This is a genomic window from Glutamicibacter arilaitensis, assembly GCF_044793945.1.
GTDB classification, from domain to species: domain Bacteria; phylum Actinomycetota; class Actinomycetes; order Actinomycetales; family Micrococcaceae; genus Glutamicibacter; species Glutamicibacter arilaitensis_B.
Window position 1 is genome coordinate 228471 of the sequence record NZ_CP084994.1, and the last position, 56621, is coordinate 285091.

A 56621-nucleotide genomic window follows, 5' to 3' on the forward strand; every position below is an offset into this window, starting at 1 on the left:
GGCATCGCTCTGCACCCCATGGGGCAGGCGGACCGCGACAAAGTGCGCCTCACCGCCGGCGTTGCGGACCTCTTGGACCGCTAGTTGCGCAAGCCTGCCGGCCAAGGTGGAATCAATGCCGCCGGAAATTCCCAGCACGAAACCCTTGGCTCCGGTCGCGCCGAGGTAGTCCTTCAGGAACCCCACGCGTCGTTGGATCTCCTGTGCCGGAATGATTTGTGGCTTGACGCCAAGTTCTTCGATGATCTCTGCTTGCAGTTCGCGCATGCATCCAATACTAGGCATGAGAATGGGTGCAGTGGCTAAATACCGGTGTTCGGGGCGGAAAGTTAATCTGTTTTCAACATTCCACCTGGCAAGCTACTCGGTTTCAGCCTCGGCCCAGCCAAAGTTCTTGGCCATCTGTTCCAGGGAACTCACCGTGGTGGAATATGCCTCCGGGGTGAGCCCCTCGCCGCACTGGGCACGGATTCGTTCAACCAGTTCGCTGAGCTTCACCAGGGACGCATGTCCGCGTTCGGTGATCAGGTACTCAGCGCCTTGGCGCGAGATCCACCCGGATTCGACGAGTTCTGCCAGGTGTTCGGTGACGGACTGAGGTTCATCGGGCGAGGCAAAAAATGGTGAGAGGCCCGTGGTGAGCTCGGCTTCCGAGGCAGGATTCTGCTCGAGCAGGTTCAGCACCTGCCATTGCCGGCGCGTAACACCGTGTTCTTCCAAGGTCGCTGCAAACTGCTCGTCGATCAGCGAATCTACCAATTTCAACCAGAAACCCAAGGGGCGAGTCGCATTCATGATCCCACCCTAGCCGGGAGTTACGGCTGGGGCTAGGGGCTATTTTAAACAAGTACGGCCAGCTCAATCGCGGTTCCACCGATCCGATGCCGGGCGGTCGCGCAGCGCCCTTGGCAATCTGGCAGCGCCAGGACGCGTGGCATCATCAGGTAGCGATGCACGGCTGCAAGGGACTGTTCCCGGCGTACCGCGTCTTGGGGCTGGATTGCACCGAGAAATAGCTGTCATACAGGGCATTCCTTGCAACGGCCACTCGGTTGTGGCGACTAGAATTGTGACTATGAGCGAAACCAGCGCCCGTGAGCGGCTTAAAGAACTGATCCAAGAACTTGCCATCGTGCGTGGCAAGGTCACTCTTTCCTCCGGCAAGGAAGCCGATTACTATATCGATCTGCGCCGGGTTTCCTTGCAGCAGGAGGCTTCCGGACTTATCGGTGAGGTAATGCTCGACCTGCTGGACGAGGCAAAGCTTGAATTCACAAATGTTGGCGGTTTGACCATGGGTGCGGACCCAGTGGGCACTGCAATCATGCATACTGCGCGAACCCAGGGCCGTTCCCTTGATGCATTCGTAGTGCGCAAGGCACAGAAGTCCTATGGAATGGGCCGCCAGGTCGAAGGCCCAAGCGTCGAGGGCAGAGACGTAATCGTTCTGGAAGATACCTCAACTACCGGTGGCTCTGCTTTGACCGCGGTCGAGGGTGTGCGCAAAGCTGGCGGCAACGTCATTGCTGTCGCAGTGATTGTTGATCGCGATACCGGGGCGAAAGAACGCATCGAAGCCGAGGCCGGAGTTCCATACCTGTTCGCCTACGGCAAGACCGAGCTGGGACTCTAAGCCTTAGCCGAAGAATTCAATGTTGATGCAGCCATCAACAGCGATTGGCCCTGTTGGGTGGACTTTGCGTCCATCCAGCAGGGCCAATTTCACTTGGGCCGAAAGGCTCAGGCTGCTTAGTAAGTCAGACCGTATCCGAAGGGGTAAAGCTCCCCATCGGTAGTCTCCTCATAACCTGGCAGATCGCTGTACTGCTCTCGGATGGCCTCGGAGGTTCCGGCCAACGCGAACGGCATGCGACCCTGCGGAGCTACCTTTCCTGAAAGCACGTCCATCAGTGCGGTGTCGCTCATGCCGAACCCTGCCACGATGGCGCCCGCATCTCGCATCCCGCTGGCTTCATCCATGACGAATGGCTGGCGGAAGTACACGTGCATGACAACCTTGCTCGGGTCATCGACCTCGCTCATGACCTTTTTAATGGTGTCAAGCGAGGGACTGATTTCCCACGACTCCGATTCGGCCATGCCGCTGAAATCAAGGACACTGGATTCCCATGGCAGCGATCCGCCAAAGCGTAGTCCGTCATCGGTGCACGATGATGCGCCCTGGGTGACACACGCGTCAGCAGCGCCGAACGGGCTCTTGCCGTCCAGCCCGGCCACGCCATCCATGACGATCGGGCTGATGTGTTCCGCGTTCATCCCCAACTCTGGATCGTCTGACTTGTAGGTATCGGTGTTCTTGTTGTTCACGGTCACCGAGATCAGCGCATAGTCGCTATCTTCGGCGCTCGGACGTGCGGCCGGATCTTCGGTGTTGCCGTTGGTGACGTTGTAACCGTAGCTGGCGACTTTTTCCTCGGTGAAGTCACCCAGGATGTAGACATCCGAGCTCGGCTTCAACGGAAGGACTTTGTCTCCGTCTGAGCTTTCCTTGTTCTGCAGCAAGACGGCTGACTTGCGTTGCAAGTCCAGACCCACCTCGCGGTTCGCTTCGCTGCCAACAATCTCGCCGGCGGTTTCAACCTCAACGTACGGGTTCTCGAACAGGCCCATCTGGAACATCGGGGTAGTTAGGCGAGTGGCTGCCAGATCGATGCGTTCTTCGGTGAGCAGTCCCGAGTCGACCAGATCGGTGATGGTCTTGACGTCGTGGAAACCGGAAAGGGTGTCAGTTCCGCCATTGACGGCAGCAGCGACACGCTCCGGGACGCTCTTGTCTTCCAGGCCCCAAGCACGATCGTTGATGATGCCGGTATCCGAGTTGACGTATCCGGCGAAGCCCAACTCGTCGCGCAGCAGGTCGTTGACGATCTGGTTTGAGAAGGCCATGCCGGTGGAATCGTATTCGACTCCGTTGTAGGTGACCTCTACCGGGGCACCGTAGTAGGGCATGATCGAAGAGACGCCCGCATTGATGGCTGCCTCGAACGGCTGAAGGTGGTAGCCGAAGCCGTCACCCGGGTAGACCTGCGTCTTGCCGAAGGAATAGTGCGCATCCAAGCCTAGCTCCTGTGGCCCGCCGCCCGGGAAATGCTTCATGGTCAGCGCTACCGGGCTATCCGGGCTCAATGAGACGTCGTCCTTGTCCAGTGGCCCCTGCAGGCCTTCGACGAGCGAGGTCATGATGTTCGAGTTGAGGTCCGCGTCCTCGGTGAAGGTTTCATGGGCACGGTACCAGCGCGGCTCGGTGGACAGATCGGCCATGTAGCCGTACATCCCGCGTAGTCCGATGGAGGCCCATTCCTCACCCATGACGCCGGTGAAGTCATCGATGATGGACATGTCTCCGGTGGCCGGTGTTTCTCCGGTGCGCACTGCTTGCTCACCCAGTGCGGCGGCCGCAAGGCCTGCCTCCTTGGGGAACGCGGTGAAGGCGCCAGCCGACTCGTTAATGCCTGCACGAGCATTCGGGTCGATGTGGTTGCGCGCATTGGACTTGAAAAGCATCGGGATTCCCAGGCGAGTTCCCTCGCCGAGCTCCTGGACACTGTTCATGTATTTGGCCGCTTCCTGCGGGGTCAGCGAGGTGCTGGCCTGGAAGCCGCCTACGGCGTCGCCGCAGACTGCTTTGTCTTCGCTCGTCACCGTGTTGCGGAAGACAAAGCGGTGCATCATTTGATTGTTCACGTAGTCGGTTGCCTTTGGATCCAGCGTGCCGCGAGTTTGCGTTTCGACATCGCAGGCGGCGTTCAGTGTATCAATCAGCATCAGGCCGGACTTTTCGTCCAAAGTCATTTGCGAGACTAGATCCGCAGCACGTTCCTCGGCTGGCTTGCGCCAGTCTTCATAGGTATCGAGCTTGCCGTTATCGTTCAGGTCCTTGAATATGCGGCCCTTGTGCTTGATGGTGTCCTTCACCCGCGCTTCAAGCGTTGGCGGCTTGCCGTGGTTTCCCTCATTGGAATTCTCCGCCGTCGCACGCTCTGTGGCAGTCGCTTCATTACGGTGGCTTTGTACGGCACCGGCGGCCGGAACAGCCAACGAAAGCGCCAGGGGAATAACTATTGCCGCAGCGACACGACTACGCATCGCGTGCTGTGAATTTTTTCGGGACATCGGTGTCTCCATTGCTGAGTTGCGAATGATGTTTGGATTCCCTGGGCTACGCCGAGGTTCCAAGTTATCTTCCACTGTGACTTGGCGCATAGTGAAGTCCGAAGTGGTTGCCACAAATTGCCCCGTTGCAGGAAAGTGCCTTTAAGTGCACCAGTACCAAAAATCCCCCACAAGCCAAAGGCCTGCGGGGGATTGAGGTAAAGCCAGTGATGCTTACGGCGCGATCAAGTCCAACTGGGTTGGCAGCCAGAGGCTAAGCTCCGGAATGAAAACCACGAGGAAAAGCCCCGCGATAAGTGCGAATAGGAACGGCATCAATTTCTGGATGACCGGTTCAATTCTCAAGCCGGCAACCCGGGCGCCCACGAAGAGCACATTGCCCACCGGAGGGGTGATCGTTCCAACGCAAAGGTTGAAAACGATCATCGTGCCGAAGTGCACCGGGTGGATTCCAAACTCCATGACGATCGGCAGGAAGATCGGAGTGAAGATCAAGATTGCCGGGGTTGGATCCATGAAGGTGCCAACCAAGAGCAGGATTACCATCATCATGATCAGGATCAGCGTCGGGTTCTCGGTCAGGCTCAGTAATCCGTCCGAAATCATATCCGGGATGCGTGCGAAAGACATCAGCCAGGACATTGCCGTGGAAACGCCGACCAACAGCATTACGATTGCGGTGGTCTTGGTGGCGTTAAGCAGAATCTCGGGTAGATCGCGAACCTTGATGGCTCTGTAGACGAATCCCAGGATTAGGCAGTAGACCACGGCGATCGCTGCTGACTCGGTCGGGGTGAAGACGCCGCTGAGGATACCGCCAATGACGATCACGATCATCAGCAGCGAAGGTATGGCCTTGACCAGAGTCTGGATCGCGACGGCGAAGGTGACGCGTTCGGTGGAGCGTGTCTCCTTGTGCTTGCGCGAGTACAGGTAGATCACGAGCATGCACGCGAGGATCCAGACCAGGCCCGGACCGTAGCCTGCCACGAACAAGGCCGCAATCGACGTGCTGCTGACCAGCGAGTAGACGATGAAGGTATTGCTCGGTGGGATCAGCATGCCCGAGGGCGCCGAAGCGATGTTTACCGCGGCGGAGAAGTTGGGGTCATAGCCTTCCTTCTTCTGCCGTGGACCCATGACGGTGCCCACGGCTGCGGCCGAGGCGACGGCCGCTCCGCTGACCGAACCGAACAGCGCATTGGCCACGGTATTGGTCTGCGCCAGGGAGCCGGGCATCCGGCCGACCAGCACCTTGGCGGCGTCGATCAGCCGCCCTGCAATCCCGCCATTGTTCATCAGCACGCCGGCCAGGATGAAGAACGGTATGGCCAGCAGCGTAAATGAATTAATTCCGGCGAAAACCTGCTGCGAGGTGGTCAATACGGCCCGGTCGAAGCCTAGGACCGCGATGATTGCGGCCACCGAGCTGAGTCCGATGGCGACGGCGATGGGCACCGACAGAATAATGAGTACAACGATTCCGACGAGGAGTATGAGCCCCGCGAGTAGTGCAGTTTCCACGGGTCCTCCTAGACGACGTCGGGTTCGGTGTCTGCGATGGGCTCTTCATCGCCGCGGATAACCGCAAGCGAATGGTAGATCGCATAAAAAATGATGATGATGCCGGTGATCGGCATGACCAGATACAGCGGGCCTACCGTGGCGGGCAGGCCGGTCAGGGCCTGCCCCCACGATTTCTCGGCTACGCGGAAACCGCCCCAGACCAGTACCAATGCTGAAAACGCCACAATGGCAAGCTGGACGAAGAGCGCCGTCGCTTTTTCGAGGGTTATGGGCAACTTGCGCACCACGAAGTCCACCGCGATGTGTCCGCGTTCGGCGAAGACCAGCGCCGCGCCGAACAGGCCGAGCCAAACGAACAGGTACTGCGCGAGCTCGGAAGTCCAGGCGCTGGGGCTGTTGAGGACCTGGCGGGCGAAGACCTGCCAGACCACCGTGACCACGAGGACCGCGAACAACACGACGCAGGCCACCGCGAGGATTCTGTCGAAGCTTTTCTTTACTACTTGCATGAGATTACCTGTCCGTTAACCAATGGTGATTACTTGGCCGCGGCGCGTGCAGCGTCGTAGATCTTCTTGGCGGAGTCGGTCTTGACGTACTTCTCGATAAGTGGCTTCAGCGCCGTCTGGAAAGCCTCGGCATCCACGTCGTTGAATTCCACGCCAGCAGCTTCGAGTTCGGTGTGGGCCTTCTCGGTTTCGGTGGTCCACAGCGCGGTGTGCTCGGTGACCGCAGCATCCCACTGTTCGTCGAATGCCGTGCGGTCCTCTTCGGACATTGCCTCATAGGCGTCGGTGTTGATTACCACGTAGTCCAGGCCCACCAAATGGTTGGTGTTGGAGAAGTACTTGGCAACCTCGGAGTGCTTCTGGGTCAGGTAGGAAACCTCGTTGTTCTCGGCCGCATCGATCACACCGGACTGCAACGCGGTGTAGACCTCGCCGAACGCCATCGGAGTTGGAGCGCCCTTCATGGCCTTGATCATGTCCAGCTGCACGTCGGATTCCTGAACGCGAACCTTCATGCCCTGCATATCCTCAGGGGTGTTAATCGGTGCCTTGGCGTTGTAGATGCTGCGGGTGCCCTGGGTGAAGCCACCGAGTACGGTCAGATTCTGCTCCTCCAGCGAGGCGTAGAGCTCGCCAACGATTGCGTCGTCTCCAACCACGCTCATCTGGTGCTCAACATTGTCGAAGACGCCTGGCAGGTTGAAGACCTGGAACTCTGGGTTCAGGTTCTCCAATTGGGTGCCGGACACGACTGCCATATCCACGCTGCCATCGCTGACCAGCTGAATTGCTTCCTGCTGCGCGCCGAGGGTCTCGTTGGCGTAGACATCAACGGAAACACTTCCGCCGGTCGCGTCTTCGAGGTTCTGTCCCATATTGTCCAGTGCAATGTAGGACGGGTGGGTTTCGGTCTGGTTCAGGGCGAGGCGAAGCTCCGTTGAATCGCCACCTCCTGAAGCATCGGTACCACCACAGGCCGCGAGGGTCAGCGTCATTACTGCCGCGGCGCCGGTGAGGCCCAAGAATTTAGTGGAACGCATGTGTTACCTGATTTCCTGCCCGCGAGTGGGCATCTGTAAGGGCTCGGATCCCCGGCCGATTCACTTGCATGGGGACACGCCACCAAGTGCGGCGGGTCCTTGCCATACTCCATAGAGCCAAATCCCGTTGCCACATTGCAACAAGTTGCCACTAGTTGCATGGGTCACGCTTACACTGATCTCTGGAGGTCCAGATGACAGAATTACCAAAACAACCATCGATCTATGACGTGGCCGCGGCGGCCGGGGTTTCCGCGTCCACGGTTTCGCGTGCCTTCGCTAGACCTGGTCGGGTCAGCCACCAAACGGCACAACGCATCTTCGATGCGGCGACGGATATCGGCTATCGCTCGGCCCACATGCCCGGATTTAGTCGAGCCGCGGGGCGGCACACCTCGATGATTGCTGTGGTGATTGCCGATATCAGAAACCCGGTCTACGCGGAGATAGTGCGTGGGGCCGAGGCCGCCGCAACGGAATCTGGCTACATCACCCTACTTGCCCACACTCAGGAATCTGAGGTTCGTGAACGCCAGGCACTGGAACGTGTCCTGCCGATGGTAGACGGCATCGTGCTCTCCAGCTCGCGCATGTCCGACTCCGCGATTCGGATGCTGGCAAAGCAAAAACCTATGGTCGTGATGAATCGTGCGGTCAAGGACGTGGCCAGCGTGGTCACTGACAATGCGCGTGGGATCCGCCGCGCCGCCGAGCACCTGGCCGAACTGGGACACCGCAATATCACCTACTTGGCCGGCCCCGAGGCCTCCTGGGTGGACGGCATGCGCTGGCGTTCGCTGCGCGGAGCGGCGAACGAACTGGGACTATCGGTGCGGCGCACAACCTCGTCAAAACCCACCATTGGCGGGGGCGAGGCGTTGGTGGCCGAATGGCAGCAGCGCCGGACCAGCGCGGTCATTGCCTATAACGATCAGATGGCCATCGGTTTCATGCGCGGGCTGAGGCAGGCTCGTGTGCAAGTTCCCGGCGAGGTGAGTGTCGTGGGGTTTGATAATAGTTATGGTGCAGCTTTGGTCACTCCTGCGTTGACCACGGTGGAAACACCGTTGTACTCGCAGGGTGCCACTGCGGTGAACAATCTTTTGGCCTTCGCGGCGGGAGCTAAATCGCGGTCAAACGAACCGGTGGTGCTGCCCGCCAGGTTAGCTGTACGCAATTCGACGGGACCCGCAGCAACTTAAATAATTGCCGGCGGGCAATCGTTGTTGCCAACAAATGGCAACTTGTTGACGCAGGTCATGCATTTTGGAAACTATGTTGCCATGTCCTCATCGATTGCCGCCGCGCCAGACCGGCTTCTCCCGTCCGATCCAGGAACGCGTGCGATTGCACGGAATCTCCTGGAACTGGTCCAAGACCTGCCTATTATTTCCCCGCACGGGCATGTCGATCCGGCCATGCTGGCCAGCGATACCCCATTCCCGGATCCGGCGTCGCTGTTAGTTACCCCAGATCACTACGTGAAGCGACTAATCCACGCCAGTGGCGTCCCAATGGACCGGCTGGTGCTGGGCACCAGCCCGGACGTTGACGCACGCTCCATCTGGCGCGAATTCTGCAAGGCTTGGCCGTTGTTTGACGGCACCGCGTCGGGCTACTGGCTTCGCTCCGAGTTTGAGCATGTGTTTGAACTGCGTGAAGAAATTTCCGAGGCTACCGCAGACGCTACCTTTGAGTCCCTGCAGCGCCGATTGAACGAGCCGAGCTTCCGCCCGCGTCAGCTTTTCAAGGATTTTAATATCGAGGTGCTGGCCACCACCGATGATCCGATGGACGACCTGAGATTCCACGCGGAAATTGCGGCAGACAAGAGCTTCGAAGGCCGAGTTCTGCCGACCTTCCGCCCCGATGCCTACCTGAATATTGCCCACCCGGACTGGGTGGAAAACGTGGATAAGCTCATCGGTGAAGCCGGTGATGGTGCCTCCGGCTACGCCGGATACCTCGCGGCGCTGGAGAACCGCCGCGACTACTTCATTAAGCACGGTGCGGTTTCCGCAGACCACGGCGTGCTGACCCCGCGGACCCTGAAGCTGGACCGCGCAGAGGCCGAACGACTGTTCGTCAAGGCCCGCTGCGGCGAGGCCTCCGCCGAAGACCGCGACATCTTCGAAGCGCACATGATGTATGAGTCCGCCCGCATGTCAGTCCAGGACGGCCTGGTCATGACCCTGCACCCTGGCTCATTCCGCAACCACCACCTGCCGAGCTTCGAGAAATTCGGCGCCGACACCGGCCATGACATCCCGTTCCCGGTCAGCTACACCGAAGCAGTGCGCCCGGTGCTGCAGGACTTCGGCACCGCACCGGACTTCAACTTCATCCTATTCACCATGGACGAGACAGTTTTCTCCCGCGAGCTGGCACCACTGGCAGGGTTCTACCCCTCGGTGTACATCGGGGCACCTTGGTGGTTCCTCGACGCACCTGACGCGATGCTGCGCTTCCGCTCCGCGGTCACCGAGACCGCGGGATTCTCCCGTTCTTCCGGTTTCATCGATGACACCCGCGCCTTCTGTTCGATTCCGGCTCGCCATGATGCCTCACGGCGCATCGAGGCATCCTTCCTCGCCCGCTTGGTTGCGGAGCACCGCGTAAGCGAGGAACGCGCCGCCGAGTTGATCGTCGACGTAGTGGACGCCGCACCTCGCCGGGCGTTCAAACTGTGAGCGTCGCATTGCAGCGCAGTGCACCGCGCCCCGATGTCCGTATCGTGCATTTAGGGCTAGGTGCCTTTCACCGCGCCCATCAGGCTTGGTACACCGCCCAGGCCGCCGATGGCTGGGGGATCGCCGCCTTCACCGGTCGCTCGGCCGCCGCCGCGCAAACACTCAACGCTCAGGACGGGCTGTTCACCCTGGTCACCCGCGGTCCGGAGGGGGACCGGTTCGAAACAATCGAATCGATCGCAGCCGCCTATGCGGCCTCCGACCTCGAAGCGATGAGAGATTTGCTGGCCCGTGACTCAACAGCAATCGTTACGCTGACCATAACCGAGGCCGGTTACAAGGTCATCACGGTCGCCGGGCAGCCGGCGCTCGATACCCAAGATCCGGATGTCCAATATGACCAAGTGGCGTTGGCTAAGCACTTCGGCACGGGCGAACCGGTTAGCGAATTACGTACCGCACCAGCCCGAATCTTGCTGGGGCTCGCGGCCCGCCAAGCGGCCCACGGTAAAGCGCTGGCGATCGTCTCCTGTGACAATCTGCCTGGCAACGGGGCGGTCACACGTGCCGCTGTGCTCGGCTTCGCCACCGGCCTTGATGCTGCCTTGTCCGACTGGATCACCGCCAATGTGAGCTTCGTGGACACTTCCATTGACCGGATTACCCCACGCACCACCGAGGCAGACCGCGACACGGTGGCCGCAGAAACAGGTTTTCAAGATGCGTCCCCAGTAGTCACCGAACCGTTCACCTCATGGGTGATACAGGGAGAGTTCCCTGCCGGACGCCCCGCCTGGGAAAAAGCTGGCGCCTTATTCGTTGATGATCTCGAACCCTTCGAGCGTCGCAAGCTGTGGTTGCTGAACGGTGCTCACACGCTCATGGCTTACGCGGGACAACTTCGTGGACACGAAACCGTTGCGCAGGCGCTCGCCGACCAGCGGATCAACCAGTGGGTCCAGGAGTTTTGGGATGCTGCGGCGGCGCACCTGAAGGAGCCGGGACTGGATATCCCCGGCTACCGCCGGGCGCTGGCCGCACGTTTTGCGAATCCGCGTATCGCCCACTACCTGGCGCAGATCGGGATCGACGGGTCGCTGAAGCTGGCAGCCCGTGCGATCCCCGTCTACCGGGCAGAACGCGCCGCCGGACGCGCCGGGACCGCAGCCTTGCGTCCCATCGCCGCCTGGTGCGATCAGCTCACCGCCCAGCATGCCGCGGGCGTGGAAGTGTCAGACGCGCAGTCTTCGGCCCTGGAAACGGTCCTCGCTGATACTCCAGAGTCCCGGGAGCAGACCATGGCGTTGCTTAAGGTGCTTGATGCACAGCTCGCCGGTGAAGAGCATGCAGTAGATGGCGTGCACCAACTACGCAACGGTTTTACCAGCTAATTTTCTCCACCTCTCACGTGGGCATCGAAGCCCACGTTTCCCGAAAGGATTGCCATGAAAATCGTCAAGGCAGAAGTATTTGTGACCAGCCCGTCACGCAACTTCGTGACCCTGAAGGTCACCACCGAATCCGGCCTGGTCGGCATCGGTGACGCAACCGTAAACGGCCGTGAGCTAGCCGTCGCGTCCTACCTCAAGGACCACGTCGCGCAGCTGCTCATCGGCAAGGACGCGCACCGCATCGAGGACACCTGGCAGTTCCTCTACCGCTCCTCCTACTGGCGCCGCGGGCCGATCACCATGGCCGCGATTGCCGCCGTGGACATGGCCCTATGGGATATCAAGGGCAAGGCCGCGAACATGCCGGTCTACCAGTTGCTGGGCGGCGCCTCGCGCAACGGCCTGCGCGCCTACGGCCACGCCTCGGGCACCGACACCGAGCAGCTCTTCGACTCGATCCGCGAGCACCTGGAACTGGGCTACAAGTCCATCCGCGTGCAGACCGCGGTGCCGGGCATCAAGGCCGTCTACGGCGTTGCCGCCCAGACCCAGGCCTCAGGCGAACGCTATGACTACGAGCCCGCCGGCCGCGGCGCGTTCCCGCAGGAAGAGGACTGGGACACCCGCGCCTACCTGCGCCACCTGCCGACCGTCTTCGAGGCCGTGCGCAACGAATTCGGCCCCGAGATTCCGCTGCTGCACGACGGCCACCACCGCATGACCCCGATCCAGGCCGCCAAGCTGGGCAAGTCGCTGGAACCCTACGACCTGTTCTGGCTCGAGGATTGCACCCCGGGTGAGAACCAGGAAGCGCTGCGCCTGGTCCGTCAGCACACCACCACCCCGATCGCCATCGGCGAGGTCTTCAACACGATCTACGACTTCCAGTCTTTGATCAAGGAACAGCTCATCGACTACGTGCGCGCCGCCTCCACCCACTTCGGCGGCATCTCGCCGCTGAAGAAGGTCATGGACTACGCCGCCCAGTACCAGGTCAAGTCCGGCTTCCACGGCCCGACCGACATCTCCCCGGTGGGCTTCGCCGCCCAGCTGCACGTGGGCCTGGCGATCCACAACTACGGCATCCAGGAGTACATGCAGCACTCGGACGCCACCAACACGGTGTTCGAGCAGTCCATGACCTTCAAGGACGGCTACCTGCACCCGGGCAACAAGCCGGGCCTGGGCGTCGAATTCAACGAGGAAGCGGCCCTGTCCTACCCGTACCAGCAGGCCTACCTGCCTTACAACCGTCTCATCGACGGCACCGTCCACGACTGGTGAGCCAGAAAATCATGGAGAACGTTGTGCAAACGGAAACGTCCGAAAGTGGGGTCGCATTGAACCGAATCATAGTTATGGGCGTTTCAGGTTGCGGCAAATCCACGGTCGGCGAGTTACTCGGCGCACAGCTGAACGCTGGTTTCCTTGATGGGGATTCACTGCACCCGCAGGCAAATATCGACAAGATGGCTGCCGGGCAGCCTCTAGACGATATGGACCGAGAGCCGTGGCTCCGCGAGGTCGGCAATCGTTTGGGTGCGGTTAGCAACGAATCAATGATCATTGCTTGCTCGGCGCTGAAGCGAAAATACCGTGACCTGATTCGAGCGCAGGCGCCAGGGACCGTGTTTATCCACCTGCACGGCTCTGAGGAGCTGCTGACCGAGCGCATGGGATCGAGGCCTGGTCATTTTATGCCGGTGGGCTTGTTGCAGTCGCAGTTGGCTACGCTCGAACCATTGGAGGCTGACGAATTCGGCCTCGTTTTGGATATCGCGCTGCCACCTGGTGAGTTGGTCCAGGACGCGGTTGCTTGGCTGGAGCTACGAGACTAGAGCACTAATAAGTGGGAGCGGGGTCCGAGAATTTTCTCGGATCCCGCTCCCATTTATGTTCCTTAGGCTAAATCGCCGCCTAGGACTTTGCCGGCTTCGATTCCTTGGCAGTTTCCATGCGGTTCTCGGCCTCCAGCTCGCTGTGCAGGGTCGCCACTGATGGGTACTGCAGATCCGGGCGGAACGGGAAGGTGTCAACATCGCCGGCCGCGGTAATACCGGTGTGAACCAGCGCGGTTAACAGACCGGCTTCCATGCCAGCAATAATGTCGGTGTCCATCCGGTCGCCGATCATGGCGGTGGTTTCCGAATGCGCGTCGATCCGGTTCAGGGCCGAACGGAACATCATCGGATTTGGCTTCCCCACCACGTAGGGCTCGCGGTTGGTTGCCCGCGTGATCAGCGCCGCCACTGCGCCGGTGGCCGGTAGCAGGCCCTCGGCCGACGGCCCGGTGGCATCCGGGTTGGTCGCGATAAACCGTGCCCCGCCCTCGATCAAACGAATGGCCTTGGTGATGGCTTCAAAGGAATAAGTGCGGGTCTCACCGAGTACGACATAATCCGGATTCTGATCGGTCATGATGAACCCGGCATCGTGCAAGGCGGTGGTCAAACCTGCCTCGCCGATAACGAATGCGCGTCCGCCGGGGCGCTGCCGTGCCAGGAACTCGGCCGTGGCCAGGGCGGAGGTCCAGATGTTCTGCTCCGGGACGTCCAAGCCCGAGGCGAGCAGGCGCGCACGCAGGTCGCGTGGGGTGTAGATCGAGTTATTCGTCAACACGAGGAATCGCAAGTCGTTCTCGCGCCAGTACTGAATCAGCTCGGCAGCACCTTTAATAGCCTGATTTTCATGGACAAGCACGCCATCCATGTCGGTCAGCCAGGTTTTGATGTCGTGGATGGTGCGCGAAGCTCGAGTTAATGTCGTCACGAGGTGTTATTCCTCCTTGGGCAGTGATGGTGGGACGTTTCGTCATTGATCAACTTCCCTGATACTAAAAGCCTACACAGCAATTGCCGTGAGCGCCGTGAACGTGGACACCTCGCAGAACAACTACCCTTATAGGGTGAACGAAGAATCGGAAGAACCTACGGCAGATCCAGCAACGCAACACATCATCGGCGTTGGCCCCTGGGAAGGTGAGCTGCCGACCGAAGCGCACTTTGACCCCGAGCTGCTGGCCCAGGGCGACCGGCGCAACGTCGCTGACAAATACCGCTATTGGTTGATGGACGCGATCATTGCCGATCTCGACGAACGCCGCCACGATTTTCATATCGCCATTGAGAACTGGCAACACGATATGAACATCGGAACCGTGGTGCGTTCGGCAAATGCGTTTCTGGCCAAAGAGGTTCATATCATTGGACGCCGGCGCTGGAACCGCCGAGGCGCTATGGTGACCGATCGTTACCAACACGTTCGCCACCATGCCACAGTGGATGAATTCGTGATCTGGGCGGAAGAGGAAGGGCTGACAATCCTGGGGATTGATATTTTCCCTGATTCGGTACCCCTGGAGACATACGAACTTCCACGAAACTGCGTCCTGGTGTTCGGGCAAGAAGGTCCTGGTCTCAGTCCGGAAGTACACGCTGCAGCGAAAGATACTCTTTCAATTGAGCAGTTTGGCTCAACTCGATCGATTAATGCAGCTTCGGCCGCCGGTATAGCGATGCATGCTTGGATCCGCAGGCATGTCTTTGGGCAACGGGTGAGTTAACAAAGGAACAAACATCTGTCTTTTAGACAAAAGTTTATTCGAGCATCTGGATTAGTTGCGGAATACGGCTTAGGCTAAGCCTTGGTTATACATTCGTGATCTGGGAGCGGCAAGTAGTGAAACGGCGACATCAGGTAAACCACGACTTATTACTTATCGGCTTGCCCCGGAAAAGGAAACGTCTACTCGTATGGGCCACCTCTGTGGTGGCCGCCATTGGTCTCACCGGTGCGCTCGCGATTCCTATTGTTGCGCAAACGGCAGATGATCGTCAGGGCAATATGCCTATTGCAATCGATACGCAGGCCGCGCCAGCCAACTTCAGGAACCCGGTCTACGTCAACCAAGACGCTCCCCTGAACGCATTCGGTGGATCGGGACGGACGCTTGCCGTTGATGGCCGGCCACTGGGAATGGTTGAAGGCGCCGCCGAAACTTCCGAGGATTCCGAGTCCGAAAGCGAAACCGCACTTCTCGCAGGTGCAGTAGGAGCCATCGGTCAGCTTCCCGGTGACTTGCAACTGATGCACCCGGTACCTACCCGACGCATCTCCAGCCCGTATGGGTGGCGCAGCAATCCCACCGGTCCAGGAAACCAGATCCACATCGGTCAGGACTACCCAATCTCTTGCGGCTCTCCGGTGTACGCCAGCGAAGCTGGTCGCGTCACCGTCTCGGGATGGCACGGTCACTCGGGAATGCGCGTCACCATTGATCACGGAAGTAACGTACTGACCGGCTATAGCCATAACTCAAAACTCGTTGCCAAGATTGGCCAAGAGGTCAAGCAGGGTGAGCTGATCGCGCTCGCGGGGACCACAGGCAACTCAACGGGTTGCCACGTGCACTTCGAAGTGATCGTCAACGGTCGCTGGCACGATCCACGCAATTACCTGCCGGGAATTCCGGGCCAGCCCGATGCAATGATCGATTCGACCCGACTGACGGTGAACTCGAATAGTGCACCAAAGGGCAACGGTTCCAATGGTCCGCAAACTCAGGGACCTGACCGCAACGAGAGCTCGGATCCTGATGTAGTGGTTCCACGCGACGACACTCCAGTAGTGCCTAAGCCGAAGCCAAAACCAAAGCCAAGCCCGAGCGAAACGAACTCTCCAACGCCTACGGATACGAAATCGCCGGCGCCTACGGACTCGGAATCGCCATCTCCTACGGATTCGAAGTCGCCGTCTCCTACGGATTCTAAATCTCCATCACCAACCGATTCCAAGTCGCCTTCGCCAACCGAAGAGACGACACCGCCGGTAGACAAGGAATCGACGCCGCCACCGGTGGTCAAGGATCCGCCTCCGACATCGCCTAAGGCAACGCCGCCGAAGGCCACCGACTCTTCAACCCCGGATAAGCAGGATTCGACTTCTACGGCCCCGGAGACTGAGAGTTCTTCGGCACCGCCGGCAACAACAAGCACGGTGACTCCGGAAAATACCGCATCGCCAAGTGATCAGCAGACGTCTGGGTCTGCCAGTAAGTAACAGGTCACCGAAAACCGCGAGTGGAGCCAGCCATAAGGCTTGGCTTCACTCGCGGTTTTCTGGTTAAACCCCTTCAACGCGTGTCACGTTCGGAGATCTACGCCACGCCACGCCCCGCTGCCGATAGGATGGACAGAGAAACGCCGTCAAAGGCGACGCGTCCACCCTCGCTAATCACAAGGAGTGAAGCATGCCTATCGCAACCCCCGATAAGTACAATGCAATGATCGATGCCGCCAAGGCTGGCGGGTACGCCTTCCCGGCGGTCAACGTCACCAGCTCGCAGACGCTGAACGCCGCAATCCGCGGCTTTGCCGAAGCAGAATCTGATGGCATCATCCAGGTATCCACCGGTGGCGCAGCCTACTGGTCGGGTGCCTCCATCAAAGACATGGTGACCGGCTCGCTCGGTTTCGCAGCTTTCGCCCGCCAGGTAGCCAAGAGCTACGGCGTGAACATTGCGTTGCACACCGACCACTGCCCGGCCGACAAGCTGGACTCCTTCGTGCTGCCGCTGCTTGCAGCCTCCGAGGCAGAGGTCGCCGCAGGCCGCGACCCATTCTTCAACTCGCACATGTGGGACGGCTCGGCCGAAACCCTCGAAGATAACCTGCGCATCGCAGCCGAGCTGCTTCCACGCACCGCTGCCGCTAAGCAGATCCTCGAAGTTGAAATCGGCACCGTAGGTGGCGAGGAAGACGGCGTGGAGAACGCCATCAACGACAAGTTGTACACCACCGTTGAAGATGCCATGGCTACCATCGAAGCTTTGGGTTCCGGCGAAAAAGGCCGCTACATCACAGCGCTGACTTTCGGCAACGTGCACGGCGTTTACAAGCCAGGCGGCGTGAAGCTGCGTCCGGAGATCCTCAAGGATATCCAGGCTCAGGTCGGAACCAAATTGGGCAAGACCAACCCGTTCGACCTCGTCTTCCACGGTGGCTCGGGCTCGTCCGACCAGGAGATTGCCGACGCTGTCTCCTACGGTGTCATCAAGATGAACATCGACACCGACACCCAGTATGCGTTCACACGCCCGGTGGCTGGCCACATGTTCGCCAACTACGACGGCGTGCTAAAGGTTGACGGCGAAGTTGGCAACAAAAAGACCTATGACCCACGTGTCTGGGGTGCCAAGGCCGAAGAGTCCATGGCAGCGCGCATTGTCGAAGGTGCACGTCAGCTTGGCTCCGCCGGAAAGTCGTTGAAGTAACCGTGGTAGGCGAAAACCTACTGGGGATTCCAGAGACGCTGTTGCCCGAGGAAACCGACGTGCTTGCGCGTTTGGATGCCGGGGATGAGCCATTAGACCTTGCCGCGAAATTCCCTTCATCTTCACTGGTGTGGGGACTTTTGGCCAACGAAGCGCACGCTGAGGGGCGCACCGTGGAATCTTACGCGTTTGCCCGCGTGGGTTACCACCGTGGCTTGGACTCTTTGCGGAAGTCAGGCTGGCGTGGACAGGGACCCGTTCCATGGCGGCATGCACCGAACCGCGGCTTCCTCCGCTCGCTCTACGCGCTGGGCCGTGCGGCCGCAGCGATCGGCGAAGCCGAGGAAGTTGAGCGAATCGAGAAATTCCTCAATGATTCGGATTCCAGCGCCAAGGGCGCCATCGAAGCCGAGTAATAACGTACTAAAAGAACGGACGAAAACCTTTCGGGTTTTCGTCCGTTCTTTTTAATCCAGAACTGCGGGCCTGTATGCGTCTGCTGATTGGAAGCGATGAGAATTGGGCTTGGGTCCCACCCGCAATCCAAGCCTCACTTACTATTCGCAGTAATCTCAAGCAAGTATGGATTGGCGAATCGGACAGAAAATTCTTCGCTTGGCTTGTATGTTCTCGAAATATCGGAGCGGCAGAATCGTCACAGTGTCCAACTAGATGAAAATGAGACCGTTCTCATCTAGTTCTACTTTTAGACTCATTTTGTTAACCTAAAATTCAGTTTAGTGAACAAATCATCACCTCATCGCAGTTAAGGGAATCCACTATGCTGTCTTTCTGGTTGGCGCTTGCTTCGAACATTGTCGGCATCACCGTCCTCGTCTATTTCGTGTATTTCCGCCGTCATTTCCGGCGAGATCTGGTTCTGGCCTACATCGCCTTGAGCATGGGTATTTTCGCCGTGACGATGTTGCTCTCCGGTAGCGGCGCAGGCATGGGGCTGGGCCTTGGCCTCTTCGGTATTCTGTCGATCATTCGACTGCGCTCAGATACATTGACCCAGGAAGAAGTCGCCTACTACTTCATCTCCCTTGCCATCGGCCTGGTTAACGGCCTTCATCCTGATCCCGCCTGGTTAGCTCCGGCAACCACAGGTGCTCTGGTGCTGGTCATGTTCCTCGCAGACCACCCGAGCTTTGCACCACGCACCGACCGCCAGACGGTGACCTTGGAGAAGGCCTACCCGCAGAAGCATGAATTAGTGGCTGCGCTGGAAGAACTACTCAACGCCAAGGTGCTGCGCACCGTCGTGATTGAGCTCGACATGGTTCGCGATCTGACCATCGTAGACGTTCGTTTCCGCACGAACCAGATCAGCAAGCCAAAGGCAGAAACCAAGCCCTTCACAGGAACCTACGAACTGGCCAATACGCTGCCAGCCTCGACGAACACCGCTAAGCAGGAGTCGTGGTCCAAATGACCATGGACGTGAGAACCGCTTCAAGCGCACGTGAAGTGCTTGAAGCGGCGGTCATTGATCGCTCGCCCATCGGCCTGTCGGAAGTCATCTCGGAAGCTGCGCTGCAGACCAGAGTGGACCGCAAGTTTCTGCTCACTCCCGATGAATTTGCCGCTCTCTCGGATCGACTCGGAGAGAAGTTCAAGATCATGGAGATCGACGGACTACGCACCTTCCGCTATGAATCGGTGTACTTCGATACCGAAGACTTTGAACAGTACCGGGCCCACCGTCAGGGCCGCCGCCGACGCTATAAGGTCCGCTCGCGTACGTACGCGGACACTGGGTTATCCATGTTCGAGATCAAAACCAAGGGACTTCGCGGATCCACCGTGAAGCACCGAGTGGAACAGGATCCGCAATTGGCCGGCGAACTGACTGTTGAGAACGCCGAGTTCCTCGAACAGGTGCTGGCTACCGAGTACGGGGAAGAAGCTCCAGACTTGGCACCCGTGCTCGATAGCTCCTATGTCCGCGCGACTTTCGTTAACCCCATCGACGGTGAACGAGTCACCTGTGACGTGGAATTGAGCTACGCCAATGACGAGCAGCAGATCGCCGGACCGGACCTGATCGTCGTGGAAACCAAATCCGCAGACGGGCGTGGAGCCTCCGACCGAGCACTTGCCGAACTGGGCATCCGCGAGGTCAGCATGTCCAAGTACTGCATTGGCATCGCGTTATTGCATCCGGAACTGCCCGCTAACCGCTGGAGCCGCCTATTGGAACAGCGCTTCGGTGCACGGCGTCGCGCGGTGTCTCATCCAGCACGCCGCAGATCGGCGGTACGAAGCTAGAAACCAAATTACGCAGCCCTTGGGATTCTCCTATGCGAGAACCCCAAGGGCTTTGTGCACTAACGCGTTGTGGCCAACCGGTATCCAACTCCGCGCACGGTCTCAAAGCGTTCCCCGCCGAGTTTGTTGCGCAAGTAGCGTACGTAAACATCCACCACGTTCGAGCCCGGATCGAAGTCATAGCCCCAAACACGAGAAAGCAGCTGCTCGCGGCTGAGCACCTGGCCCGGATTGCGCAAGAACGCTTCGGCTAAGGCGAACTCACGGGCGGATAGCTCGATTTCCTTATCCGCTACGGTGACCCGGCGGCGCAAGAGATCCATTTCCATGTCATCGTGGTTCAGCACCGAAGATTCGCTGGCGCTATCTTCGGTGCGCAGTCGTAACCGAACCCGGGCCAGTAGCTCGTCAAAGTGGAAGGGCTTTGCCATGTAGTCATCGGCACCGTTCTGCAAACCGGTGACGGTGTCTTCTACGCTGCCGCGCGCGGTGAGGATGATGACAGGTGTTTCGATCTGCGCTGCACGCATCCGCCGCAGCACCGAGAAGCCATCTTCATCTGGCAATCCGAGATCAAGGATGATCAGCTCATAGTCGCCGTCCAGCGCCAAGTCGAAGCCGTCACGCCCGGTCCCGGCAACGGCTGAGGTCAACCCTGCCGCACGGAGTCCTTTGGAAACGAACGAACTGATGCGAGGTTCGTCTTCAATGATCAGGATGCGACTCATACTTCGGTACCTCGTGTAGTTAGTGGGATATCGATATAGAAGGTGGAGCCCTTATTCGGCTCGGAATCCACCCAGACGCTTCCGCCATGTGCGGTGGCGATTGCCGAGACGATATTGAGGCCCAGCCCCGAACCGTCCGAACGAACCGAATTCTTGCCGCGGCCGAAGCGCTCGAAAATTCGGTCGATATCTTCGGGCTGGATGCCGACACCGGTGTCCGAAACCCACCAGCGCAATAGGGTATCGCCGTGGCCGTCGCGAAGCACTTCATTGCCCAATCCGATTCGGGTTCCCTCCGAGGAGAACTTCACGGCGTTGGCGCAGAGCTGCAGCATGGCTTGGGTAATGCGCGATTGGTCCAGGGCGACGGTGGACTCGGAACGATAGTCGATTCTCCAGTGGCGATCGCCCAGGCCTCGGGCTTTATCCAAGATGTCGTCCAAGAGCGTGCCAACCTCAGTTGGCTGCGGCTGAATGAAGTCTGCTCGATTGGATTTGGCCAGCATGACAAGATCATTGATGAGCAGGCTCATACGCCCCATCTCGTCCAGTGCAATTTCTTTGCTCTGCTGAACATCTTCGGGGTCATGGGTGTCCATGAGCTCCAGGTGTCCGCTGACAATCGTGACGGGGGTGCGCAGCTCGTGCCCGACATCATCGAGCAGCTGCCGCTGCGACTTCAGCGCACCCTCCAAGCGGTCAAGCATTTCATTAATGGTCACCGTCAGCTCGGCGAATTCATCATTGCCGGTGACCTCGATTCGCCGTGAGAGGTCGCTTTCGGAGATCTGATGCGCCGTGGTCTGCAGCCTGCGTATCGGCTCGAGCGTTCGATTCACCACTAGCCAGGAAGCGCCGGCGGCAAGGGCCATCACCAAAACCCCAACGGCGGTGAAGATGGCGAAATTTCGGTCATCGGCGCGTGCTTCTGCCAGGTAGTCGTAGGCGAGCACAAATGCGCTGAAACTTGGATCTTCTGGAAGCTGGACCGGGACGATGACCGCCCGATATGTCGTGATCTCCGTCTCGACGGTCCCCAAATGGATGTGGCTGTCGGTTTTGCTCCGTTCGGCCCAAGCCAGAAATTCTGGGTCGTCCTCCAACCGTAGCTGGACGACATCCGGTGCGGTCCACTGAACCTCACCGCCGGCCAATCCGAGCATTCCCTGATGCCGTGAAGGCAGGGTCCGCTGCATGGCCGTATACAGCAGGTCTTCGGCCTTTTCGAAGTGCTGCAAGGTGCGCGGATCTACGCCGGTCTCGGCAAGTACGCCAAACTCTTGCACGGTACGGGAGAGTGAATCATCGAGTCGTTCGTTGAGCTCGTGACGTTGTACCGCATAACTTGCGGCGCCCGCCACCAGCAACGCCAATCCAACAACCACCAACATGCCGGTAAGCACCCGTGCGCGAATAGACCAAGAGCGTCTAGTCGTCATCGTCGTCTAGCTCGTCATCGTCATCGTCATCATAATCGTCATCATAGTCGTCGTCATTATCGTTGTTGTTCGATGAGGGCGGCAACGGGACCACGGGTTTCTTGGTTGGCTTCGGCTTCACTGTGGGCTGCTTTGTCGGCTTCGCCTTGGGTGTTTCCGGAGCGGTGCTCTTACTTGGCACGGCGCTCTTCGTCGGTTTCTCGCTTTTAGATGGCGAAGGCGAAGATGAAGGAGTCTCCGAGGAGGTAGTTATCGGGGAGTTGGGTACCTCACTGGTGGGCGAAGTGCGATCTTCCTTGATGATGAAGCCATTACCCAAATCTTTGTCCATCGGGTCTGCAATGACTTGCCGAATACCAATAAATCCCAAGAGCACTACAACGATCACGATGATCGAGAGCGCGACGCGACGCAACGTTTCCAATCCCATGTCAACAATTGTGTCTGAGTCAGATTAGACCAAGATGAGAAGTGGCCTGAATCACTAGCGGGAATGCGCTGCCCGGGTGATCCGTTTGCGGCATGGTGTCGAAGCATAATCCGAACAATAGCCTTTACTCCATGTCTGATTGGCGAACCTTGCTGATACCTGGGTCAGCGCAGGTGCTCGAAAATGATGTTTGTTTGCGTGGATGAAAAAGCGTTATTGGATCCCAAATGGCTGGCAACGAAAGTGCGCAACTCGTCGATTGAGCTCGTTGCCACCCGGACCAGCAGATCAGGGGTTCCGCCAAGGACAAAAACGTCACGAACCTGTGGGAGATCGGCTAGCGCCTTTGCTGCGGGGAGCATGCGATCGCGCGCCTGTGCGGCCACGATCACGGAGATCATGGCATGGACCGTGACACCGAGAAGTTTTTCATTGATTATTGCTTCATATCCCTCAATGATGCCGCGGGTCCGCAACGCTTTGACCCGGCCTAAGCAAGTGGAGGGGGCGAGTCTGACTCGTTGAGCCAATACATTGTTGGCTAGACGCGCATCCTTGTGAAGTTCGACGAGAATCGCAAGGTCGGTTTCATCCACCTGAACGGAATTCGACTGAGCAGGCCCAGAGATGGCCCAAGTTGAACCTGGCACGGAACTTTCTCCTAGTTCTTTGCAAAAATTCGAAAGTAAAACAAATCTCCCACTGTTGATTCTACGATGAATACAAAGGCGAGTTCTCAGGGGAAGCGAACAAGGCATGAGCGCAGTGGTCAGTCGTGAAAATTTGGATCTATTGGATCAGCAAGATGCGCTGGCATCATTCAAGGATCGGTTCCTTCTACCTGACGGGGTGCTGTACCTGGACGGGAATTCGCTGGGCCCTTTGCCTGCCGGAGCTGCTGAGCGTGCGGCAGAGGTAGTGAACGTCGAGTGGGGACAGGGACTGATCCGATCGTGGAACAGTGCCGGCTGGTTCGAGATGCCCACTCGGTTGGGTGACAAACTCGGATCCTTGCTTGGCGCCAACCCGGGAGAGACCGTGGTTACCGATACCACCAGCCTGAACCTTTTCAAGGCACTGGCTTCAGCACTGCGCATTCAACAGGTTGATGGTCCAGGCCGCCGTGTAATCATCACTGAACGCGACAATTTCCCCACCGATATCTACATTGCCGAGGGACTAGCCGAGTTGCTGAATTCCGTAGGTGCCGAAACCGGAATTCGCTACGAAGTGAAATTGATCGACAACGAAACTGAGTTGCTTGCAGCACTAGGCGAGGACACCGCGGTCGTTTCTCTCTCGCACGTCAACTACCGCACCGGCTCCATGTGGGACATGGCAGCCATTACCGACGCTGTCCACCAAGCTGGGGGACTGGCAGTATGGGACCTAGCACATGCGGCAGGCGCAGTTCCGGTAGATCTAAACGCCGCCAAGGCGGACTACGCGGTTGGATGTACTTACAAATATCTCAATGGCGGTCCGGGATCTCCCGCATTCATCTGGGTCAATGCGCGTCATCAAGATCGCTTCTGGCAACCGCTCTCAGGCTGGTGGTCTCACAAGGCACCCTTCGAAATGGCCGAGCAGTACACACCTGCAAAAGATGTCCGACGTTTCATGTGCGGCACCCAACCGGTAACGTCCATGGCGATGATCGAGGTGGGCCTGGATATTGCGGTGGAAGCCGAGATGGACTTGGTCCGGGCGAAGTCTTTGGAGCTCACGGACCTATTCATTGAACTGGTCGAGACGCGGTGTGCCGGACACGGGCTCGAGCTGATTACCCCTCGCGAACATGCTCAACGAGGAAGCCACGTGAGTTTCCACCATCCCAACGGCTACGAAATCATTGCAGCTTTGATCGAACGCGGCGTGATTGGTGACTACCGCGAGCCTGCAGTGCTGCGCTTTGGCATCACGCCTTTGTATCTGAGCCGGACAGATATCTGGGATGCAGTGGAGATCTTGCGTGAAATTCTGCACACAGGCCACTGGCAACGCGAAGAGTTTGCAGTACGAAATGCCGTGACATAGCAGGAATGCTAGCCGCTGGCCTCGGCTGACCCCCAAATCCGCTCGGCCTCGGCGATAGTACGCTTGAACGCAGCGAGGCAGTTGGTGCCTCGCTGCGTTTTCTTTGAGGGGTGCTGCGCACCGTGGGAACTGAACCTACGAATAACGTACCGGGTGGTTTGGGCCTGAAAAAGTCGCTTACCACTGCCCAGATGACCATGATCGCCCTAGGCGGGGCGATTGGCACCGGCCTATTCATGGGTAGCAAGCTTGGCATTATGCTCGCTGGGCCTTCGGTGATCATCAGCTACGTTATCGGTGGCAGTATCGCTCTGCTGGTCATGGGTGCACTCTCGGAAATGACAGTGCATCAACCTGTGGCTGGTTCGTTCGGTGTGTACGCCGAAAAATACCTTGGACACTTCGCCGGGTACCTGACCAAATATCTTTATTGGTCCGCGTTGGTCTTCGCGGTGGGAACTGAGGTCAGCGTGGTGGGCGAGTACATGCAGTACTGGTTCCCCGATATCCCCGGACTGTTCTGGGTAATTGTCTTCTCAGCGGCACTTCTCGCAGTGAACATGTCCAGCGTAAAATTCTTTGGAACCACTGAATACTGGTTCTCCGCCATCAAGGTTTTCGCAGTCGTTGCTTTCATTATTGTCGCCGCTTGGTTGGTTTTCCACGACCCAAATGACCAATTTGGTATCGCTAACTACAGTGCCGAGACAGGGTTCTTCGCCAACGGTATCTGGGGAACATGGAACGCGGTGATCGTCGCGATTTTCTCCTATATGGGCATCGAAGCAATCTCGATTGCCGCCGCGGAATCGCGCAATCCTCAGATTGCGGTGCGCAAGGCATTCAAGACAACCTTCCTGCGCCTGCTGCTGTTCTATGTTTTCACTATGGGGCTGATCCTCGCGATCGCACCAACCAGCGAACTGGTCAATGGCGGTTCGCCCTTCGTGACGGTGATGAGTCTGATAGGTGTTCCCTTCGCCGATTCAATACTGAACTTCGTGTTGATCATCGCGGCCCTTTCGGCCATGAACGCGCAGCTGTATGCGGCAACTCGCATGCTCAACTCCTTGGCGGATTCCGGACATGCTCCACTCCTCGCACGAAAGCTCAATGCGAAGGGTTCGCCCATTCACGCGGTTTGGATGTCTGCTGGCGGAATTGCAGTGGCGGCGCTGGTATACGGACTCGTTCCAGGTGGAGGATTGGGCATCATGATCTCGCTAGCGACTTTTGGTGCCATCGCCACCTGGTTCATGATTCTCTTGACTCACGTCGCCTTCCGTCGACATATCGGTAAAGAACAAATCCGCCTGGAATTCAGGCTTCCTGGCTATCCGGCTGCTTCCTTGCTCGGCGCGATACTTCTCGCGGGCTTGCTGGTCACCTCGTATTTCACCGAGCAGTTCACCTACACGCTGATCTTCGGTATTCCTTTCGTGGTCGTGATGTCGCTGCTTTATAAGCTGATTTTCGCCCGTAAACAGGCAAAGATCACTGCCTAACCACGCATACTGAAAACGCGTTGCCGGTCACTTCCCCGGCCACGCCTTGCACCGCATAAACAGCAGACATGTGCGGGCACACTAAGATCGTAAGGGGCCGGTGAAGGCCTGGCATCAACTTCTTGAAGGGGCAAATGTGGCCAAGCTGTATTTTCGATACGGGGCAATGAACTCGGGTAAATCAACGAGCTTATTGCAGGCTGCCTTCAACTATGAGGAACGAGGCCAGCGCATTCTGCTGGCGAAGCCGGGAGTCGACACCAAGGGAGAAGCCTCGATCGTTTCCCGGTTGGGCCTTGAACGTGAGGTCGACTTCGTGATTGGCCCCAAGGGCGATGTGCGTCAGCAGTTCGCCGCGATTGCTTCCGGCGAGGACCCCGAGGCCTTACTCACTCATGTTGATTCGCCTCCGGTTGCTTGCCTGCTTGTGGACGAGGCGCAGTTCCTGACTCGTGAGCAGGTTGATGACCTGTTGCGTATTGCCGTGCTGGACAACGTTCCGGTCCTTGCTTATGGGATCCGCACCGACTTCCGAACCCGGGCATTCCCCGGTTCCGCACGCCTGATGGAGCTGGCGCACTCGTTGGAAGAGCTGAAGACCATCTGCCGTTGCGGACGCAAGGCAATGTTTAACACTCGTAGAGTGGGGGACCAGGTTGTTTTTGACGGCGACCAGGTGGCTATCGACGGGGAAGACGTCTGGTACGAGTCTCTGTGTGCCTCGTGCTACCTAGAGGTTTCCGGCGGGCGACTGAGCTAGGTCCTTCTAGCGGGTTAATCGCGTGAAAAAAGACCAGAAACTGCGCGCTGAAGTCCCCAATCAAAACCGTCACTTTGTGGCGCATCAACGTCCAATTGCACAAGGTTTTGACGGTAGGCCACCGAACCCAAAATGTGGTTGAGCAGTAGCTGCTGACCAAAGCGGGCATCCTCTGTGGACAATCCAGCAGAGTGAAGCAGGTCGCGTAGCTGCAGAACCGGATTGAGCTGCTCAACTTGCAATGCGCTGGCTACTTCGATCACCTCTGGACTGTCCTGGATGGGAAGAAGAGCCAGGTACAACTTGCGGCATAGCTGCAAAACAGCGTCGGCGGGTGTTGCAAAATTTTCTGGGATAACACGTAGCTGCTCGGTGTTCAATAATTTTGCGGCAACGGCAGCTAGTAGCTCTTGTTTGTTCTTCACATGCCAGTACAGCGCGCCAACCTGAACTTCGAGTTCTTTGGCTAAACGCCGCATGGAAAGGTCAGCTAACCCGAACTGTTGCAGGATATCGACCGCGGTATCCACGACGGTCAGCTGAGTTAGTGCCATGCCTTCTAGTCTAGACGTAGTGACGCCGGCTACCCGTGTGCGCTGACCAGGCCGGGTTTTCCTAGGCTGCGACGTTGACTACGCTGGCAACGAAGATGGACAGCACGGTGGTCCAGCCGACGATTGCGACTGCCTGCCAGATGAGGATGCGTGCCTTGTTGATGCCGGCGGCAGCGAGCATGGTGGCGGTGAAGTGGGTTGGCAGCAGCAGTGGGCCGAGCAAGCTCACCCCTGGCACCCCGTAGCGTTCGAATGCGCGCTGGAATTTCATGCGGCGGTTGGCTTTGCGTTCGCTGTCTGCGGCTACCGGCGCAATGCTTTCGTGGAGCTGTGCGCCTTCGGTGCGGTTGGCACCATTTACTGCGACAGGTTCTTTGGCTCGTTTGCGGTTGACCAGTGCGGTGCGGGCACCGGAACCCAGTAGCACTAGCAACGCCACACAGATGAAGTTGCCGATGATGGCGGCGATGGCGGCGGTCACCGGGTTGATTCCGCCAAGAATGCCGATGGTTGACGCCCCTTCGCCTTCGATGAAGGGCACTGCGCCGGCGAGGGCGACGATCAGTGGCTGTGCGATTTCTGGAACTTGGGAGATGAGGTTCTGGAAGGATTCGATGAGGTTCATTATTGTTCCTGTCGTCGGTCACTGGACGTGTGTGTAATACAATTTCATCGCGTTTTCGGTGTCACCGTAAGTGTCTAAATGTCACTTGTGACAGGGAGCTTTGCATGTTTGGGGCATGACAAATGTCATCCCCGTATACTGAAGAAATGAGTGCTCCTTTACCTGCCGATCCGACTGAGAACTTCGGCCCCGGATCGATTGGTTCGCGCAGGCTGAGTACGGGAATCACCGCCACTTGGTGGTACACGGTGGCCGCCTTGTTGATGTTTCAGCTCACGATCCTGCTCTTATGGATCGGCGCGCTGGCCAACTTGGACAAGGGCACTGCTTCCATGGCCATCATGTCGATTGGGGGATTGGTGTGGTGCGCCGCGACAATTCCCTTGCTGATGCAATACCGGCGCCGAGATGAAACTGCCGGAGCCGCAGCGCAATGGCGCAGCATCCTGCTTCCACTACTCATCAGCGCGGTATTTGCGCTGGTGGCGGGTCTGAGCAGCGGGCTTTGGGTGGTGGGCGCGTTGCCCATCGTGCAATCGCTGATGTTGCTCAACTGGCCTCGCGGCGTGCGCATGCGCTTGGTCATCGCCACGCTGGTATTACTTGGCGGTCTGTGGTTTATAGACCTGCCAGCGGTGTCCTCCGCCAAGGGGGACAGCTGGTGGACACTGGGAATCGCGACCATTGTGTTGCCAGCGATGACCGTCAGCTCACTGTGGTGGTGGGATGTGCTTGCCACACTTGACCGCGCCCGGGCGGCGGAATCAAGGTTGGGGGCCACCCAAGAGCGGCTGCGGGTTGCGACCGACGTACATGACCTGCAGGGCCATCACCTGCAGGTGATCGCGTTGCAGCTCGAACTCTCCGAACGGCTGCTGACGCGTGACCCGCAGGCGGCGCTGCAACAGCTGCGGCTGGCCAGGTCAAGCGTCACCGAAGCCCAGCAGGGCACCCGAGATCTGGCCATGCGCTTCCGTGGTGTTCCGCTGCGCGACGAGATCGATAATGCGGTTGACCTGCTCAGGGCTGCCGGAACTTCGGTTCACGCCACGGTGTCTGACAAGGCGAACTCGGCACCCGCTGCCACTCTCGGGCCGATCATTCGTGAAACGACAACCAACGTGCTCCGTCACGGCGGCGGGAAGCGCGCACAGCTGTCGTTGAGGCGCGAGGAAGAGCAATGGCGCTACGAGATCAGTAATGATGTTGCAGCAGCTGCCAAGGATGGTACGGATGGGTCGGGGCTGCAGGGGATCAGCCGCCGTGTGGCTGAGGCTAATGGCTCGGTTCAGGTACACCGTGGAAAACATGAGTTCGCGGTCGTAGTGCTGGTGCCAGCTTTGAACTCTAAGGAAGAGCAGTAATGATCCGAGTTCTAATCGCAGATGACGAAGCAATGATTCGTTCGGCGGTGGCGGCCCTTTTGTCTTTAGAGGACGACATCGAAGTGGTTGCCGAATGCGCCGACGGTGCGCAGGCTGTTGTCATGGCAGAGAAACTAAAGCCAGATATCTGCCTGCTCGATTTGGAAATGCCAGAACTTGACGGCGTCCAGGTGGCCGAACGGCTGAGCGGTACGCTGGCCGCGACCCGCTGTGTTGTGGTGACCAGGCATGCCGGCCCCGGGGTGTTGCGCAGGGCCTTGGCATCCGGCGTCGCCGGATTCCTCCCGAAGTCGCGAAGCGCCAACGAGGTGGCCGAGGTCATCCGCCGCGTCGCGGCAGGCGGACGCTACGTCGACCCCGAAGTTGCTGCCGATGCGCTGAGCGAGGAGCGCAGCCCGTTGACCGAGCGGGAACTGGACGTGTTGCGCGCGGGCCGGCGTGGAGAATCCACGAGCCAGATCGCCAGGGCGCTCAGCCTTGCCCCCGGAACCGTGCGCAATTACATCTCTGCGATTCTGGCCAAGTTGAATGTTGCTACCCGCCAACAAGCGGTGTTGCTGGCCGAAGAACGTGGCTGGATCTGAGACATATACTCGAAGTGACGCTGTTCGCGCTGTCCGGGGCGGTTGCCTTATTTGGACAGTCGCTGTTCGCAGATGTTTCGGCATTGTTCTTGCAGCTAGTTATAACGTTGGCCTATCGGCTGAGCGTGGGTGTCTTTATCCAGACGCAGGCCCGGGACGTGGCGCGAATTTACCGCAGAAATACCATGATTCTTGTGGTTGCCAGCGTGCTGAGCGTTTTTGAACCACTGAAATTTGCGGTGGCTTTGCTTCTGATGCTCGGTGCGCTGTTGATCGCGCAGCGTGCCTGGCGTTACGGCCATCCGGAACTGGAAGATAATGATGTCCCGCGGCCCCTGCAATGGATCTGAGCTAGCAGCAGAAGCCAAGGGCAGAGGCCTCCGGTGAATAATTAGCGGTTCGGATCGGTGACCGGCTGTTGAAGCTCGGTCACCCAATCGGCCTGGTCTTCGGACTCTGCGCGCACATAAAGTTCGCGGCACGGGCCGGCTGGAACGAGCCCACGGGCAAGCACTTCGCCATGCACCGCTTGCCAGCTCTCATGGATTCGATCCATGGGGCCGAGGTGAATCCCGCAAATCGCCTCGGGTACTTCCTCAAGCTCAATAATCTCAAATTCATCGCTTGGCGGGGCATCGCTGAGGTACCCGGCTATCACGTCCACGCCGTTTTCGGTCCCGGTGTAGTGCGCAATCGGGGTGGTCAGCGAAGCCCCTCGAAGTGCGGCAGCGACCTGGTCAAATAACGGGCCGAGGAATCCGGCAATCTCGGGTTGCTCGCTAACGGAAAACCGGCCGGCCGCTAGACGCACCGCAGGCAGGGGTTTGTGGATTATCTCGATATGAGACATGAGTTTCTCCTTGGTGATGAGGTCAAGACGCCGGGCGACATCTCGCAGCCGCGAGGTCGCCAACCGGTGTTCGGCCTCGACTTGAGCGTGACGCACGCGCAGCAGCTCAGCGATATGTGCTGCATCCATTCCCTGAGCTAAGATCAGCGAGATGTCTTCGAGGCCAAAACCGAGCTGCCGCAAGGCAACGATCCGATGCAGCCGTTCAAGCTGTGCCGGATCATAGGAACGATAGCCACTGAACGTGTCCACGTGGGCAGGAACGAGTAACCCGGCAGTATCCCAGTGCCGCAGCATGCGGTGCGATACCTGCCCGATCTGCGCAAACGTTCCAATAGTTAACATGTTTCAGTTCTCCATCCTGACACTGTGTCAGAGTCAAGCTCTGCGTTAGCTCTGAGGCAATTGTTGCACCGCGGTGGTTTCCGGGTCCGTTAATTATCTGGAATCTACAGGTCGGTTAGCCTAAAGCATTGGATGCTGCACTCGTGGGCGATAGTCTTCGTAGGTGAAGACGCCTCGAAGAACCGTGCGCTATATCAACCTTGCACGAATCCTCTGGGCGCTGATCACCCTGGGCGCTATCGTGGCCACTTATGCGGACACTGCATCGCGGGGTCCGGTCCAACCGATGAACTTCTTTGGCTACTTCACGATCCAGTCGAATCTGATCGTGGTGGTGGTCGGGTTCGTTGCCGGGGCGATGGGCTTAGCTAAAGGTGCTGCGGTGCCAAGCTGGGTTGTGGGCCTACGTGCCTTGGCCAGCGTATGCATGGTTGTCGTCGGGCTGATTTACATCACCTTGCTGGCACCCTTGGGAGCCGCCGGCGGGGTGCCGCTGCCATGGGCGAATTGGATTATGCATATTATTGGCCCAATCTTGGTTTTGGCCGATTGGCTACTAGCCAAGAATCCGACTTCCTTGTCCTATAAGGCCGTGCCTGTTCTTCTGGTTTACCCGTTGCTTTGGACGGCAGTGGTGCTGGTCCGTGGAGCCGTCGATGGGTGGGTTCCCTACCCGTTCCTTGATCCGGATCAAGGCTACGGTGTCATCAGCTTGTACGTTGTTTCCATAGCCGTGGTCTTCGCCGGAATCACCTTTCTCGTCGTCGCATATGGCCGGCGGGGACGACACCGTGACGCTGAGCTCGAGATTCCCTAATCGTTTCGGTAAACTTTGGTCGTAAGAGCCCCTAACTCTTACATTGAGCCCATTGGGCCAAGTGAGAAGTACAGGGGCATATTTTTTGCCCGGCACCGTGCCGGGACGGCGTGAAGAGCGCCGCAACCGCTGCTTTATGCAAGGGGGAGGATCCCATGCCAGCAATCGTGATCGTCGGAGCCCAGTGGGGCGATGAAGGTAAAGGCAAGGCTACCGATTTGCTCGGTGGACACGTCGACTATGTAGTCAAGCCAAACGGCGGCAACAACGCCGGGCACACCGTGGTCGTCGGCGGTGAGAAGTACGAGCTCAAGCTCCTTCCAGCCGGAATCCTGTCGCCAAATGCCACTCCGATCATCGGCAACGGTTGCGTGGTGAACCTCGAAGCGCTCTTCGAAGAAATCGACGGACTCGAAGCCCGCGGCGCCGACACCTCGAAACTGCGCGTTTCGGCGAACGCCCATCTGGTGGCTCCGTACCACCAGACCATGGACAAAGTCACCGAGCGCTTCCTGGGCAAGCGTGCCATTGGCACCACCGGCCGCGGTATCGGTCCGGCCTACATGGACAAGGTTGGACGTCTCGGCATTCGCGTGCAGGACGTCTTCGACGAGTCAATCCTGCGCCAGAAGGTTGAAGGCGCGCTGCGCCAGAAGAACGAATTGCTGGTCAAGATCTACAACCGGCGCACCGTGATCGTCGAGGACATTGTGCAGTACTTCCTGTCCTATGCCGATCGCCTGCGTCCGTTGATGATCGATTCCACCTTCGAGCTGAACAACGCGCTGGATGAGGGCAAAGTGGTTCTCATGGAGGGCGGCCAAGCCACTTTCCTCGACGTTGACCACGGCACCTACCCGTTTGTCACCTCCTCGAATCCCACCGCTGGAGGCGCCTCGGTCGGTTCGGGCATCGGCCCAACCCGCATCAGCCGCTCGATCGGCATCATCAAGGCCTACACCACCCGCGTGGGCGCCGGTCCATTCCCTACCGAGCTGTTCGACGAGATGGGGATCTACCTGCAGAAGACCGGTGGCGAATTCGGTGTGAACACCGGTCGTCCACGCCGTTGCGGCTGGTACGACGCAGTGCTTGCCCGCCACGCCTCGCGCGTGAACGGTTTCACCGATTACTTCGTGACCAAGCTGGATGTGCTCACCAACATTGAGCAGATCCCGGTCTGCGTGGCCTATGACGTTGACGGAGTGCGCCACGACGAAATGCCAATGACGCAGACCGAGTTCCACCACGCGAAGCCGATCTTCGAGTACTTCCCGGGCTGGACCCAGGACATCTCCGAAGCCCGCAGCATGGAAGATCTGCCAGAGAACGCGCGAAACTACATCTTGGCCTTGGAAAAGATCAGCGGCACCCGGATCTCCGCCATTGGCGTGGGCCCGGACCGTGACCAGACCATCGTGCGCCACGACCTGATCAACGACTAGATTCTTCACCCCAGATAAATTCTGGGCAGAGCACACAAGCCCGACGGATTCCGTCGGGCTTGTGTGCTCTGCGGGCTAGTTCATGCCGTGACTATTTACTGCTGAGCTTGGTAGGTTCGACGCCTTCAACCGACGCGGTGCCTGCAACTCGCTGATTCCAATGCGCAATGACCTGCACCGAGGTGGGGCGGGTAAGCAGGGAAACAATAATGAAGGTCACTGCGGAGGCGATCAGGCCATAGTAGATCGGCTCGTTTGCGTATACGCCATCGAACTTTTGCTCGGCCTGAATTTCCAAGATGATCATGGTGCCCAAAGTGACAACCGTACCGGCTGCCATGGACGCGGCGGCTCCGATGCCGTTTCCACGCTTCCAAAGCAGTCCACCAATGATTGCGACCAGCAGTCCGCCGACCAGAATGTCATAGGCGATGGTGAGCGCTGCCACGACGTCGTCAACCAGAATCGCCAAGGAGACCGTGACTATGCCGAGGAGCAAAACCCAAATGCGGTTAGCGCGCACGTCATGCTCGGGATTTTCGTCGGAGTTGACCTGGACGGTCTTGCCAAACCAGCTGGCAACAAATGGTGTGACGTCGGCGCGCGCCACGGTGGCCGCGGCGATCAATGCGCCGGATGCGGTTGACATCATTGCAGCCACCGCAGCGGCCATGACCAAGCCGCCGACGGCAACCGGCAGCAACTGGGTTGCTACCTCCGCGTAGACCACGTCCTGGTTGGAGTCAGCTCCGACGATGTCCGGCAGGGCTACCCGGGCCGCCATGCCGATAATCGCCCCGGCAGCGCCATAGATGATGCAGTAAATTCCTGCGGTGGTGCCGCCCCAGCGGGCCACCTTAGGGGTTTTAGCGGTGAATACGCGCTGCCAGATGTCCTGGCCGATGAGCAAGCCAAGAGTATAGACAACAAAGTAGGTGATGATTGACTGCAACCCGATGCCGGTGAAGCTGAAGAACTCCGCATCAACACGTTCGCGGATGCCAGTCATGCCACCTGCTGCGTTCAAGGCGAAGGGCAGCATCAGGAAGAAGATGCCGACTGTCTTGATGATGAATTGCACTTGGTCTGCCAGGGTGATTGACCACATGCCCCCGATGGTCGAGTAGACCACCACGATCGCACCGCCGATGGCGATGGCGTGCCATTTTTCCCAATCGAAGAGCACCACGAAAATCGTCGCGTACGCGCTGGTGGATGTTGCGCAGAGCATCAAGGTGTAGGCGAGCATGACCATGCCAGAGGTGTTGGTGGCCGACTTGCTGCCGTAGCGCAGGGTCAGCATTTGCGACACCGTGAAGACCTTGAGCCTTTGCAATGTAGGTGCGAAGCAAAGCGAGAGCAGGATGACGCCGGCTCCGATGGCGACCACCAGCCACATTCCCGAGATGCCCCACTTGTAGCCCAACCCGACGCCACCCACCGTGGAGGCACCACCAAGAACGACTGCCGCCATGGTGCCGGTGTAGAGGAATGGACCTAGACGGCGTCCGGCTACGAGGTAGTCACTGCTGGTCTTGGTGCGCGATTTCCCCCACCAGCCGAAGAGCAGCATTGCCGCCAAATAAGTGGCAACGATTATTCCGTTGATGTATTCCATGAGGAGGCCCGTGTTCTGTAAGTCGGAAACCGAATATTACCATTAGTAAACTTTTGTTGTTCAACAGGCTATTAGTGTTTGTGGTGTGCCGTCAACCACATGAAGGTCGTTCGTGGCCACTTCTTTGAAGTGTCGGGCGCCGAGTCGTGACTCGGCGGGGCGTAAGCAGAGTCTTGTGCGAATGGCCTGATGCACTCTTGGGCGTTGTGACGGAACACACTGACTTGCCTGTGGGAATTTTGTAGACAATTTGACGAGCAATATGCATGATCGATGGGCAACGTGTCATATTTGCGTAGTAAACGATGAATCTTGTGCGATGCCGCGTGGACTCTAGTACTGTTTCACGACGACGCAATGTTGCATCTGGTGCCTTTGTGGCACCTTTTTTCATATGCGAATCCCCCGATTTTTGATAGAGAGACGCCTTAAAGATGAGTGAAAATGGTCAGCCGTCGACGATGAAGTCGGCCGGGCACGTCATTGTTGACACCCTAGTAGCCCATGGCGTGGAGCGCGCCTATGTCGTGCCAGGCGAAAGCTACCTCGATGTCCTTGACGGCCTGCACCATTCGGCCATCGACACTGTCGTTTGCCGCCATGAAGGCGGAGCCACCTATATGGCCGAGGCCGACGGCAAAATGCACCAGCGCCCGGGGATCGCGATGGTCACACGCGGTCCGGGTGCCGCGAACGCCCACGTTGGTTTGCACACCGCGTGGCAGGACTCCACCCCGCTAGTGCTCTTCGTGGGTCTGATTCCTTTCGAGCACCGGGGCAAGGAGGCCTTCCAAGAATTTGATCCAAAGGCCTGGTTCGGTACCGGCGCCAAACGAGTGATGATCCTGGACCACCCCGATAGGGCCTCGGAAATCGTCGCCGAAGCCATGTTCGCTGCCATGTCCGGCCGTCCTGGCCCGGTGGTGGTCGGACTGCCAGAAGACATCATCACCCGCGAAGTGCCTGCGGCGACGCACCCCGTAATTCCTGTCGCTACAGGCGGCATGACGGTCACCGACTGGAAAGCGTTGAATGAGGCGCTGCAAGAAGCAGATAAGCCACTGTTCATTTTTGGTGGCAACGACTGGTCCCACGAGGGGGCGGCGAACTTCACTCGCTGGCTCGAAGATCACGATCTGCCTGCGGCAGCCGAATGGCGCTGCGAAGGAACCGTGCCCTTCAACTCTCCGTCATATGTCGGGCCCATCGGCTACGGACGTCCCAAACCAACCTATGACCTACTCGAAGAAACCGACCTGCTCATCTTCGTAGGCACCGTGCCGGGCGATGTGATTACCGACGGATTCAACATCCGCCAAAACTGGGACAAGAAGAACTTCCTGGTGACCATCGACCCATCGCTGCGTGGCCGCTCGGGACCAGTTTCACATCAGATCGTGGCCAAACCCGACGTTTTCGTCCGAGACTTGATGCTCATGGACCTGAAGGTCAAGGATTCCTGGCGCGAATGGACTGGCCGCATGCGTGGCGAGCAGGAGAAGTTCGCCCAGCTGCCTTCGGCAGTTCCTGCAGAGGGGCAAGCCCAGATGGCAACTCTCATGGCGAATTTGGTCGAATCTCTCCCGGAAGATGCCATGGTTACCTTCGGTGCAGGTGAACATACAAACTGGGCGCATCGCTATTTCCCAACCAACGGCTACGCATCGATGCTTTCTGCGCGCAATGGTTCGATGGGCTATTCCATCCCGTCGGCCGTGGCAGCTTCGCTGTCTTACCCCGGGCGCCGAGTGGTCACCATTGCAGGGGATGGCGAGTTCATGATGAACGGCCAGGAATTGGCCACCGCCGCACAGTATGGCGCCACCCCGCTGGTGATCGTCATGGACAACCAGCAGTACGGCACTATCCGCACCCACCAGGAGCGTCACTATCCGGGCCGTGTTTCAGGCACGCAGCTGCAGAACCCGGACTTCGCGCTGATGGCCAAGTCCTTCGGCGGCTACGGTGTGCGCGTCGAAAAGGACGCGGATGTTCCCGCGGCAGTCGAATCGGCCCTCGCCGCAATCGATGGAGACAAAACCTTCGCGTTGATCCACTTGATCGTGGAGCAGGGTGTAAAGGCCTACTAGTCTTTACGTAAACGCAGAAGCTCAGCGAGTGCCCCGGAGGCGCTCGCTGAGTGCTTTAACCCTTGCCGGACAGGTGGATGCTAGCTGCCTGCCCGGTTCGGCGACCGTTCAGTGGACCAAGAATCCGGCCGGTGGCGCAGGGCAGATTCCTGAGCAATGATAAATCCCACGTCTGTCACCTTGGCATGCCCCGTTTGACGGTTTAAGCTGAATTTCGACGGAATATGCGAGCAGTCCAATCCCTACCCACCAAGGCGGAGAATCAGATGGCACAAATGAGCGACAAGCTCATTGAGCAGTGGGCCGACGCCACTGCCGAAATCTATAACGAGTCCCTTTCCGGCATTTCACTGACCCGAATGCCCGGCGCCGTAGCGCAGTACATTGAGCTATTTGCACAGAGCGAAGACCTGACCTTCAACCGGGATGCCACTCCACTTGACTACTTTGAGCGCCACCCGTTCATTGCGGTGACGGCTATCCTGAACAACGACGAAGCGCTTGAGGCGCTCGACGATGATCAGCAAGAGGCTCTGGACGAGATGGTTGGCTTCACCGAAGCCTGGTACAACTTCGACCAGGAGCAGGAACCCGAATTGGGAACCTCCGAAGCCGACGACGACGAGGACGACTGGTAAACCCAGAACCTCATGTGCGAAGCCGATCTGTCCATTCTCAGCCATGGATAGGTCGGTTTTCTGCTCGCAGAAATTGGCAGGCCGAAGCGGAAAAATAGATCCTGCTATTTCCTTATCGGGTGATTGGTGGGACGATGCCGTTATGAGCCAGTTCAGCGTCTTTGAAAGCACGGTGGTGATTCACCTGCCGGTGCATCGTGTGTGGGAATTGCTGACCGACTGGGCAGCAACCCCACTATGGATGCCGGGCATTGCCACGATGCATTCAGATGATGTGCAGCTGCGCGTAGGCACGCAGTTGATATATCGGGTAGGCAAGAATGAGCGCCATTATCGAATTCATGACCTGATCGAGAATCGCCTGTTAGTGGCGCACACTTCCGAAAATCCCGACGGCCTCTCCTACCGTTTTGATCTGAAAGACGACGCCGGGTACACCGAAGTGGTGCTCCAAGTTGCGGTGATCAACCCGGATCTCACCGTTGAGCAGTGCGAGGAACTCGCAGCCGCCGTGCGGGAGGCCGAGGGTGACATGCTCGATCAGCTCAGGCTCTACGCCGAGCAAGCTCCGTAGCAAAGCCTATTTGTTGTGCGACATGCTTCGCTTGTCGTACGCCTTGGAAGCCTTGAATTCGGTTCCGGCGAAGAGCTGGTCAACGGTTACCAGGGTGTAGCCCTCCTGCTGAAGTTCCGAAACTAGCTGCGGTACCGCCTTGACCGAACTTTCATGGATGTCATGCAGCAAGATGATGGAGCCGGCGCCGACCTCTTCCATGGCTATTTTAACGGTCTTTTTCGGGTCATGATGCTGCCAATCCAAGGTATCTACGTCCCATAGCACCAGCGGGTAGGGGATAAGGCGGTCATAAACCGCGCCGTGGGAGCCAAAAGGCGGCCGAAGTATATTGGGGCGCACCCCAGCGGCTTCTTCGATCGCGTCCGCGGTCCACTGCACTTCGTGCTCGATGCCCTCAGCGGTCAGCGTGGTGAGGTCTTTGTGGTCATATGTATGGCTGCCGATCTGGTGCCCTTCATCAACCATGCGTTTCAGAGTCTGCGGGTACTTCTCAACGTTTTTCCCCAGCACGAAGAATGTTGCAGGGGTTTGCTGCTCGCCCAACTCGTCCAATAGGCGATCGGTGAACTCTCCTGGGCCATCGTCAAAAGTCAGCGCGGCACATTTGGTGACCGCGCAGTCCACGGTTTCGGCGCGAGGCTCGACAGGCGTCTGCTGTGCCGCAGGCTGTGCGGCACAGCCTGCAAGCAAGGCGACGCCAATAGCCAGAGCAGATAAGCGATGTGGACGACGGGGGAACGCACTCATCTTTCAACCATCTACCTACTAGGGCCAGGCGCAAAACTGCCACGCCCGTCAAGTGGATTTCAGTGTTAACTCTTCGGGACAGGCACCGGGGCAGAATCCAGTGGATGCTCCAGCTCATCGCGCGCAAACTTCCCAGCCCACCATGCGAGCAGCCCGAAGAGTGGGGAAGTTACGCCGGCAATGATGAAGATCGTCTGCAGGCTTAGCACTTGGCTGAGCGGTCCGGCAACGGCCATGGATAGCGGCATTAATGCCAAAGAGACGAAGAAGTCCAAACTGGAGATGCGCCCCAGCAGATGCTTTGGCACGCGTCGCTGCAGCAGAGTTCCCCAAATCACCATGCCCGCGGCATCGGTGATTCCGAAGAGCAATAGGATCGCGAACAGCATCCACGCGACGTCAACATATCCCACCAAGGCCAATGGCACGGTGCCCAAGCACCAGCAAGCGGTCATCACGCTCAGATAGCGGCGCGGAAACTTCGACGACGCGACGAGCAGCGAACCGATCGCAGAACCTGCGCCGAAGAACGCCAGGGTGTACCCGAATAGCTTTGCATCCCCGCCAAGGTTGTCGCTGACAATAAATGGCAGCAGCACCTCGAAAGGCCCGATGAAGGTGAACACCGAGATGACCGAAAAGATCAAGGTCCAGCGTAGCCAGCTGGTGCGCATGGTGTAGCCAACACCCTCACGCAGTTGGCGCAGTACGCTCGGCGCCGAGCCTTGGGAATCCGCTTCGCCCGGAGCGTCGTATTCCTTGCGGTGATCAATGGTGCGCAGGACAAGTATCGCGATCAGGTGGCAGATCGCGATTCCGGCGATGGCGTGCGCCGGTGAGATCGCGGCCACGAGGAAGCCGGCAATCATGGGGCCAATCGCGGTGTGGACCACCGGGCGGATGGTTCCCTCTAGACCGTTGGCGGCCAGCAGATCCTCTGCTGGAAGCATCCTGGGCAACAGTGCCGAATAGGCCGGGTAGAAGAACGCAGAACCGGCACCTGCAAGAAAACCGGTAATGATCAAATGCCATAATTCGATTACGCCGGTGAGCGCAAGAACCGCAGTAGTGCTCATGATAAGCACCGAGAGCAGCTCCACGAGGATCACGATTTTCCGGCAGGAGTACCTGTCCGCCAGGATTCCACCGAGCAGTACCAGCGCGAGCAGTCCCACGCTGCTGGCGGTGGCGACCATGGATAGCTCCAAGGGTCCACCGCCTAGGCGGCGCACTTGATAGACCATCGCTACCGCCCACATGCCCGCGGCGAATGTGGAAATGATTAAAGCGCTGGCTAGCAGCGCATAATCCCTGTGGGCGAATGGCTTGACTAGACGCAGCACAGAGTCCTGCAGCCTACTCATGAGCGCTCCTGCTTTAGATGCTTATATGCGTGTTATTCCAATCATCAGGCTACTGATTGATTATTGTCAATCAGTAAATGGGATTGCACGCAAAAGCCTCGTGCAGCGCCCTTAACGGGTGCGGCACGAGGCTGAGCAGCGCAGTTATGATTACTCGGAGTCGTGATCAATTTCCAAGAGGGTCACCAGCTGATCCAGTGCAGCTTCGGCACCGTCGCCTTCGGCGCGCAGCACTACCTTGGTGCCGTATTCGGCGCCCAGGCCCATCAACGAGAGAATGCTCGAGGCATCCAGTGCGTCCTCAACGGGTTCGCCTTCCAAGGCGATGGTGACCTCAACCGGAAGCTCACCGGCGGCTTCGGCGAAGGTTGCAGCCGGACGGGCATGAAGGCCAACCCGGCTTCCAATGATTGCTGTACGTTCTGCCATGATGGCTCCTTATAATCGGTGGTAATTCGTAAGCTTAAAGCACGTGGGGCTACTGTTATAGCCCGAAGCGGTCTAGTTCGGGCAGTTGCGCGCGAACCAGGTTGCGAGCCTCATCTGCCGAGGCCGCTTGCAAGGCGAGCTGCGCCAAACTCTGCGCGGTGGCCAAGTCCACGGTGCGCAGCACCGCCGCTACCGGAGCGAGCGCACGCTTGTTCATCGACAGAGTGCTAACTCCCAGCCCTACCAGCACCACCGCGAGCGCAGGATCCGCCGCGGCTTCACCGCACACTCCTACCGGTTTGGCTCCGGCGCTTTGCGCCCCGGTGCAGGTGGCCGCGACCATGTGCAGCACCGCAGGCTGCCAGGGGTCGTTGAGTTCCGCTAGCGAACCCAGCTGCCGGTCCGCGGCCATGGTGTACTGCGTCAGGTCGTTGGTTCCAATGGAGACGAAAGCGCAGCGTTCCAGGATCCGCTCGGCCAATAATGCGGCCGAAGGCACCTCGATCATCACTCCGGCGGTGGGCAGCTTCGCCGCGGTGACCAGCGCCGCAAAATCCTTTGCCTCCCCGGGCGTGGAAATCATCGGAGCCATAGTCCAGACCTCTGCCCCGTGAGACTCGGCGGCCTCGGAAATTGCGGTGAGCTGGCGGGCAAGCACTCCGGGACTGCTGGTATCGGTGCGGTAGCCACGCACTCCGAGGGCCGGATTCGGCTCGCTGGTATCGGTGAGGAAAGGCAGTGGCTTGTCGGCGCCGGCATCCAGCGTGCGCACCACGACCTTCTTCTGCGCGAACGCGGCGAAGACCGCACCGTAGGCCGCAACCTGCTCCTCGTGGGAAGGTTCTTTTTCGCGCCCAAGGAAACAGAACTCAGTACGCAGCAGGCCCACGCCTTCGGCGCCGGCCGCCGCGGCAGCCTGCGCGTCGTCGCCGCTTCCGACGTTGGCTAAGAGTGGGATGCGGTGCCCGTCCGCCAGCGCTCCGATACCGTCAAATTCAGGTAGCTGCTCACGGTTGGCGTAGGTGCGCGCGATGGCTGCTTCGACCTCGGTGGGGTTGCGCACCACCAGCCCGTCGATGCCGTCCACGTATACCTGATCACCATCTCGCAGCGCGATGGTCTCGCTCGCTGCCACGATGGCAGGCAAGCCAAGGGACCGCGCGATGATCGCGGTGTGGGACTGCGGGCCACCGTCGCTGGTGACCAGCGCCAGGACCTTCGCGGGGTCCAGGGTAGCGGTATCCGCCGGTGCCAGGTCCACCGCAACGAGCACAAAAGGTTCCTGCGAGTCGGGGATTCCGGGGGCAGGGACCCCGCGCAGCTGAGCCACGATGCGGGCACGCACATCCAGTACGTCCGAAGCGCGTTCGGCCATGTAGCCGCCGAGCGCCGCAAGCTGGGTGGCTACCGCGTCGGCGGCTTCCCAGAGCGCCGATTCGGCGCAGGTGCCCGAAGCGACGAGTTTTGTCGCAGACTTCAACAGGCTGCGGTCGCTGGCCATCAGCGCGGTCGCCTTGAGTACCGCTTGCGCGTCGCCGGTGGCCTGCGCAGCGCGTTCCTTCAGCTGCGCCGCGACTGCCGCGGTGGCTTCTGCCAGGCGGGCGGTTTCGCTTTCCACGCTGGCCCCTGGCCCAAGCGGTGCGCCGTCAGCCGGTGCGCTGATCGGATCGGGCATGCGCCGCACGGTGCCGATGACCCGGCCCGCGCTGACCCCTACTCCGGAGAACTTCTCTACGCTGTGGGTGCTCATGCTGCAACCTTCGCATTCTCTACGCCCGGCATTGCTGACTTGCGGGCGAATTTCTTCAAGATAATCACCAGCGCCGCGGAAATCAACGTACCGATCAGCGTTGCCAGCAAGAACATGGGCCACGTGTTGTTCATGGCGAAGAAGACGAATGCTCCGCCGTGAGGTGCCTGGCTGACCACATCAAAGGTCATGATCAGCGAACCGGTGACCCCGGCGCCGACCATCGAGGCTGGGATGACACGCAGCGGATCGGCCGCGGCGAAGGGGATTGCCCCTTCGGAGATGAACGCGGCACCGAGCAGCCAGGCCGCCTTGCCGTTCTCGCGTTCGGCCCCGGTGAAGAGCCGCGGGGAGACCGCGGTGGCCAGCGCCATTGCCAGTGGTGGAACCATGCCGGCGGCCATAACCGCCGCCATGATCATCAGCGGTGCCGGGTTATCGGTTATCGAGCCGGCTCCCAGACCTGCCACTGCGAAGGAGTACGCGACCTTGTTCACCGGTCCGCCGAGGTCCACTGCCATCATCAGGCCGAGGATCAGTCCAAGAATTGCCGCAGCGGTGCCCGACATACCCGAAAGCCATGAGTTCAATGTTTCGGTGAGTTGTGCAATCGGACCGCCGAGGAAGAGGATCATCAGTCCTGAGGCAATGATTGAGCCAAGCAGCGGAACGATCACCACCGGCATCAGGCCGCGCAACCAGCGCGGAACCTTCCACGAGCTGATCCAGCGGGCCGCCAGTCCGGCAATCAGACCACCGACGATGCCGCCGAGGAATCCTGCTCCCATGAATCCGGCCACCGCGCCGGCGGTGAAACCAGGAGCAATACCCGGACGGTCCGCATAGGCATAGGCGATGTAGCCTGCCAGCGCCGGCACCAGGAAGCCCATGGACAATCCGCCGATCTTGAAGGCGACCGCGCCGAGGAAGGAAAGGAGTCCGGCATCCGGCAGGTTGAACAGCGTATTTTCCGCCAGATACTGATCGGCCACGTCGGTGATGTCGTAACCGCCCAGCAGGAAGCCCAAGGCGATGAGCAAACCGCCGCCGGCGACGAACGGGATCATGTAGGAGACGCCGGTGAGCAGTGCACGCTTCAGGTCGGCGCCGAAGCTTTGCTTATCGCCGCTCTGAACCGATTCCGCTGAGCCTGCTCCGGCGGGCACCTTGCGCGCATTTGGATCCGTGGCTGCGGCGATGGCGTCCTGCAAAAGCTTTGCCGGCTCGTCGATACCGCGTTTGACTGGAACCTGGATCACCGGCTTGCCAGCGAAACGGGAGCGGTCACGCACATCCACGTCTACCGCGAAGATCACCGCGTCGGCGGCTTCGATAACCGCTGGATCCAAGGCGGTTGAACCGGAGGAACCCTGGGTTTCCACTGCGAAATCGATGCCGAGCTCTTCGGCGGTCTGCGCCAGTGAGTCCGCCGCCATGTAGGTGTGCGCAATGCCCGTCGGACAGGCAGTGACCGCAACGATCTTGGAGACCTTCGCGGTATTCGTTGCAGCCTTGGCCTTCTCGGCAGGTGCGGCGGCGGTTGGTGCGGCGGGCATCGTGGGGCTCTCGGAGATCACCGCGGAAACCAGTGCGACGATTTCTTCGTTGCTCTTGGCTTCACGCAAGGCGCCGGTGAAAGTCTTCTTGACCAGTGCCCGAGCCAACTTGGAGAGCAGCTTCAAGTGTTCCTTATCGGCGCCCTCTGGGGCGGCGATGAAGAAGATGAGGTCCGCCGGGCCGTCCTTGGCTCCGAAGTCCACGGGTGTGGCCAGGCGCGCCATAGCAAGGGTCGGGGTGGTCACTGCCGCCGAACGGCAGTGCGGGATCGCGATGCCGCCGGGGACACCTGTTGCCGTTTTAGCTTCTCGGGCCAGCGCATGCTCGGCCAAAGCCGAGGCGTCGGTGGCGCGGGAGGCCTGGGCCACCAGGTTTGCCAGATGATTGATGACTTCGGTGGTCGAAGTCCCCAAGTGCGCGTCGAGGGTGACGAGCTGGGTGGTGATCAGGTCGCTCATAGCTATGATCCTTGCCTTGGGTTTAGTGCGACGACGGTGACGGCGTCCACGGTGAGATCGGATGGTGCGGGAATAGTTGAGCCGGGAAGCGAGGTCGCCGCCGCGCCGTAGGCGATGGCGGAGCCAAGGCACTTATCGGGTGCTGCTCCGGTGGTCACTGCCAGCAGGTAGCCTGCCAGTGAAGAGTCTCCGGCGCCCACGGTGCTGCGGACGCTGATCGGTTGGTGCCAGCCATGCCAGGCGCCTTGGCCTGTTGCCAGCACCGCGCCTTGTGCTCCGAGCGTTGCCAGCACCGCGCCGGCCCCGAGTTCGAGCAGCCCTTGGCAGGTGCTCGCGGTCAGCTCTGCGGAATTCTCAAGCTGTTCCTCAGTGAGTTGCGTGCCCACCAGTTCGGCTAGTTCCTCGGCGTTTGGCTTGATGAGATCCGGTACGTGGCTTGGGCCGTGCGCAAAAAGCTGACGCATTGGTTCGCCGGAGGTGTCCACGGCTATTTTCGGGCAGTTCACCCCGAGCGAATCGCGCAGTGCGGCGGTGAGCTTGGCGTAAAAATCTGCAGGTGCTCCCGGGGGCAGCGAGCCCGCCATCACCAGCCATTGGGCTCCGGCACAGGAGTCGAGCACCAGCGCGCTCAGCGCGGCCAACGAATCGGCTGTGAGAACCGGGCCCGACTCGTTGATCTTCGTGGTGGTGCCATCCGGGTCGGTGATGGTGACGTTGGTGCGCAAGGGCTCATCGATGGGCAACGCCTTGAACTCAAGTCCGTCGCCGCGCAGCGCCGCGATCAGCGGGTCATCGATCGCACCGGGGAGCAGAGCCAGGCTCTGGGCACCGGCAATCGCGATCGCGCGGGAAACGTTGACTCCCTTGCCGGCGGCTTGGGTGTGGCTGGCGGCCGCGCGTTGCACCGCGCCGCGAGCTAGCGGATCGATCAGCTCGATGGTTTTATCCAGGGCCGGGTTGCAGGTCAAGGTGATGATCATGAAATCACTACCTCTACCTCGGCTAGTTCGAGTGCGCGGGCCAGATCGGCTTCCGGTGCGCGATCGGTGACGAGCGTGTCCACCTGATCCAGCCGTGCGAAGCGGACCAGAGTTTCCTGATCGAATTTTGACGAGTCGGCGAGCAGGACCACTCGGCGGGCGCTGGCGACCAGTGCCGTTTTCACTGCCGCCTCTAGCGGGTCCGGGGTGCTCAGGCCGAAGTCGGCTTGCAAGCCGTTGGTTCCGATAAATGCGATGTCTGCGCGGTAGTTCGAGTATTCCTGCGCCGTGCGAGCTCCGCTGCTGGCTCCGGTGATTCCGCGAACTCGTCCGCCAATCAATTCCAACGCGATCTGCGGGCTTTGCACCAGCGCCGTAGCGATAGGCAGCGCGTGGGTGATGACCACGAGTCCCGAACCCGCATTGGTTTTTACCATGCGTTCGGCGAGGATCTCGGTGGTGGTGCCCGCATCGAGAATGACCGAGGCATCGGAGACCGGAAGCAGGCTCAACGCGCGCTGGGCGATCCGGGCCTTGGCGTCGGCGTGGATGGCGGTGCGTGCCACGTAGCTTTCCTCGCGGGTGCTCGCCTCGCTGGTGGAGACCGCGCCGCCGTGCACGCGGCGCAGGAGATTCTCTGATTCCATTTGGGCCAGATCGCGGCGGACAGTCTCGGCGGTGATCTCAAAGCGCTGGGCCAACTGCGCGACGGTTACTTTCCCGGCGCTCGCAAGCTGATCCGTGATTAGCCGGTGTCTTTCCTCGGCAAACATCTACGCCTCCATGAAGTCATGACCTACAACACATGAATCTGTGTTTCCATGACTTTATGCCCGTTTGCGTGGGGTAGTCAAGATGAAATCCAAAAATACTGTGGATTAATCTTTGTTTGCGTGGGGTTATCTGTTCAAAAGCCAAAAAATCGGTGGGACCCCTCAGAAGGAGGGTCCCACCGATCTAGGCATCAGTCCGAGCGCTACGCCAGTATCTGGCGTTTGGAAGAAATGACTCCGGTGTTGAAGCCGGCCAGCCGCAAACCACCGTGGAAGCGTGCGTGCTCAATCTTGACGCAACGATCCATGACCACGTTCAGGCCTGCTGCTTCGCCGCGCGCGGCGACTTCCTCATGCCACGATCCAAGCTGCAGCCAGAGGGTCTTCGCGCCTACCGCCACAGCTTCATCCAATACGCCTGGAAGATCATCATATTTACGGAAGACCTCAACCAGATCTGGAGTCTCCGGCAGATCCGCCAGCGACTTGTAGACAGGCTGACCCAGAATCTCATCGAGCACCGGGTTGATGAAGTACACCTTGTACTTCGAGGAGGACAACAGGTAAGTGGCCACGAAGTAGCTCGCGCGTGAGGGCTTATTCGAGGCACCCACAATGGCGATGACCTTCGTGTCACGCAGGATCGCCAGACGCTCGGCCGCGCCGGGCGCTTGCCAAGTACGTTCTTCGATGCTCATTAGTTCGCTCCCTTCGAAGCGGCAGGCACGGCGCAGGCAGCGCCGTCATAGGTGGAAGTTTCGAACTGTTCGGCCACGGTGCCTTCCTGCGACGCGGTCAGCGCCTGGTCCAGATCCCAGATGATGTCTTCGACATCTTCCAAGCCGACCGACAAGCGGATCAGGTCCTCCGGAACACCGGCAGCGATCATCTGCTCTGAGTTCAGCTGCTGGTGCGTGGTGGATCCCGGGTGCAGCACCAAGGTGCGCGCGTCCCCGATGTTCGCCAGGTGGCTTGCCAGCTGCAACGCCTCGATGAACTTGGTACCGGCCGCACGTCCGCCCTTCACGCCGAAGCTGAAGACCGAGCCGACGCCCATTGGCAGCAATTCGGTGGCGCGCTGGTGCTGGGGGTGGGACTCCAGGCCGGCGTAGTTCACGTAGCTGACTCGTTCGTCGGCTTCCAGCCACGCGGCGATCTGCTTCGCGTTGGCCAGGTGGTTGTCCATGCGCTGCGGCAAGGTCTCCAGGCCCTGCAGCAACTGGAAAGCCGACTGGGCCGGCAAGGCCGGGCCGAAGTCGCGCAGCTGTTCGCTGCGCAGCTTGGTCAGGAATCCGTACTCGCCGAAGTTATCCCACCAGGACACGTTGCCGTAGCTCGGTACCGCTTCGGTCATGGTGGGGAATTTGCCGTTGCCCCAGTTGAAGGTACCGGCCTCGATGACCACGCCGCCTAAGGTGGTGCCGTGCCCGCCGATGAACTTGGTGGCCGAGTGGATCACGATGTCTGCACCGTGCTCGATCGGGCGCAGCAGGTACGGAGGGGTCAGCGTGGAATCGACCACCAACGGCAGGTTGTGGCGGTGCGCCACCTCGGCCAGGCCCTTGAGGTCCGCGATGTCGCCGGAGGGGTTCGCCACGATCTCGGTGTAGACGGCCTTGGTGTTCTCCTGGATGGCAGCTTCGAAGTCGGCTGCCTCATTGGAATCAACGAAGGTGGTGTCGATGCCAAAGCGGCGCAAGGACACGTCCAGCTGGGTGATGGTGCCGCCGTAGAGCTTGGAGGAAGCCACGATGTGGTCTCCGGCCTGTGCCAACGCCGCAAAGGTGACGAACTCGGCCGCCATGCCGGAAGCGGTGGCTACCGCGCCGATGCCGCCTTCGAGGGAGGCCATGCGTTCTTCGAAAGCCGCCACGGTCGGGTTGCCGATGCGCGAATAGATGTTGCCGTATTTCTGCAGCGCGAAAAGGTTCGCCGCATCATCGGTGTCTTTGAAGACAAATGAGGTGCTCTGGTAGATCGGCACGGCACGTGCGCCATGCTCGGCGTCGGGGGTGCCACCTGCGTGTAGCGCGCGGGTGCGGAATCCAAACTTGTGGTCGGCCATGGTGGCTTACGACTCCTTGTCGACTGGGTTTTCGGCAGGAATCCCGGATCAATGTCGCTTAACCCCTGAGAATCAGTGGAAAGCAGCTCCATCGGTTCTGGCGGTAGCACCTGATCCACCGGTTGCGGCAGGTTGCTGCGGCGTCATCAAACCAGATCTCTCGGCCGCTCGGGATGGTAAGTAATAGTCTGTCAAGATGTCTTGGGATGCCCCAACTATGAGTCCTAAAGTTGCGAATGTTAAGGCGCAGGATGATTCGGGTGGAGCCGCGCGATTACCCTATGCTCGAGTTATGGATACCGCGCTAGCTTTGGTCAGACATGGGCAGACCGACTGGAACCTGGCAGGGCGCATGCAGGGACGCACCGACATTGCGCTGAACGCGACCGGTCGCGAACAAGCCCGCGAAGCAGGACGCCAGCTGCTGGATGACGGTTGGGAGCTGGTGCTGGCTTCGCCGCTGTCCCGTGCCCAGGAGACCGCTGAGCTGATCGCCGCGGAACTCGACATTGAGACCGGCGCACCGGTAGCCGATGCGATCGAGCGCAGCTTTGGCCCATTCGAAGGTCGAGTCAGGGCTGAGCTGACCGAGGAAGAAGTGGCCGCCCACGCAGCGGAGTCCGAAAGCCGCGAAGCGGTGCTCCACCGGATGCTTCGCACGCTGAGCGACATAGTTGAAGTGAATCCGGGCCGCCGCATCCTGGTGGTCAGCCACGGTGCTGCCATGCGTATCACGCGCGACGCGCTCGCCGGAAGGCGAATCGAACGCGGTATCTACAATGGCGAATTGCTCAAAATTGAGCTGAGCCGCCTAGCCCAGCTAACCCAGGAGCTGGGTCTGGCGACCGCGCGCTAGAACCGAAGGGCTCAAAGTTTTCCAAGAAATTCTGCTCACGCACCTCACATAATGGCTACGCGGTACGTTTACCTAGTGAAAGCCGCCAACGAGGAGCACCATGAAGCAACCATTCGAACGAGTCGTGAAAGCCCACGGACTGAGCGTTCTTCGGGTGTGCCGGGCATTGCTCGATGAACACCGCGCCCAGGATGCTTGGTCTGAAACTTTCCTCGCGGCGCTCAAGGCCTACCCGCAGCTGGCGGAGGATGCGAACGTGCAGGCCTGGTTGGTGCGCATTGCTCACAGAAAAGCGATAGATGAGCTGCGCAAGCATAAGCCCGAATCGATGCAGTCCGAAGTAGAACCGCGCACCATAAACGGTGCTGCCGGGCCAGCGCAAAACCTCGAGAATCTTGAACTCTGGCAAGCGGTCAAGACGCTTCCGGAAAAACAGCGCCTCGTCCTGGCCTACAGGTATCTGGGCGGCTTGAGCTACGCGCAGATCGCGGACGTGCTTTCGGGAACACCTGAGGCAGCCCGAAGGGCCGGTGCCGATGGAATTAGGAAACTGCGAAGCCAAATGGGCGAAGAACAATTGCCGGGAGCCACATCATGAACACCGTAAAGCTGAATCTCACCCCGAATGCCGAGGAAGCCGAGTTGCTGAAGCAATTGCACACCCGTCTGGCGGCCGAAGCGGACAAGGCGCAGCTGACCGATATTTCCTACCGCGTGATTGATAGCCCGATAGGAAAGCTGCTCTTGGCGCGCACCGAAGCGGGACTGGTGCGCGTTGCGTTCGAGTCCGAAGGCTATGAGCGGATCCTTCAGATGCTTTCGGAGAAGATCGGGCCCCGGATTTTGAGCGTTCCGGCGAAACTGGACGAAGCCGCGCGCCAGCTGGATGAATACTTTGCGGGGCGGCGCCGCGAATTCCAGCTGCCGCTGGATCTGCGGCTCTCCACAGATTTCCGGCGCACGGTTCAAATGGAGCTGGGCCGGATCGGCTATGGGGAAACCCTGAGCTATGCGCAGGTGGCGGAACAGATCGGCAAGCCGAAGGCGGTGCGTGCGGTAGGTTCTGCGTGCGCGACCAATCCATTGCCCATCGTATTGCCCTGCCATCGAGTGCTGCGTACCGACGGTTCCCTCGGAGGCTATCTCGGCGGGCTGCAGACCAAGGTGCAACTGCTGGAACTGGAGAACCCGCAGCTCCAGAGCGCTGAGTCCGAAACGCTGTTTTAGCCGTGGCTGATCAATAATCCCGGCTGACTAGCGGTCTGGCACAACGGAAAATTGCGACCATTGGGTGAAATTCAACTTTCGGGAGAAATGCAGCGGTGGCCGCCACCCCCTGCGGGGTAGCGGCCACCGTGGTGAGGCTGGGAACTACTTACTTGCGTAGTTCGAAGCGGTCCGCATCCATGAGCTTGGCCCAGGCTGCGGCGAAGTCCTTGGCGAACTTCTCCTTGGCATCGTCCGCGGCGTAAACCTCGGCCAATGCACGCAATTCGGAGTTCGAGCCGAAGACCAGATCAACGCGGCTGCCAATCCAGCGGCCGTCGGTGGTCGAGTAGGTCTTCTCCTCGGCGTCCGGGGTCCACTCAAGGCCCAGCTCCAACAAGTTCGCGAAGAAGTCGTTGGTCAACGCACCCGGGGTGTCGGTGAAGACGCCGGTGTTTGAGCCATCCCAGTTGTTGCCCAATACGCGCAGGCCGCCGAAGAGCACGGTCATTTCCGGGGCGGTCAGGCCCAGCAGATTCGCGCGGTCAAGCAGCAAGTACTCGGAAGGCAGCTGCAGGAAGCCCGAATCGTAGTTGCGGAAGCCATCGGCTACTGGCTCGAGCCAGGCGAACTGCTCCACGTCGGTCTGCTCCTGGGTAGCGTCAACGCGACCCGGGGTGAACGGAACGTCAAGCTGCTGGCCGGCCGCCAGGGCAGCCTGCTCAATGCCTACGTTGCCGGCCAAAACCACAACGTCGGCGAAGGAAGCCTTCACGACCGAGGTCGCGTTGAATTCGTCAACGATATTTTCCAGTGCTGCGATGACCGGCTTGAGCTGCTCAGGCTGGTTCACAGTCCAGGAAACCTGTGGTTCCAGACGGATGCGACCGCCGTTAGCGCCGCCACGCTTGTCCGAGGAGCGGAAGCTCGCTGCGGCCTTCCACGCGGTGGAAACCAGTTGCTGAACCGACAGGCCGGATCCGTTGATCAGGGACTTCAACGCGGCGATCTCGGCGTCGCCCAGGGTGACCTCCGGGGCTGCTGGCAATGGATCCTGCCAGGCGAGGTCCTCTGCCGGAACTTCTGGGCCGAAGTAGCGGGACTTCGGGCCCATATCGCGGTGGGTCAGCTTGAACCAGGCGCGGCCGAATGCGTCGGCAAACTTCTCCTGGTTGTTCTTGAAGTCCTCCGAGATTGGACCGTAAATCGGGTCGAAACGCAGGGCCAGGTCACTGGTCAGCATGCGTGGTTCGCGGCGTACGGCTGCGTTGTGGGCCATCGGCACCATGTCATCGCCGGCACCGTCCTTCGGGCGCCACTGCTGCGCGCCGGCCTCCGAGTGGAACAGCTCCCACTCGTAGGCGAAGAGGATGTGGAAGAACTCGTTGTCCCAACGGGTTGGGTGGTAGGTCCAGGTGACTTCCAAGCCCGAGCCGATGGTGTCATCGCCGTGGCCGGTGCCGTGGGTAGACTTCCAACCCAGTCCCTGCATCTCCAATGGAGCCGACTCTGGGTCTTCACCCTTGTGGGATTCGGCGCTGGCGCCGTGGGTCTTGCCGAAGGTGTGGCCGCCAGCGATCAGCGCGACGGTTTCCTCGTCGTCCATGCCCATGCGGCGGAAGGTTTCGCGGATGTCAATGGCCGAAGCCAATGGATCTGCAACGCCATCCGGGCCCTCTGGGTTCACGTAGATCAAGCCCATCTGGACTGCCGCCAATGGCGCTTCCAGATTGCGTGCACCGGTGTAGCGTTCGCTCTCCAGCCAGACCTTTTCCGGGCCCCAGTAGATGTCGTCGTCAGCTTCCCAAACATCCTTGCGGCCGCCGGCGTAGCCGAAGGTTTCGAAGCCCATGTCTTCAAGGGCCACGTTGCCGGTTAGTACGATCAGGTCGGCCCAGGACAGGGACTGGCCGTACTTCTTCTTGACTGGCCACAGCAGTCGACGTGCCTTGTCCAGGTTCACGTTATCTGGCCAGGAATTCAATGGTGCGAAACGCTGCTGACCTGCACCGGCGCCGCCGCGGCCGTCATGCGAGCGGTAAGTGCCCGCAGCGTGCCACGCCATGCGGATGAAGAATGGGCCGTAGTGGCCGAAGTCAGCTGGCCACCAGTCGTAGGACTTGGTCATCAGCTCGGCAATATCAGCCTTGACGGCGGCAAGATCCAGCGCTTCGAAAGCTTCGATGTAATCGAAGTCCGGATCCAGCGGGTTGGTAGCTTCCTGGTTCTTCGAAAGAATCTTCAGGTTCAGCTTATTTGGCCACCATTCGGTATTCGCATTACCCCGGGTAGGGTGAACGCGTCCGGCTCCTACTACTGGGCACTGACCTGTAGTCGTTTCTGACATTTAGTCTTCCTTCCGATAAGGGATTGGGTTTGGCAACTCCGTGTCCGCTCGCCGGCGGCGTGCGAAGACGAAAATTAGTACCTTGCGGTAATTCTTTTCAGACAGATTTCGTGGATGGTTACACTGTCTTGGCTTTTTGGCAGTCTGGGCAAAGTCCCCAATAGATGACCTCGGCCTCGTCGATGCTGAAACCGTGGTGATCCGAGGCATGCAAGCATGGTGCGGCTCCGACGGCGCAGTCCACGTCCGCCAGTGTTCCGCAATTGCGGCAGACCACGTGATGGTGGTTGTCGCCTACGCGGGTTTCGTACCGGGCGATATGGCCGTGGGGCTGGATTTGGCGGAGCAGTCCAAGGCTTGTGAGAAGCTTCAGGGAATCGTAGACCGCCTGATGAGATACCAGCGGGTGCTCTTGGCGAACTGCCTCGATGATGGTTTCGGTATCCGCATGGGGATGAGCTGTCACCGCGGCGAGCACCGCGACGCGCGGGCGGGTGACCCGCATCGATGCTTCGCGCAGCACCTTCTCGATTCCCTCGGATGTTGTCATAGTACTAGCTTGCCCTATTTATTTTGAATGAGTCAAGATAATTACTTGTGTCTTTTCGCTCCACTGAAAAATTCGTGGTCAGAAGCGGTTAAATGAATCTGGCCGACCTTCAGAAGAGCGGATGAAGGACGGCCAGATTCATTGGGGGCTAGTCGCGAGCGCGGCAGATCTCGTTGAGCCGGGCAATGCATGGTTCATTTTGCAAGCTGGTGGTGTCCCCTAGCTTGGTGCCCTCGAAGAGCTGGGTCAGCAGGCGGCGCATGATTTTGCCCGAGCGGGTCTTCGGCACATCGGGGACCAGGACAATATCGCGTGGTTTGGCGATCGGTCCGATCTGCGTGGTGACGGTGGCGCGCAGTTCGGCGATGAACTGCTGCTGGCGGGCGAGCGTCTGTGCATCGGGTTGCGCAGCGACCAGAGAGGCATCCAGCGGCACCACGAACGCGGTGGCCGCGTGCCCGGTCTTCTGATCGGGAGTCGGGCAGACTCCCGCCTCGACCACGCCCGGGTGGGTGACCAGTGCTGATTCGATCTCGATGGTTGACAGCCGGTGCCCGGAAATATTGATCACGTCATCGGTGCGTCCCAGAATGTAGATGTCCCCATCCTCGTCGAAACGCGCGCCATCCCCGGCCAGGAACCAGCCCTGGGCGGCGTACTGCTCCCAGTAGCTGGTGTAGTAGCGTTCCGGGTTTCCCCAGACCGTGCGGGCCATGGACGGGCCGGTCTGGGTGATGACGATATTTCCCTGCTCATTCGGTCCTACGCGGTCGCCTGCGGCATCCACGATGTCCACCGAAACACCGGGCAGCGCCCGCGAAGCGCAGCCGGGCTTGAAATGCTCGTCGGTAGGCAACGGAGAGAGGACGGTTGCGCCGGACTCGGACTGCCACCAGGTATCGACCATGGGGATGCCGCCATCGGTGTCGCGCCCCAGCTGAGCGCGCAGCCAGCGCCATGCCTCCGGGTTGACCGCTTCGCCCACGGTGCCGCCCACCCGCACGGAGGACAGGTCATACTCGGCCGGAGCGCCTGCGGGGAACCAACCCATCAGCGAGCGGACCAGCGTCGGCGCGGTGTAGTAGCTGGTGACCTTGTAGCGTTCGATAATCTCAAAGTGGCGACCTGGATGGGGTGCGTTGGGCACGCCCTCGTAGATCACCTGGGTGACGCCGTTGGCCAGCGGGCCGTAGATCTCATAGGTGTGCGCGGTGACCCAGGCGAGGTCGGCGGTGCACCAGTGCACGTCGTGGGAGCGCCGGGACTCGTCCGGGTTTCCGAACAACAGATTGTGGCTGTAGGCGGCCTGGGTCAGATAGCCTCCCGTAGTGTGCACCAAGCCCTTCGGCTGCCCGGTGGTTCCGGAGGTGTACATGATGAAGAGCGGGGTCTCTGAATCGAAAGCCTGCGCTGCGTGCGCGGTGGACTGGGTTTCCACCGTCTCATGCCACCACACGTCGCGTCCCGCGGTCCAAGGAATCTCATCCCCGGTCCGGCGGATCACCAGAACCTTTTCGATGCTGTTTTCGCCGGATACCGCAATATCGGCGTTGGCCTTGACCGGAACCGAAGTGCCGCGCCGGAACTGGCCATCGGTGGTGACCAAAAGCTTTGCTTTGGTGTCTTCCACGCGGAACTTCAGCGCTTCCGCAGAGAAGCCACCGAAGACCAGCGAGTGAATTGCCCCAATTCGTGCACAGGCCAAGGTGATGACGATCGTTTCAACGAGCACCGGCAGATAGATGACCACACGGTCCCCCTTGGCCACACCCAGTTCCAGCAGGGCGTTCGCCGCTTGGCTGACCCGGTCTTGGAGGTTCTGATAGGTCACCGCGATGCGATCACCTGGCTCGCCTTCGAAGTAGAGGGCTACCTTGTCGCCGTTGCCAGCCGCCACGTGGCGGTCCGCGCAGTTCACCGCGGCGTTGAGCTTGCCGCCCAGGTACCAGGAGATCTGCGGGCCGCGTTTGGCTTCTACATCTGCCGGGATGATCTGGCTGGTGGTGTGCCATGGGGTGTCCCAGTCAAGCAGGTTCGCCGCTTCATCCCAGAATTCCTGGCGGGCCTCGGCGTTGGAGGGCTGTTTTGTACTGGCCAATTCGGTGGTGGTCATAGCGGATCCTTGAAAGTGATTCGAGTTGTTGGCTTAGGTCCAGCGGTTGATCGCCCAGCGTTCTGCTACCGAGAGCAGGGCATCGGTGATCTTTCCGAAGACGGCGAGCAGGATAATTGTCAGGATCAACCGGTCGATGCGACCGTTGTTCTGCGAGTCGGTGAGCAGATAGCCCAGCCCCATGGAGGCGCCGAGCAGCTCGGCGGCGACCAAGAACAGCCAGGCCTGGGCCAAGGCGAGGCGAAGCCCGGAGAAGACCGAAGGAACCACGGCGGGCAGCTGCACGGTGCGCAGCAGCTTCAGGCCGTTCAGGCCGAACGCGCGCGCGGCTTCGATGAGCTGGCGGTCCACGTGGCGCAGGGCCAAGGCAACGGTGGTGAACACCGGGAAGAATGCGCCGATGATGACCAGCGTGACCTTGGAGTCCTCGCCCATCTTCATCCACAGAATGAGCAACGGAACCCAGGCCAGCGAGGGCACGGCGCGCAGCGCCCCGATGCTCAGGCCGAGCAATGCGTCCGCGAGCCGGGACAATCCGACCAGCGCGCCGAAGAGCAGCCCGAGCAGCGAACCGAAGAAGAATCCGAGCAGTACACGCTGGGTCGAAATGCCCACGTGCTTGCCCAGCTCTCCGCCTTCGAGCAGTTCGCCGGCCGCGGCCACCACGGCCGCCGGCGTCGGCAAGGACCACGGCGCGACGATGCCGGTGGTCGTGACCACCTGCCAGGTGAGCAAGACGATGATCGGCAGGATCAGCGCGAGCAGCCAGTGCGGTAGCTTCAGCAGCTTGACGCCAAGGCTTTCGCGCGCCTGCACCGGCGTGCTGGCTTGTTGTGTTTGATTCGCTGAAGACATGTTGCTTATTCTCCGGCGATCTTCGTCGCGTCGGCCTGGGAAGCGAACTGATCATCCACCAGGGATTCCAGCGCTTCATCGACCGCGTCCTGGGTGGAGACGTCCTTGTTGGCCACGAAGGTAGGTCCGATATTGCGCAGCACCGAAGTGAAATCCTCACCCGGAACGGTGTCCACGTCGAGGTTCGAGCGTTCCTCGATCACTTGGGTGGCCACCGGCGCCTCCAGGCCTGCAGCTTCGGCCAGAATGCTCGCCGTTTCAGCAGGGTTGGCGGTGGCCCATTCGCGGGCCTTCTCGTAGGAGTCCACCAC

55 protein-coding genes and 1 riboswitch (2 of these 56 cut by a window edge) are annotated in these 56621 nt (G+C 59.6%); of the genes, 26 read left to right on the forward strand and 29 right to left on the reverse strand.

The genetic code is table 11. From position 1 onward, the window contains the following. Positions 1-267, reverse strand: the beginning of a protein-coding gene (gene nadE / locus LG294_RS01115) for an ammonia-dependent NAD(+) synthetase (RefSeq protein ID WP_404288704.1). 558 nt of this gene lie to the left of the window's left edge; only the first 267 of its 825 coding nucleotides appear in the window; its start codon is at positions 265-267; the stop codon falls past the left edge of the window. 93 nt (positions 268-360) lie between these two features. Then, the gene (locus LG294_RS01120; RefSeq protein ID WP_404288706.1) at positions 361-795 is read right to left on the reverse strand and encodes a MarR family winged helix-turn-helix transcriptional regulator; all 435 of its coding nucleotides are present in this window, start codon (positions 793-795) and stop codon (positions 361-363) included. A gap of 280 nt (positions 796-1075) precedes the next feature. Between LG294_RS01120 and pyrE the strand changes: the two genes are divergently transcribed. Next, entirely contained in the window at positions 1076-1633 is a 558-nt protein-coding gene (gene pyrE, locus LG294_RS01125) for an orotate phosphoribosyltransferase (protein ID WP_404288708.1), read from the forward strand. Between the two features lie 116 nt (positions 1634-1749). Here pyrE and LG294_RS01130 read toward each other — a convergent pair whose 3' ends face one another. The 4 genes from LG294_RS01130 to LG294_RS01145 all read right to left on the reverse strand — a co-directional run bounded on the left by LG294_RS01130 (position 1750) and on the right by LG294_RS01145 (position 7210). Next, on the reverse strand, positions 1750-4134 hold the full coding sequence (locus LG294_RS01130) for a glycoside hydrolase family 3 N-terminal domain-containing protein (protein WP_404288710.1): 2385 nt from the start codon (positions 4132-4134) through the stop codon (positions 1750-1752). Positions 4135-4347: 213 nt separating this feature from the next. Then, positions 4348-5658 (reverse strand): TRAP transporter large permease, encoded by a 1311-nt coding sequence (locus LG294_RS01135; protein WP_404288712.1) that lies wholly within the window; start codon positions 5656-5658, stop codon positions 4348-4350. Between the two features lie 8 nt (positions 5659-5666). Further along, on the reverse strand, positions 5667-6170 hold the full coding sequence (locus tag LG294_RS01140) for a TRAP transporter small permease (protein ID WP_404288714.1): 504 nt from the start codon (positions 6168-6170) through the stop codon (positions 5667-5669). 29 nt (positions 6171-6199) lie between these two features. Beyond that, entirely contained in the window at positions 6200-7210 is a 1011-nt protein-coding gene (locus LG294_RS01145; protein ID WP_404288716.1) for a TRAP transporter substrate-binding protein, read from the reverse strand. Between the two features lie 194 nt (positions 7211-7404). Between LG294_RS01145 and LG294_RS01150 the strand changes: the two genes are divergently transcribed. From LG294_RS01150 to LG294_RS01170, 5 genes are all read left to right on the forward strand, one after another. Next, positions 7405-8412 (forward strand): LacI family DNA-binding transcriptional regulator, encoded by a 1008-nt coding sequence (locus LG294_RS01150; protein ID WP_404288718.1) that lies wholly within the window; start codon positions 7405-7407, stop codon positions 8410-8412. Positions 8413-8493: 81 nt separating this feature from the next. Further along, positions 8494-9900 carry a glucuronate isomerase gene (gene uxaC, locus LG294_RS01155; RefSeq protein WP_404288720.1) on the forward strand — a complete coding sequence of 469 codons (1407 nt, stop codon included), beginning with the start codon at positions 8494-8496 and terminating at the stop codon, positions 9898-9900. Beyond that, positions 9897-11291, forward strand: a complete 1395-nt coding sequence (locus LG294_RS01160; RefSeq protein WP_404288721.1) for a mannitol dehydrogenase family protein — start codon at positions 9897-9899, stop codon at positions 11289-11291. The genes uxaC and LG294_RS01160 overlap by 4 nt, the downstream gene beginning before the upstream one ends. 54 nt (positions 11292-11345) lie before the next feature. After that, on the forward strand, positions 11346-12575 hold the full coding sequence (gene manD / locus LG294_RS01165; protein ID WP_404288723.1) for a D-mannonate dehydratase ManD: 1230 nt from the start codon (positions 11346-11348) through the stop codon (positions 12573-12575). Between the two features lie 23 nt (positions 12576-12598). Beyond that, positions 12599-13129 carry a gluconokinase gene (locus LG294_RS01170; RefSeq protein WP_404288725.1) on the forward strand — a complete coding sequence of 177 codons (531 nt, stop codon included), beginning with the start codon at positions 12599-12601 and terminating at the stop codon, positions 13127-13129. Between the two features lie 79 nt (positions 13130-13208). Here LG294_RS01170 and LG294_RS01175 read toward each other — a convergent pair whose 3' ends face one another. Continuing rightward, on the reverse strand, positions 13209-14000 hold the full coding sequence (locus LG294_RS01175; RefSeq protein ID WP_404291599.1) for an HAD-IIA family hydrolase: 792 nt from the start codon (positions 13998-14000) through the stop codon (positions 13209-13211). 196 nt (positions 14001-14196) lie between these two features. Here LG294_RS01175 and LG294_RS01180 point away from each other — a divergent pair, with 196 nt between their 5' ends. The 6 genes from LG294_RS01180 (at position 14197) to LG294_RS01205 (ending at position 19833) form a co-directional block, all read left to right on the forward strand. Continuing rightward, complete coding sequence (locus LG294_RS01180; RefSeq protein ID WP_404291601.1) at positions 14197-14853, forward strand: TrmH family RNA methyltransferase; 657 nt, start codon at positions 14197-14199, stop codon at positions 14851-14853. A 116-nt stretch (positions 14854-14969) separates the two neighbouring features. Then, on the forward strand, positions 14970-16349 hold the full coding sequence (locus tag LG294_RS01185; protein WP_404288727.1) for a peptidoglycan DD-metalloendopeptidase family protein: 1380 nt from the start codon (positions 14970-14972) through the stop codon (positions 16347-16349). Positions 16350-16539: 190 nt separating this feature from the next. Then, entirely contained in the window at positions 16540-17562 is a 1023-nt protein-coding gene (fbaA, locus tag LG294_RS01190) for a class II fructose-bisphosphate aldolase (RefSeq protein ID WP_404288729.1), read from the forward strand. A gap of 2 nt (positions 17563-17564) precedes the next feature. Further along, positions 17565-17978, forward strand: coding sequence for a DUF3151 domain-containing protein (locus LG294_RS01195; protein ID WP_404288731.1), 414 nt, complete (start codon positions 17565-17567; stop codon positions 17976-17978). 365 nt (positions 17979-18343) lie between these two features. After that, the gene (locus LG294_RS01200; protein WP_404288733.1) at positions 18344-18997 is read left to right on the forward strand and encodes a DUF4956 domain-containing protein; all 654 of its coding nucleotides are present in this window, start codon (positions 18344-18346) and stop codon (positions 18995-18997) included. Further along, complete coding sequence (locus tag LG294_RS01205; RefSeq protein WP_404288735.1) at positions 18994-19833, forward strand: polyphosphate polymerase domain-containing protein; 840 nt, start codon at positions 18994-18996, stop codon at positions 19831-19833. The genes LG294_RS01200 and LG294_RS01205 overlap by 4 nt, the downstream gene beginning before the upstream one ends. Before the next feature lie 59 nt (positions 19834-19892). Here LG294_RS01205 and LG294_RS01210 read toward each other — a convergent pair whose 3' ends face one another. The 4 genes from LG294_RS01210 to LG294_RS01225 all read right to left on the reverse strand — a co-directional run bounded on the left by LG294_RS01210 (position 19893) and on the right by LG294_RS01225 (position 23080). Continuing rightward, the gene (locus LG294_RS01210) at positions 19893-20561 is read right to left on the reverse strand and encodes a response regulator transcription factor (RefSeq protein ID WP_404288737.1); all 669 of its coding nucleotides are present in this window, start codon (positions 20559-20561) and stop codon (positions 19893-19895) included. After that, positions 20558-22000, reverse strand: a complete 1443-nt coding sequence (locus LG294_RS01215) for a sensor histidine kinase (protein WP_404288739.1) — start codon at positions 21998-22000, stop codon at positions 20558-20560. Before LG294_RS01215 ends, LG294_RS01210 begins: the two co-directional genes overlap by 4 nt. Then, a complete protein-coding gene (locus LG294_RS01220; protein ID WP_404288741.1) occupies positions 21990-22430 on the reverse strand; it encodes a hypothetical protein in 441 nt (146 codons plus the stop codon). The genes LG294_RS01215 and LG294_RS01220 overlap by 11 nt, the downstream gene beginning before the upstream one ends. A gap of 164 nt (positions 22431-22594) precedes the next feature. Then, positions 22595-23080: an Lrp/AsnC family transcriptional regulator gene (locus tag LG294_RS01225; protein WP_404288744.1), complete on the reverse strand. Its 486-nt coding sequence runs from the start codon at positions 23078-23080 to the stop codon at positions 22595-22597. Between the two features lie 106 nt (positions 23081-23186). Between LG294_RS01225 and kynU the strand changes: the two genes are divergently transcribed. The 3 genes from kynU to LG294_RS01240 all read left to right on the forward strand — a co-directional run bounded on the left by kynU (position 23187) and on the right by LG294_RS01240 (position 26732). After that, positions 23187-24467 carry a kynureninase gene (gene kynU / locus LG294_RS01230; RefSeq protein ID WP_404288746.1) on the forward strand — a complete coding sequence of 427 codons (1281 nt, stop codon included), beginning with the start codon at positions 23187-23189 and terminating at the stop codon, positions 24465-24467. Positions 24468-24589: 122 nt separating this feature from the next. Further along, positions 24590-25972: an amino acid permease gene (locus LG294_RS01235; RefSeq protein WP_404288747.1), complete on the forward strand. Its 1383-nt coding sequence runs from the start codon at positions 24590-24592 to the stop codon at positions 25970-25972. A 136-nt stretch (positions 25973-26108) separates the two neighbouring features. Further along, positions 26109-26732 carry a thymidine kinase gene (locus LG294_RS01240; protein WP_404288749.1) on the forward strand — a complete coding sequence of 208 codons (624 nt, stop codon included), beginning with the start codon at positions 26109-26111 and terminating at the stop codon, positions 26730-26732. Between the two features lie 14 nt (positions 26733-26746). Here LG294_RS01240 and LG294_RS01245 read toward each other — a convergent pair whose 3' ends face one another. Both LG294_RS01245 and LG294_RS01250 read right to left on the reverse strand, forming a co-directional pair. After that, positions 26747-27262, reverse strand: coding sequence for a helix-turn-helix domain-containing protein (locus LG294_RS01245; protein ID WP_404288750.1), 516 nt, complete (start codon positions 27260-27262; stop codon positions 26747-26749). An 85-nt stretch (positions 27263-27347) separates the two neighbouring features. Continuing rightward, positions 27348-27911, reverse strand: a complete 564-nt coding sequence (locus LG294_RS01250; protein ID WP_404288752.1) for a small multidrug efflux protein — start codon at positions 27909-27911, stop codon at positions 27348-27350. A 146-nt stretch (positions 27912-28057) separates the two neighbouring features. Here LG294_RS01250 and LG294_RS01255 point away from each other — a divergent pair, with 146 nt between their 5' ends. From LG294_RS01255 to LG294_RS01265, 3 genes are read left to right on the forward strand one after another with little or no spacing between them, the layout of a single operon-like run. Then, positions 28058-29275 (forward strand): sensor histidine kinase, encoded by a 1218-nt coding sequence (locus LG294_RS01255; protein WP_404288754.1) that lies wholly within the window; start codon positions 28058-28060, stop codon positions 29273-29275. Further along, a complete protein-coding gene (locus tag LG294_RS01260) occupies positions 29275-29880 on the forward strand; it encodes a response regulator (protein WP_404288756.1) in 606 nt (201 codons plus the stop codon). Before LG294_RS01255 ends, LG294_RS01260 begins: the two co-directional genes overlap by 1 nt. 14 nt (positions 29881-29894) lie before the next feature. Continuing rightward, a complete protein-coding gene (locus LG294_RS01265) occupies positions 29895-30230 on the forward strand; it encodes a hypothetical protein (RefSeq protein ID WP_404288758.1) in 336 nt (111 codons plus the stop codon). A gap of 41 nt (positions 30231-30271) precedes the next feature. Here the strand turns inward: LG294_RS01265 and LG294_RS01270 are convergent, their stop codons facing one another. Beyond that, complete coding sequence (locus LG294_RS01270) at positions 30272-31075, reverse strand: MerR family transcriptional regulator (RefSeq protein WP_404288760.1); 804 nt, start codon at positions 31073-31075, stop codon at positions 30272-30274. 163 nt (positions 31076-31238) lie between these two features. Here LG294_RS01270 and LG294_RS01275 point away from each other — a divergent pair, with 163 nt between their 5' ends. Both LG294_RS01275 and LG294_RS01280 read left to right on the forward strand, forming a co-directional pair. Beyond that, a complete protein-coding gene (locus tag LG294_RS01275) occupies positions 31239-31892 on the forward strand; it encodes a Pr6Pr family membrane protein (protein WP_404288762.1) in 654 nt (217 codons plus the stop codon). A 155-nt stretch (positions 31893-32047) separates the two neighbouring features. Continuing rightward, positions 32048-33337 (forward strand): adenylosuccinate synthase, encoded by a 1290-nt coding sequence (locus tag LG294_RS01280; RefSeq protein ID WP_404288764.1) that lies wholly within the window; start codon positions 32048-32050, stop codon positions 33335-33337. A 91-nt stretch (positions 33338-33428) separates the two neighbouring features. On the opposite strand, the gene LG294_RS01285 is transcribed toward LG294_RS01280, so the two are convergent. Continuing rightward, positions 33429-34955, reverse strand: coding sequence for a sodium:solute symporter (locus LG294_RS01285; protein WP_404288766.1), 1527 nt, complete (start codon positions 34953-34955; stop codon positions 33429-33431). Between the two features lie 434 nt (positions 34956-35389). Between LG294_RS01285 and LG294_RS01290 the strand changes: the two genes are divergently transcribed. The 3 genes from LG294_RS01290 to LG294_RS01300 all read left to right on the forward strand — a co-directional run bounded on the left by LG294_RS01290 (position 35390) and on the right by LG294_RS01300 (position 38257). After that, positions 35390-37045: a thiamine pyrophosphate-dependent enzyme gene (locus tag LG294_RS01290; protein ID WP_404288768.1), complete on the forward strand. Its 1656-nt coding sequence runs from the start codon at positions 35390-35392 to the stop codon at positions 37043-37045. A gap of 266 nt (positions 37046-37311) precedes the next feature. After that, positions 37312-37683, forward strand: a complete 372-nt coding sequence (locus LG294_RS01295) for a hypothetical protein (RefSeq protein WP_404288770.1) — start codon at positions 37312-37314, stop codon at positions 37681-37683. A 142-nt stretch (positions 37684-37825) separates the two neighbouring features. Then, entirely contained in the window at positions 37826-38257 is a 432-nt protein-coding gene (locus LG294_RS01300; protein ID WP_404288772.1) for an SRPBCC domain-containing protein, read from the forward strand. A 6-nt stretch (positions 38258-38263) separates the two neighbouring features. Here LG294_RS01300 and LG294_RS01305 read toward each other — a convergent pair whose 3' ends face one another. From LG294_RS01305 to LG294_RS01345, 9 genes are all read right to left on the reverse strand, one after another. Further along, positions 38264-39007, reverse strand: a complete 744-nt coding sequence (locus tag LG294_RS01305; protein WP_404288774.1) for a polysaccharide deacetylase family protein — start codon at positions 39005-39007, stop codon at positions 38264-38266. Between the two features lie 65 nt (positions 39008-39072). Further along, positions 39073-40371 carry an MFS transporter gene (locus LG294_RS01310; protein ID WP_404288776.1) on the reverse strand — a complete coding sequence of 433 codons (1299 nt, stop codon included), beginning with the start codon at positions 40369-40371 and terminating at the stop codon, positions 39073-39075. A gap of 150 nt (positions 40372-40521) precedes the next feature. After that, complete coding sequence (locus LG294_RS01315) at positions 40522-40800, reverse strand: HPr family phosphocarrier protein (RefSeq protein WP_404288778.1); 279 nt, start codon at positions 40798-40800, stop codon at positions 40522-40524. Between the two features lie 55 nt (positions 40801-40855). Further along, on the reverse strand, positions 40856-42550 hold the full coding sequence (gene ptsP / locus LG294_RS01320; protein ID WP_404288780.1) for a phosphoenolpyruvate--protein phosphotransferase: 1695 nt from the start codon (positions 42548-42550) through the stop codon (positions 40856-40858). Then, the gene (locus LG294_RS01325) at positions 42547-44565 is read right to left on the reverse strand and encodes a fructose-specific PTS transporter subunit EIIC (RefSeq protein ID WP_404288782.1); all 2019 of its coding nucleotides are present in this window, start codon (positions 44563-44565) and stop codon (positions 42547-42549) included. The genes ptsP and LG294_RS01325 overlap by 4 nt, the downstream gene beginning before the upstream one ends. Positions 44566-44567: 2 nt before the next feature. After that, positions 44568-45545, reverse strand: a complete 978-nt coding sequence (locus LG294_RS01330; RefSeq protein ID WP_404288784.1) for a 1-phosphofructokinase family hexose kinase — start codon at positions 45543-45545, stop codon at positions 44568-44570. After that, positions 45542-46318, reverse strand: a complete 777-nt coding sequence (locus tag LG294_RS01335) for a DeoR/GlpR family DNA-binding transcription regulator (RefSeq protein ID WP_404288786.1) — start codon at positions 46316-46318, stop codon at positions 45542-45544. The genes LG294_RS01330 and LG294_RS01335 overlap by 4 nt, the downstream gene beginning before the upstream one ends. A 203-nt stretch (positions 46319-46521) precedes the next feature. Then, positions 46522-47016 (reverse strand): CoA-binding protein, encoded by a 495-nt coding sequence (locus LG294_RS01340; RefSeq protein ID WP_404288788.1) that lies wholly within the window; start codon positions 47014-47016, stop codon positions 46522-46524. After that, positions 47016-48383: an O-acetylhomoserine aminocarboxypropyltransferase/cysteine synthase family protein gene (locus LG294_RS01345; RefSeq protein ID WP_404288790.1), complete on the reverse strand. Its 1368-nt coding sequence runs from the start codon at positions 48381-48383 to the stop codon at positions 47016-47018. The genes LG294_RS01340 and LG294_RS01345 overlap by 1 nt, the downstream gene beginning before the upstream one ends. An 85-nt stretch (positions 48384-48468) precedes the next feature. After that, positions 48469-48563, reverse strand: a riboswitch (SAM riboswitch). A gap of 112 nt (positions 48564-48675) precedes the next feature. Between LG294_RS01345 and LG294_RS01350 the strand changes: the two genes are divergently transcribed. From LG294_RS01350 to LG294_RS01360, 3 genes are all read left to right on the forward strand, one after another. Further along, complete coding sequence (locus LG294_RS01350; RefSeq protein WP_404288792.1) at positions 48676-49239, forward strand: histidine phosphatase family protein; 564 nt, start codon at positions 48676-48678, stop codon at positions 49237-49239. 100 nt (positions 49240-49339) lie between these two features. Further along, complete coding sequence (locus tag LG294_RS01355) at positions 49340-49837, forward strand: RNA polymerase sigma factor (protein ID WP_404288793.1); 498 nt, start codon at positions 49340-49342, stop codon at positions 49835-49837. Then, the gene (locus LG294_RS01360) at positions 49834-50466 is read left to right on the forward strand and encodes a methylated-DNA--[protein]-cysteine S-methyltransferase (protein ID WP_404288795.1); all 633 of its coding nucleotides are present in this window, start codon (positions 49834-49836) and stop codon (positions 50464-50466) included. The genes LG294_RS01355 and LG294_RS01360 overlap by 4 nt, the downstream gene beginning before the upstream one ends. A 148-nt stretch (positions 50467-50614) precedes the next feature. Here LG294_RS01360 and katG read toward each other — a convergent pair whose 3' ends face one another. The 5 genes from katG to LG294_RS01385 form a co-directional block, all read right to left on the reverse strand. After that, a complete protein-coding gene (katG, locus tag LG294_RS01365) occupies positions 50615-52792 on the reverse strand; it encodes a catalase/peroxidase HPI (RefSeq protein WP_404288797.1) in 2178 nt (725 codons plus the stop codon). 118 nt (positions 52793-52910) lie between these two features. After that, complete coding sequence (locus tag LG294_RS01370) at positions 52911-53342, reverse strand: Fur family transcriptional regulator (RefSeq protein WP_404288799.1); 432 nt, start codon at positions 53340-53342, stop codon at positions 52911-52913. A gap of 148 nt (positions 53343-53490) precedes the next feature. After that, positions 53491-55455 (reverse strand): acetate--CoA ligase, encoded by a 1965-nt coding sequence (acs, locus tag LG294_RS01375; protein WP_404288801.1) that lies wholly within the window; start codon positions 55453-55455, stop codon positions 53491-53493. A gap of 33 nt (positions 55456-55488) precedes the next feature. Continuing rightward, on the reverse strand, positions 55489-56310 hold the full coding sequence (locus tag LG294_RS01380) for an ABC transporter permease (protein ID WP_404288803.1): 822 nt from the start codon (positions 56308-56310) through the stop codon (positions 55489-55491). 5 nt (positions 56311-56315) lie between these two features. Beyond that, on the reverse strand, positions 56316-56621 hold the 3' end of the coding sequence (locus LG294_RS01385) for an aliphatic sulfonate ABC transporter substrate-binding protein (RefSeq protein ID WP_404288805.1). It continues 711 nt past the right edge of the window; 306 of the gene's 1017 nt are visible here — the last part of the coding sequence; the start codon falls outside the window, past its right edge; its stop codon occupies positions 56316-56318.

Coding starts and splice junctions, on each gene's coding strand:
- LG294_RS01300 (WP_404288772.1), top strand. CDS start 37,826: ATGAGCCAGTTCAGCGTCTTTGAAAGCACGGTGGTGATTCACCTGCCG.
- uxaC (WP_404288720.1), top strand. CDS start 8,494: ATGTCCTCATCGATTGCCGCCGCGCCAGACCGGCTTCTCCCGTCCGAT.
- acs (WP_404288801.1), bottom strand. CDS start 55,455: ATGACCACCACCGAATTGGCCAGTACAAAACAGCCCTCCAACGCCGAG.
- LG294_RS01305 (WP_404288774.1), bottom strand. CDS start 39,007: ATGAGTGCGTTCCCCCGTCGTCCACATCGCTTATCTGCTCTGGCTATT.
- katG (WP_404288797.1), bottom strand. CDS start 52,792: ATGTCAGAAACGACTACAGGTCAGTGCCCAGTAGTAGGAGCCGGACGC.
- LG294_RS01350 (WP_404288792.1), top strand. CDS start 48,676: ATGGATACCGCGCTAGCTTTGGTCAGACATGGGCAGACCGACTGGAAC.
- manD (WP_404288723.1), top strand. CDS start 11,346: ATGAAAATCGTCAAGGCAGAAGTATTTGTGACCAGCCCGTCACGCAAC.
- LG294_RS01285 (WP_404288766.1), bottom strand. CDS start 34,955: ATGGAATACATCAACGGAATAATCGTTGCCACTTATTTGGCGGCAATG.
- LG294_RS01330 (WP_404288784.1), bottom strand. CDS start 45,545: ATGATCATCACCTTGACCTGCAACCCGGCCCTGGATAAAACCATCGAG.
- LG294_RS01205 (WP_404288735.1), top strand. CDS start 18,994: ATGACCATGGACGTGAGAACCGCTTCAAGCGCACGTGAAGTGCTTGAA.
- LG294_RS01345 (WP_404288790.1), bottom strand. CDS start 48,383: ATGGCCGACCACAAGTTTGGATTCCGCACCCGCGCGCTACACGCAGGT.
- LG294_RS01315 (WP_404288778.1), bottom strand. CDS start 40,800: ATGGCAGAACGTACAGCAATCATTGGAAGCCGGGTTGGCCTTCATGCC.
- LG294_RS01370 (WP_404288799.1), bottom strand. CDS start 53,342: ATGACAACATCCGAGGGAATCGAGAAGGTGCTGCGCGAAGCATCGATG.
- fbaA (WP_404288729.1), top strand. CDS start 16,540: ATGCCTATCGCAACCCCCGATAAGTACAATGCAATGATCGATGCCGCC.
- LG294_RS01220 (WP_404288741.1), bottom strand. CDS start 22,430: ATGGGATTGGAAACGTTGCGTCGCGTCGCGCTCTCGATCATCGTGATC.
- LG294_RS01120 (WP_404288706.1), bottom strand. CDS start 795: ATGAATGCGACTCGCCCCTTGGGTTTCTGGTTGAAATTGGTAGATTCG.
- LG294_RS01145 (WP_404288716.1), bottom strand. CDS start 7,210: ATGCGTTCCACTAAATTCTTGGGCCTCACCGGCGCCGCGGCAGTAATG.
- LG294_RS01255 (WP_404288754.1), top strand. CDS start 28,058: ATGAGTGCTCCTTTACCTGCCGATCCGACTGAGAACTTCGGCCCCGGA.
- LG294_RS01130 (WP_404288710.1), bottom strand. CDS start 4,134: ATGTCCCGAAAAAATTCACAGCACGCGATGCGTAGTCGTGTCGCTGCG.
- pyrE (WP_404288708.1), top strand. CDS start 1,076: ATGAGCGAAACCAGCGCCCGTGAGCGGCTTAAAGAACTGATCCAAGAA.
- LG294_RS01175 (WP_404291599.1), bottom strand. CDS start 14,000: ATGGATGGCGTGCTTGTCCATGAAAATCAGGCTATTAAAGGTGCTGCC.
- LG294_RS01325 (WP_404288782.1), bottom strand. CDS start 44,565: ATGAGCGACCTGATCACCACCCAGCTCGTCACCCTCGACGCGCACTTG.
- LG294_RS01250 (WP_404288752.1), bottom strand. CDS start 27,911: ATGAACCTCATCGAATCCTTCCAGAACCTCATCTCCCAAGTTCCAGAA.
- LG294_RS01310 (WP_404288776.1), bottom strand. CDS start 40,371: ATGAGTAGGCTGCAGGACTCTGTGCTGCGTCTAGTCAAGCCATTCGCC.
- LG294_RS01295 (WP_404288770.1), top strand. CDS start 37,312: ATGGCACAAATGAGCGACAAGCTCATTGAGCAGTGGGCCGACGCCACT.
- LG294_RS01340 (WP_404288788.1), bottom strand. CDS start 47,016: ATGAGCATCGAAGAACGTACTTGGCAAGCGCCCGGCGCGGCCGAGCGT.
- LG294_RS01380 (WP_404288803.1), bottom strand. CDS start 56,310: ATGTCTTCAGCGAATCAAACACAACAAGCCAGCACGCCGGTGCAGGCG.
- LG294_RS01270 (WP_404288760.1), bottom strand. CDS start 31,075: ATGTTAACTATTGGAACGTTTGCGCAGATCGGGCAGGTATCGCACCGC.
- LG294_RS01140 (WP_404288714.1), bottom strand. CDS start 6,170: ATGCAAGTAGTAAAGAAAAGCTTCGACAGAATCCTCGCGGTGGCCTGC.
- LG294_RS01360 (WP_404288795.1), top strand. CDS start 49,834: ATGAACACCGTAAAGCTGAATCTCACCCCGAATGCCGAGGAAGCCGAG.
- ptsP (WP_404288780.1), bottom strand. CDS start 42,550: ATGAGCACCCACAGCGTAGAGAAGTTCTCCGGAGTAGGGGTCAGCGCG.
- LG294_RS01210 (WP_404288737.1), bottom strand. CDS start 20,561: ATGAGTCGCATCCTGATCATTGAAGACGAACCTCGCATCAGTTCGTTC.
- LG294_RS01200 (WP_404288733.1), top strand. CDS start 18,344: ATGCTGTCTTTCTGGTTGGCGCTTGCTTCGAACATTGTCGGCATCACC.
- LG294_RS01215 (WP_404288739.1), bottom strand. CDS start 22,000: ATGACGACTAGACGCTCTTGGTCTATTCGCGCACGGGTGCTTACCGGC.
- LG294_RS01335 (WP_404288786.1), bottom strand. CDS start 46,318: ATGTTTGCCGAGGAAAGACACCGGCTAATCACGGATCAGCTTGCGAGC.
- LG294_RS01150 (WP_404288718.1), top strand. CDS start 7,405: ATGACAGAATTACCAAAACAACCATCGATCTATGACGTGGCCGCGGCG.
- LG294_RS01280 (WP_404288764.1), top strand. CDS start 32,048: ATGCCAGCAATCGTGATCGTCGGAGCCCAGTGGGGCGATGAAGGTAAA.
- LG294_RS01260 (WP_404288756.1), top strand. CDS start 29,275: ATGATCCGAGTTCTAATCGCAGATGACGAAGCAATGATTCGTTCGGCG.
- LG294_RS01355 (WP_404288793.1), top strand. CDS start 49,340: ATGAAGCAACCATTCGAACGAGTCGTGAAAGCCCACGGACTGAGCGTT.
- LG294_RS01290 (WP_404288768.1), top strand. CDS start 35,390: ATGAGTGAAAATGGTCAGCCGTCGACGATGAAGTCGGCCGGGCACGTC.
- kynU (WP_404288746.1), top strand. CDS start 23,187: ATGAGCGCAGTGGTCAGTCGTGAAAATTTGGATCTATTGGATCAGCAA.